Annotated in this window: 58 protein-coding genes; 56 read left to right on the forward strand and 2 right to left on the reverse strand. The window is 65.7% G+C overall.

Features of this window, described 5'->3' with window-relative positions; translation table 11 throughout:
- Window positions 1–76: 76 nt before the first annotated feature.
- The 49 genes from E3T37_RS04260 (at window position 77) to rplQ (ending at window position 35,732) form a co-directional block, all read left to right on the forward strand.
- Entirely contained in the window at window positions 77–4,285 is a 4,209-nt protein-coding gene (locus E3T37_RS04260; RefSeq protein WP_241994535.1) for an FtsK/SpoIIIE domain-containing protein, read from the forward strand.
- Between the two features lie 8 nt (window positions 4,286–4,293).
- Window positions 4,294–4,623 carry a hypothetical protein gene (locus E3T37_RS04265; RefSeq protein WP_134365600.1) on the forward strand — a complete coding sequence of 110 codons (330 nt, stop codon included), beginning with the start codon at window positions 4,294–4,296 and terminating at the stop codon, window positions 4,621–4,623.
- The gene (locus E3T37_RS04270; RefSeq protein ID WP_134365601.1) at window positions 4,620–5,912 is read left to right on the forward strand and encodes a hypothetical protein; all 1,293 of its coding nucleotides are present in this window, start codon (window positions 4,620–4,622) and stop codon (window positions 5,910–5,912) included. The genes E3T37_RS04265 and E3T37_RS04270 overlap by 4 nt, the downstream gene beginning before the upstream one ends.
- A gap of 1 nt (window position 5,913) precedes the next feature.
- Entirely contained in the window at window positions 5,914–6,453 is a 540-nt protein-coding gene (locus tag E3T37_RS04275; RefSeq protein WP_134365602.1) for a hypothetical protein, read from the forward strand.
- Window positions 6,450–7,058 carry a hypothetical protein gene (locus tag E3T37_RS04280; RefSeq protein WP_134365603.1) on the forward strand — a complete coding sequence of 203 codons (609 nt, stop codon included), beginning with the start codon at window positions 6,450–6,452 and terminating at the stop codon, window positions 7,056–7,058. Before E3T37_RS04275 ends, E3T37_RS04280 begins: the two co-directional genes overlap by 4 nt.
- Window positions 7,043–7,648, forward strand: coding sequence for a hypothetical protein (locus E3T37_RS04285; RefSeq protein WP_134365604.1), 606 nt, complete (start codon window positions 7,043–7,045; stop codon window positions 7,646–7,648). Before E3T37_RS04280 ends, E3T37_RS04285 begins: the two co-directional genes overlap by 16 nt.
- Window positions 7,649–7,709: 61 nt before the next feature.
- The gene (locus E3T37_RS04290; protein ID WP_241976092.1) at window positions 7,710–7,994 is read left to right on the forward strand and encodes a WXG100 family type VII secretion target; all 285 of its coding nucleotides are present in this window, start codon (window positions 7,710–7,712) and stop codon (window positions 7,992–7,994) included.
- Between the two features lie 80 nt (window positions 7,995–8,074).
- Window positions 8,075–8,374 carry a hypothetical protein gene (locus E3T37_RS04295; RefSeq protein ID WP_134365605.1) on the forward strand — a complete coding sequence of 100 codons (300 nt, stop codon included), beginning with the start codon at window positions 8,075–8,077 and terminating at the stop codon, window positions 8,372–8,374.
- Window positions 8,375–8,376: 2 nt separating this feature from the next.
- Entirely contained in the window at window positions 8,377–10,242 is a 1,866-nt protein-coding gene (locus tag E3T37_RS04300) for a hypothetical protein (protein ID WP_134365606.1), read from the forward strand.
- Between the two features lie 118 nt (window positions 10,243–10,360).
- Window positions 10,361–10,735, forward strand: a complete 375-nt coding sequence (locus tag E3T37_RS04305) for a hypothetical protein (RefSeq protein ID WP_134365607.1) — start codon at window positions 10,361–10,363, stop codon at window positions 10,733–10,735.
- A complete protein-coding gene (locus tag E3T37_RS04310; RefSeq protein WP_134365608.1) occupies window positions 10,732–11,442 on the forward strand; it encodes a hypothetical protein in 711 nt (236 codons plus the stop codon). Before E3T37_RS04305 ends, E3T37_RS04310 begins: the two co-directional genes overlap by 4 nt.
- A gap of 76 nt (window positions 11,443–11,518) precedes the next feature.
- The gene (locus E3T37_RS04315; protein ID WP_134365609.1) at window positions 11,519–12,172 is read left to right on the forward strand and encodes a spermidine/putrescine ABC transporter substrate-binding protein; all 654 of its coding nucleotides are present in this window, start codon (window positions 11,519–11,521) and stop codon (window positions 12,170–12,172) included.
- A gap of 319 nt (window positions 12,173–12,491) precedes the next feature.
- Complete coding sequence (gene rpsL, locus E3T37_RS04320; RefSeq protein WP_134365610.1) at window positions 12,492–12,866, forward strand: 30S ribosomal protein S12; 375 nt, start codon at window positions 12,492–12,494, stop codon at window positions 12,864–12,866.
- On the forward strand, window positions 12,866–13,336 hold the full coding sequence (gene rpsG / locus E3T37_RS04325) for a 30S ribosomal protein S7 (RefSeq protein ID WP_066597688.1): 471 nt from the start codon (window positions 12,866–12,868) through the stop codon (window positions 13,334–13,336). Before rpsL ends, rpsG begins: the two co-directional genes overlap by 1 nt.
- Before the next feature lie 105 nt (window positions 13,337–13,441).
- Complete coding sequence (gene fusA / locus E3T37_RS04330) at window positions 13,442–15,556, forward strand: elongation factor G (RefSeq protein WP_134365611.1); 2,115 nt, start codon at window positions 13,442–13,444, stop codon at window positions 15,554–15,556.
- Window positions 15,557–15,699: 143 nt separating this feature from the next.
- Window positions 15,700–16,893, forward strand: coding sequence for an elongation factor Tu (gene tuf, locus E3T37_RS04335; protein WP_134363317.1), 1,194 nt, complete (start codon window positions 15,700–15,702; stop codon window positions 16,891–16,893).
- Between the two features lie 120 nt (window positions 16,894–17,013).
- Window positions 17,014–17,241, forward strand: a complete 228-nt coding sequence (locus tag E3T37_RS04340; protein WP_134365612.1) for an Rv0909 family putative TA system antitoxin — start codon at window positions 17,014–17,016, stop codon at window positions 17,239–17,241.
- 200 nt (window positions 17,242–17,441) lie between these two features.
- Window positions 17,442–18,398 carry a hypothetical protein gene (locus E3T37_RS04345; RefSeq protein ID WP_134365613.1) on the forward strand — a complete coding sequence of 319 codons (957 nt, stop codon included), beginning with the start codon at window positions 17,442–17,444 and terminating at the stop codon, window positions 18,396–18,398.
- 501 nt (window positions 18,399–18,899) lie between these two features.
- Window positions 18,900–19,208, forward strand: a complete 309-nt coding sequence (gene rpsJ, locus E3T37_RS04350) for a 30S ribosomal protein S10 (RefSeq protein WP_035834607.1) — start codon at window positions 18,900–18,902, stop codon at window positions 19,206–19,208.
- An 8-nt stretch (window positions 19,209–19,216) separates the two neighbouring features.
- The gene (rplC, locus tag E3T37_RS04355; RefSeq protein WP_134365614.1) at window positions 19,217–19,876 is read left to right on the forward strand and encodes a 50S ribosomal protein L3; all 660 of its coding nucleotides are present in this window, start codon (window positions 19,217–19,219) and stop codon (window positions 19,874–19,876) included.
- Between the two features lie 5 nt (window positions 19,877–19,881).
- Window positions 19,882–20,532 carry a 50S ribosomal protein L4 gene (rplD, locus tag E3T37_RS04360; RefSeq protein WP_134365615.1) on the forward strand — a complete coding sequence of 217 codons (651 nt, stop codon included), beginning with the start codon at window positions 19,882–19,884 and terminating at the stop codon, window positions 20,530–20,532.
- Window positions 20,532–20,834, forward strand: coding sequence for a 50S ribosomal protein L23 (rplW, locus tag E3T37_RS04365; RefSeq protein WP_104100968.1), 303 nt, complete (start codon window positions 20,532–20,534; stop codon window positions 20,832–20,834). The genes rplD and rplW overlap by 1 nt, the downstream gene beginning before the upstream one ends.
- A gap of 25 nt (window positions 20,835–20,859) precedes the next feature.
- Complete coding sequence (gene rplB, locus E3T37_RS04370; RefSeq protein ID WP_104100967.1) at window positions 20,860–21,699, forward strand: 50S ribosomal protein L2; 840 nt, start codon at window positions 20,860–20,862, stop codon at window positions 21,697–21,699.
- A gap of 9 nt (window positions 21,700–21,708) precedes the next feature.
- Entirely contained in the window at window positions 21,709–21,990 is a 282-nt protein-coding gene (gene rpsS, locus E3T37_RS04375) for a 30S ribosomal protein S19 (protein WP_066597628.1), read from the forward strand.
- 26 nt (window positions 21,991–22,016) lie between these two features.
- Entirely contained in the window at window positions 22,017–22,382 is a 366-nt protein-coding gene (gene rplV, locus E3T37_RS04380; protein ID WP_104100965.1) for a 50S ribosomal protein L22, read from the forward strand.
- Window positions 22,382–23,143: a 30S ribosomal protein S3 gene (gene rpsC / locus E3T37_RS04385; RefSeq protein ID WP_134363322.1), complete on the forward strand. Its 762-nt coding sequence runs from the start codon at window positions 22,382–22,384 to the stop codon at window positions 23,141–23,143. The genes rplV and rpsC overlap by 1 nt, the downstream gene beginning before the upstream one ends.
- Before the next feature lie 2 nt (window positions 23,144–23,145).
- The gene (gene rplP / locus E3T37_RS04390) at window positions 23,146–23,565 is read left to right on the forward strand and encodes a 50S ribosomal protein L16 (protein WP_104100963.1); all 420 of its coding nucleotides are present in this window, start codon (window positions 23,146–23,148) and stop codon (window positions 23,563–23,565) included.
- Window positions 23,565–23,903, forward strand: a complete 339-nt coding sequence (gene rpmC, locus E3T37_RS17705) for a 50S ribosomal protein L29 (protein ID WP_134365616.1) — start codon at window positions 23,565–23,567, stop codon at window positions 23,901–23,903. Before rplP ends, rpmC begins: the two co-directional genes overlap by 1 nt.
- A gap of 2 nt (window positions 23,904–23,905) precedes the next feature.
- Window positions 23,906–24,205, forward strand: a complete 300-nt coding sequence (gene rpsQ / locus E3T37_RS04400) for a 30S ribosomal protein S17 (RefSeq protein WP_134365617.1) — start codon at window positions 23,906–23,908, stop codon at window positions 24,203–24,205.
- Window positions 24,206–24,238: 33 nt separating this feature from the next.
- On the forward strand, window positions 24,239–24,607 hold the full coding sequence (rplN, locus tag E3T37_RS04405) for a 50S ribosomal protein L14 (RefSeq protein WP_134365618.1): 369 nt from the start codon (window positions 24,239–24,241) through the stop codon (window positions 24,605–24,607).
- Window positions 24,608–24,610: 3 nt separating this feature from the next.
- Entirely contained in the window at window positions 24,611–24,970 is a 360-nt protein-coding gene (rplX, locus tag E3T37_RS04410) for a 50S ribosomal protein L24 (RefSeq protein ID WP_134365619.1), read from the forward strand.
- Window positions 24,970–25,572 carry a 50S ribosomal protein L5 gene (rplE, locus tag E3T37_RS04415; protein ID WP_134365620.1) on the forward strand — a complete coding sequence of 201 codons (603 nt, stop codon included), beginning with the start codon at window positions 24,970–24,972 and terminating at the stop codon, window positions 25,570–25,572. The genes rplX and rplE overlap by 1 nt, the downstream gene beginning before the upstream one ends.
- A 119-nt stretch (window positions 25,573–25,691) precedes the next feature.
- On the forward strand, window positions 25,692–26,090 hold the full coding sequence (rpsH, locus tag E3T37_RS04420; protein ID WP_134363327.1) for a 30S ribosomal protein S8: 399 nt from the start codon (window positions 25,692–25,694) through the stop codon (window positions 26,088–26,090).
- A 6-nt stretch (window positions 26,091–26,096) separates the two neighbouring features.
- Complete coding sequence (gene rplF / locus E3T37_RS04425; protein ID WP_134365621.1) at window positions 26,097–26,633, forward strand: 50S ribosomal protein L6; 537 nt, start codon at window positions 26,097–26,099, stop codon at window positions 26,631–26,633.
- Window positions 26,634–26,635: 2 nt separating this feature from the next.
- The gene (gene rplR / locus E3T37_RS04430) at window positions 26,636–27,007 is read left to right on the forward strand and encodes a 50S ribosomal protein L18 (protein WP_134365622.1); all 372 of its coding nucleotides are present in this window, start codon (window positions 26,636–26,638) and stop codon (window positions 27,005–27,007) included.
- Between the two features lie 35 nt (window positions 27,008–27,042).
- On the forward strand, window positions 27,043–27,714 hold the full coding sequence (gene rpsE, locus E3T37_RS04435; protein ID WP_134365623.1) for a 30S ribosomal protein S5: 672 nt from the start codon (window positions 27,043–27,045) through the stop codon (window positions 27,712–27,714).
- A complete protein-coding gene (gene rpmD, locus E3T37_RS04440) occupies window positions 27,714–27,896 on the forward strand; it encodes a 50S ribosomal protein L30 (protein ID WP_174235710.1) in 183 nt (60 codons plus the stop codon). The genes rpsE and rpmD overlap by 1 nt, the downstream gene beginning before the upstream one ends.
- Window positions 27,896–28,453: a 50S ribosomal protein L15 gene (rplO, locus tag E3T37_RS04445; protein WP_134365624.1), complete on the forward strand. Its 558-nt coding sequence runs from the start codon at window positions 27,896–27,898 to the stop codon at window positions 28,451–28,453. The genes rpmD and rplO overlap by 1 nt, the downstream gene beginning before the upstream one ends.
- Window positions 28,454–28,551: 98 nt before the next feature.
- Window positions 28,552–29,874: a preprotein translocase subunit SecY gene (gene secY, locus E3T37_RS04450; protein ID WP_134365640.1), complete on the forward strand. Its 1,323-nt coding sequence runs from the start codon at window positions 28,552–28,554 to the stop codon at window positions 29,872–29,874.
- Window positions 29,871–30,476 carry an adenylate kinase gene (locus E3T37_RS04455; RefSeq protein WP_134365625.1) on the forward strand — a complete coding sequence of 202 codons (606 nt, stop codon included), beginning with the start codon at window positions 29,871–29,873 and terminating at the stop codon, window positions 30,474–30,476. The genes secY and E3T37_RS04455 overlap by 4 nt, the downstream gene beginning before the upstream one ends.
- Before the next feature lie 92 nt (window positions 30,477–30,568).
- A complete protein-coding gene (gene map / locus E3T37_RS04460) occupies window positions 30,569–31,399 on the forward strand; it encodes a type I methionyl aminopeptidase (RefSeq protein ID WP_134365626.1) in 831 nt (276 codons plus the stop codon).
- A 262-nt stretch (window positions 31,400–31,661) separates the two neighbouring features.
- Window positions 31,662–31,991 (forward strand): PTS sugar transporter subunit IIB, encoded by a 330-nt coding sequence (locus E3T37_RS04465; protein WP_134365627.1) that lies wholly within the window; start codon window positions 31,662–31,664, stop codon window positions 31,989–31,991.
- A gap of 4 nt (window positions 31,992–31,995) precedes the next feature.
- Window positions 31,996–32,436 carry a PTS sugar transporter subunit IIA gene (locus tag E3T37_RS04470; RefSeq protein WP_134365628.1) on the forward strand — a complete coding sequence of 147 codons (441 nt, stop codon included), beginning with the start codon at window positions 31,996–31,998 and terminating at the stop codon, window positions 32,434–32,436.
- A 188-nt stretch (window positions 32,437–32,624) separates the two neighbouring features.
- Window positions 32,625–32,846 (forward strand): translation initiation factor IF-1, encoded by a 222-nt coding sequence (infA, locus tag E3T37_RS04475; RefSeq protein ID WP_022883252.1) that lies wholly within the window; start codon window positions 32,625–32,627, stop codon window positions 32,844–32,846.
- A gap of 66 nt (window positions 32,847–32,912) precedes the next feature.
- Window positions 32,913–33,026, forward strand: coding sequence for a 50S ribosomal protein L36 (gene rpmJ / locus E3T37_RS04480; RefSeq protein ID WP_035834639.1), 114 nt, complete (start codon window positions 32,913–32,915; stop codon window positions 33,024–33,026).
- Window positions 33,027–33,194: 168 nt separating this feature from the next.
- The gene (rpsM, locus tag E3T37_RS04485; protein ID WP_134365629.1) at window positions 33,195–33,569 is read left to right on the forward strand and encodes a 30S ribosomal protein S13; all 375 of its coding nucleotides are present in this window, start codon (window positions 33,195–33,197) and stop codon (window positions 33,567–33,569) included.
- A gap of 43 nt (window positions 33,570–33,612) precedes the next feature.
- Entirely contained in the window at window positions 33,613–34,011 is a 399-nt protein-coding gene (gene rpsK / locus E3T37_RS04490) for a 30S ribosomal protein S11 (protein WP_018191944.1), read from the forward strand.
- A gap of 148 nt (window positions 34,012–34,159) precedes the next feature.
- The gene (locus E3T37_RS04495) at window positions 34,160–35,149 is read left to right on the forward strand and encodes a DNA-directed RNA polymerase subunit alpha (protein ID WP_134365630.1); all 990 of its coding nucleotides are present in this window, start codon (window positions 34,160–34,162) and stop codon (window positions 35,147–35,149) included.
- 46 nt (window positions 35,150–35,195) lie between these two features.
- Window positions 35,196–35,732, forward strand: coding sequence for a 50S ribosomal protein L17 (gene rplQ / locus E3T37_RS04500; protein WP_134365631.1), 537 nt, complete (start codon window positions 35,196–35,198; stop codon window positions 35,730–35,732).
- 105 nt (window positions 35,733–35,837) lie between these two features.
- Here rplQ and E3T37_RS04505 read toward each other — a convergent pair whose 3' ends face one another.
- A complete protein-coding gene (locus E3T37_RS04505; RefSeq protein ID WP_241994536.1) occupies window positions 35,838–37,751 on the reverse strand; it encodes an acyltransferase family protein in 1,914 nt (637 codons plus the stop codon).
- Window positions 37,752–37,945: 194 nt separating this feature from the next.
- Here E3T37_RS04505 and E3T37_RS04510 point away from each other — a divergent pair, with 194 nt between their 5' ends.
- The 4 genes from E3T37_RS04510 to glmM all read left to right on the forward strand — a co-directional run bounded on the left by E3T37_RS04510 (window position 37,946) and on the right by glmM (window position 41,356).
- On the forward strand, window positions 37,946–38,779 hold the full coding sequence (locus E3T37_RS04510; protein ID WP_134365641.1) for a tRNA pseudouridine(38-40) synthase TruA: 834 nt from the start codon (window positions 37,946–37,948) through the stop codon (window positions 38,777–38,779).
- A gap of 196 nt (window positions 38,780–38,975) precedes the next feature.
- The gene (gene rplM, locus E3T37_RS04515; RefSeq protein ID WP_104100940.1) at window positions 38,976–39,422 is read left to right on the forward strand and encodes a 50S ribosomal protein L13; all 447 of its coding nucleotides are present in this window, start codon (window positions 38,976–38,978) and stop codon (window positions 39,420–39,422) included.
- 49 nt (window positions 39,423–39,471) lie between these two features.
- Complete coding sequence (rpsI, locus tag E3T37_RS04520; RefSeq protein WP_134365633.1) at window positions 39,472–39,957, forward strand: 30S ribosomal protein S9; 486 nt, start codon at window positions 39,472–39,474, stop codon at window positions 39,955–39,957.
- Window positions 39,958–39,979: 22 nt separating this feature from the next.
- Window positions 39,980–41,356 (forward strand): phosphoglucosamine mutase, encoded by a 1,377-nt coding sequence (glmM, locus tag E3T37_RS04525; RefSeq protein WP_134365634.1) that lies wholly within the window; start codon window positions 39,980–39,982, stop codon window positions 41,354–41,356.
- A gap of 154 nt (window positions 41,357–41,510) precedes the next feature.
- Here glmM and coaA read toward each other — a convergent pair whose 3' ends face one another.
- Entirely contained in the window at window positions 41,511–42,467 is a 957-nt protein-coding gene (gene coaA / locus E3T37_RS04530; protein WP_134365635.1) for a type I pantothenate kinase, read from the reverse strand.
- A gap of 33 nt (window positions 42,468–42,500) precedes the next feature.
- Between coaA and glmS the strand changes: the two genes are divergently transcribed.
- The 3 genes from glmS to alr all read left to right on the forward strand — a co-directional run.
- Complete coding sequence (gene glmS, locus E3T37_RS04535) at window positions 42,501–44,351, forward strand: glutamine--fructose-6-phosphate transaminase (isomerizing) (RefSeq protein WP_134365636.1); 1,851 nt, start codon at window positions 42,501–42,503, stop codon at window positions 44,349–44,351.
- Between the two features lie 97 nt (window positions 44,352–44,448).
- Entirely contained in the window at window positions 44,449–44,805 is a 357-nt protein-coding gene (locus E3T37_RS04540) for a holo-ACP synthase (RefSeq protein ID WP_134365637.1), read from the forward strand.
- Window positions 44,802–45,988 (forward strand): alanine racemase (alr, locus tag E3T37_RS04545; protein ID WP_134365638.1); only part of this gene is annotated, 1,187 nt, incomplete at its 3' end. The genes E3T37_RS04540 and alr, both read left to right, overlap by 4 nt.

Consider the following 45,988-nt stretch of genomic DNA (forward strand, 5'->3'; position numbering starts at 1 on the left):
GCCCGGCGGCGCACGCTCGAGCGCCCGGGCGGCCCGGGGCGCCGGCCGCGGCCCGACCGCGGCCATCCTTCGCGTGATGAGCGGTCCCGACAAGGGTGCCGAGTTCCGTCTGCCGGTCGGCAACAGCACGATCGGCCGCATCCCCGGCAACGACGTCGTGCTCAACGACGAGCTCGTCTCCAAACGCCACGTGCGCGTGGAGGTCGGGCCCGGATCGATCGAGATCGTCGACCTCAACTCGGCCAACGGCATCCTGGTCGACGGCGGCCTCCTCTCCCGGGTGCGGCTGGTCACCGGGCAGTCCATCGTGCTCGGCGACACCGAACTGGCGGCGACGCTGGTGGCCGGCGCTCCCGTCGACCAGTCCGTGCAGGTTCTGGAGCGGGGCGGTTCGCTGCGCTTCAACCGTTCGCCGCAGGTCGAGCAGCGCTACCCGGGCCGGGAATTCCCCGCCCCCGCGATCCCGACCGACATCGAGCCGCAGCCGTTCCCGTGGCTGATGGTCATTTCGCCCGCGATCATGGGCATCGTCATGTTCGCGGTCACCCGCAACCCGCTGACCCTCACCTTCGTGGCGATGATGCCGATGATGGCGGTCGGCAGTCACTTCTCCCGCATCCAGGTCTCCAAGAACAAGCTCGCCACCACGGTGACGGCCTTCGAGACCCAGCTCGAAGACATCGAGACCCGGTTCGAAGAGGAGGAGCCGCTGGAGCGCGCGTCCCGGCTGCGCGAGTCCCCGTCGGTCGCCGAGGTCTACGGGGCCGCGATCGAACTGGGCCCGCTGCTCTGGACCCGCCGGCCCGAGCACTGGAACTTCCTCGACCTGCGCCTGGGCCTCGGCAGTATGCCCAGCCGCAACACGATCAACACCAAGGAGAACACCTCCGGCCTGCCGGTCTACCTGCGCATGGTGGACAAGCTGCAGGCGAAGGTCGCGCGGATCAGCGGTGTCCCCGTCGTCGAGAACCTGTTCCTGTCCGGCGCCCTGGGCGTCTGCGGCCCGGCCACGGATGTCGCCGACACGGTTCGGGCGATCACCGTGCAGTACGCGGGCATGCACTCCCCGGCCGAGGTCACGTTCGCGGCCATCCTGAGCCCCCGGTTCACGACCGAGTTCGAGTGGCTGAAGTGGCTGCCGCACACCTCGTCGCCGCAGAGCCGGCTGGCGGGCGTGCACCTGGCCAACAGCGCGGCGCTCGGCACGGCCATCCTGAACGCCCTCGAGGAACTGATCCAGAGTCGCAACTCCCAAAACGGCGGCGACGGCACCTCGCGCGGCTCGCACGAGGAGGGTGAGGCCGCGTCCCAGCGCGGCACCCACGTCGGCCAGAGAACTCCCGAGTCCTCGTCGGCCACCGACGGCGCCGCCCTCGTGGTTCTGATCGACAACGACGCCCCGGTGGACCGGGCCCGGCTCGCGCAGATGCTCGAAGACGCCGCGGATGCTCGCATCTACCCGATCTGGATGGCCCCGAACGTCGAGGCGCTCCCCGCCGCCTGCCGCACCTTCGTCAACGTGGAGAACGGCCTCGCCCACGCCGAGGTCGGCTTCGTACGGCTGGGGATGACGGTTCCCGATGTGACCATCGAGGGGGTGTCCGTCGAGTACGCGCGCATCCTGGCCCGGCGCCTGGCCCCGATCATCGACGCCGGCGCCGTCATCGCCGACGCCAGCGACCTGCCGCGCAGCGTGTCCATGGTGACGCTGATGGGGGAGGAGCTGGCCTCCGAACCCGGCACCGCGATCGAACGCTGGACCCAGAACAGCTCGATCAGCGACCGCTCCGGCGCCGCCCCGGTCCCGCGCAAACGAACCGGCACGCTGCGGGCGATCGTGGGGCAGTCCGCCCTCGACGCCATGCACCTCGACCTGCGCACCCAGGGCCCGCACGCTTTGGTCGGCGGCACCACGGGGTCGGGCAAGTCGGAGTTCCTGCAGGCCTGGGTGCTCGGCATGGCCGCCGAATACAGCCCGGACCGGGTGACCTTCCTGTTCGTGGACTACAAGGGCGGCTCAGCATTCGCGGAATGCACCCGGCTGCCGCACTGCGTCGGCCTGGTCACCGACCTCAGCCCGCACCTGGTGCGTCGCGCGCTGACGAGCCTGCGCGCCGAACTCCACTACCGGGAACACCTGTTCAACCGCAAGAAGGCCAAAGACCTGCTGGAGCTCGAGAAGCGCGGCGACCCGGACTGCCCGCCGGCCCTGGTCCTGGTCATCGACGAGTTCGCCGCGCTCGCCGGCGAAGTGCCCGAGTTCGTCGACGGAGTTGTGGACATCGCCCAGCGCGGCCGGTCCCTCGGCATCCACCTGATCATGGCCACCCAGCGGCCGGCCGGCGTCATCAAGGACAACCTGCGGGCCAACACGAACCTGCGCGTCGCCCTGCGGATGGCCGACGAGTCCGACTCGAAGGATGTCGTCGGCGACCCTATCGCCGGAACCTTCGACCCATCGATCCCCGGCCGGGCCATCGCCAAGACCGGTCCGGGGCGGCTGATCCCGTTCCAGTCCGGCTACGCGGGCGGCTGGACCACGGATGAACCCGACGTGGTCAGCGTGAAGGTCGGCGAGCTCCGGTTCGGCTCGCAGACGCCCTGGGAGGCGCCCGCCCACGAGTCGAACGAGCCGCGCGACCTCGGCCCCAACGACCAGGTGCGGATCGTGAGCAACCTCATCACCGCCGCGGCGCGCGCGGGTATCCCCGCCCCGCGCCGGCCGTGGCTGGACGACCTGCTCCCGGCCTACGACCTGCTCGCCCTGCGGCAGGGGCGGGACTCCATGATCGTGATGGGGGTCAGCGACATCCCCGAGAAGCAGCTGCAGGAGCCGGCCTTCTTCCGGCCGGACAAAGACGGCCACATGGCCATCTACGGAACCGGCGGAACGGGCAAGTCCGCCCTCCTCCGCACGCTGGCCATCTCCGCGGGCGCCAGCCCCGGCAGCGGCGCCGTGAACGTCTACGGGATCGACTTCGGAACCGGCAGCCTCCGCGGCGTCGAGGTCCTGCCCCACGTCGGTTCGATCGTCTCGGGCGACGACCACGAGCGGGTGGGCCGGCTCCTGCTGATGCTCCGGGCCGAACTCGACGCCCGGGCCCTGCGGTTCTCCGAGGTCAACGCCGCCAGCATCGGCGAGTACCGCGAGCTGGCCAAGGCCCCGGGGGAGGCGCGCATCCTGTTCCTGCTCGACGGCTTCGGCACGTTCCGCCAGGAATACGAGACCAGCCTCGCCCGCGGACCGCTCTACAACACCTTCATGCGCATCCTGGGCGAAGGGCGGCCGCTGGGCATCCACGTGGTCATCACGGCCGACCGGTACGGAAGCGTGCCGACCGCGGTCAACGCCAACATCCAGCGCCGGGTGGTGCTCCGCCTGCCCGACGAGTCCTCCTATCAGGTGCTGGATGTGCCCAAGGACGTCCTGAGCGAGCAGTCACCTCCCGGCCGGGCCATCGTCGATGGCTACGAAACCCAGCTGGCGATCATCGGGGGCACGCCGAACGTGGCGGCGCAGACGACGAGCACACAGGCGCTCGCCGCCCGGCTCCGCGCCGCCGGTGTGGCCGAGGCCCCGGTCGTGGGGGCGCTCCCGAAGGAGGTCTCCCTCCGCGAGCTGCCGGCATCCGTCAACGACCTGCCGGTGATCGGCATCTCGGACACGGCGCTGCAGCCGATGGGGTTCGAGCCGATGGGCACCATCGTCATCGGCGGGCCGCCCGTGAGCGGCAAGACCAACACCATCCGGGCCCTGGTGCGAACGATCGCGGCGTGGGACCCGGACGCGAAGTTCTTCCACATCGGCGGGCGTCGGTCGCAACTCGCGACGGACTACCCCTGGATGCGGAGCGCGGTCAAGGTCGACGACGCGGTCGCGCTGGTGAAGGAGCTGATCGAGGCCGTCACCGACGAGGGGGTCACCGACCGGCTGGTCATCGTGATCGAGAACGTGACCCAGTTCGCGGCCTCGCCGTTGGAGAAACCCCTGGTGGAGCTTGCGCAGAAGGTGAACCGCAGCGACCACACGCTCATCACCGACGTCGACATCGCGAACCTCGGCAGCAGCTTCGGTCTCGTCGGCGAGATGAAGGCCGCCCGCAAGGGGATCATCCTGAAACCGGACACGCACGACGGCGAGAGCGTCTTCAAGGTGCCGTTCCCCCGCGTCGCGCGGCACGAGTTCCCCGAGGGCCGCGGCCTCTACGTGCAGAACGGTTCCGTCTACCGCGTTCAGATTCCACTGGTGGCCGATAGCCTCAACGCAGACCGACGAAAGGGCTGATCAAGTCAATGGCACAGATCTGGCTGAACATGCAGGACCTCGCTGAGGTCTCCTCCGGGCTCAAGACGACGATCGACGAGTTCAAGGCCGCCGCCAAGAGCAACGACGATGGCGCGGGCGCGGTCGCGCACCCCGACGACCGCTCGGAACTCTTCGACGTCGTGCACGAGTTCGAGGCCGAGTGGGCGGCCAAGCGGGACAAGCTCAAGGGCGGCCTGGAGGACCTTCAGGAGCGTCTGGACGGCGTCATCGCCGGCTGGACCGCATTCGACCGGGAGGCGGCCAAGAGCATGGGGCACGCCGGCCACGACAACCAGCCCGTCGGAGGGATGAAATGACCCTCACGTCGCCCAGAGGCCACATCCTCCGGATCCTGGAGGGGTCGGCATCCGACGTCGACAGCCGCGGACGCAACCTGGTCGCCCTCGGCGACACCATGGACAGCACCGCCAGGGCGCTGCGGGAGATCAGCGAGGGCACCACCCAGATCGCCGAATCCGTGGACAAGGTGCGCAAGGTGGCCGGGGAGATCAACGGGGATCTGTCCAAGGCGGCAGTGCGCTACCGGATGACGGGGGAGACTCTCAAAGGCTACGCGGCGGCTCTGAAGGCGGCGCAGGACACGATCCACCCCCTGATCGACGACATCGAGACGGCGCACAGTGTGGCCGAGGACCGTCGTGACACGGCGGATTCCGCCTCGAGGGCGCTGAGCGGCCTCGACACCACCTGGCTGTGGGAGACCGAGCCGACACCGCAGGATCGGGCGCAGGCGGTGTCGGCCGATGACGCCGCCGCGAGTTCCGCGCGCAGCGCGGACAACAACCTCGACGGGCTCTGGGACACCTTCGAGAGCGCGTTCAGCGTGTGGGCGGAAGCCTACGACGATGCGGTCGGCGGAATCGACACGGCGATGGACACCGCGGGCAACAACGACACCTGGGTCGAGGACCTGACCAAATTCCTCGACACGATCAGCTCGGTGCTGCTCGTGCTCGCCGTCGTCGCCCTGTTCCTGACCGGGCCCATCGCCCTGTTCGTGATGGCCCTGGTCGTGGTGTTATCCGTCGTGTCCCTGATCGGACACGTGACTCTGGCGGCCACGGGCAACGGCTCCTGGGTCGACGTGGGCCTCGATGTCTTCGGGCTGGTCACCTTCGGAATCGGCGCTGCGGGAGCGAAATCGGTTTCAGCCGTCCTGCGCGGCCCGGAAATGAGGGCCGTCTTCGCCGGGGGACGGGATTCCGTCCAGGTGGGTCTGCGCGCTGCAATGCCGACGAGCAATTGGCGCCTGGTGAATCGCTTCCGGGACGTGCAGGCCTTCGCCGGCTCCCGCTTGCAGACCATTCCGCCGTTCTTCAACAATCCGTGGAACACCCTCCGCGGCGGCAGCGCGAACGTGGGACAGTACATGGGCTTCCGCAACAATATCGACGAGACGTTCGGCCATCTCCCCGAGGTTGCGGAGTGGGTCAGGGGCGCGGGTCGCGAAGGGGTGCCCGTTCTCAGGGAACAGGTGAAGAACGTGGCCCTGTCCGGCGGCGGCACCCTCGTAGCCGCCTACGACAAGATCGCCGGCACATTCGACCAGGGCTACATCTCGTTCAAGAACAGCGTGGTCTCCTGACATGGGCCGACCATCAGGACGCACCTCTCCGCAGGCATCCGCGGCCAGGCCGAAACTCGACAAGGCGCGTGGCGGGTTCATGGCCGGGTCGCTGCTGATGGCCGCGTTCCTGCTGCTGACGGTGCTGAACGGGCTCCTCGCCGGCGGCCACATGGGGCCCGGGGACGGGGAGCGACTGTACCGGGGCGCCATCGAATGGCCGTGGATTCCACTGCCTGCCTGGCTGGTGATCGCCGTCGCCCTCATCGCCCCGGTCTCGGTTGCGATGATGCTGCGCCACTTCACCAGAGACGACCGCCCCCTGCTCGTCTACCTCGTCATGATGACCCTGGTCATCTACGTGATGCTCCCCCTCCTGTACAGCACCATGTACCGTGACCCGACGGGCCTCCCGGTCGGCGTCGACTCCTATGGGGGTTTCGGCTGGCATTGGATCGGCTCGGTGTTTCAGGTGGTGACGCTGTCGATGATCCTGATCCGGGCACTCCTGTTGACGCTGCAGAAGCCGCGCGCGCTCGAGCCGGCGGAGGTGTCGCTGTGAGCCTCGCCAGCGAGCTCAAGGGCTCCCGTGCCGCCGCCGAGCTCACGTACACGCTCGTCTTCCCGCCCGGATGGGCCGAGTACGGCATCGACCGCGAAGCCGAGGCCCAGCTTGTCCAGAACGCCCGGGACCTCTACCGCGACGGCGGACGGCCGGACATCGCGCTGGACGTTCGCACGCGCATCCACGTGTATTTCGCCCGGGTCCGCAAAATCGGTGCGACGGCCATGTACCTCCCGATCAAACGCGTCGACGACATCGTTCTGCCGGTCTCCATCGTGGCGGTCCCGTTCAGAGCGGCGCCGGGAACCACCCTCGTCTCGGCGGTCGACCGTCTCGCCGGCGGCCGGGCCGAAGCGGTGCAGCTGCCGCAGGGTCCCGCCTGGCGCTGGCAGGAGGAACGAAACCGGGTCGACGGCGAGGAGGGTCTCTCGTCATTACTGATCCACTACCTCGTTCCGGCACCGGGGGAGCGGCCCGGCACGGGCCTCGTGCTCTCCTACGCGATCCTCCATCTCACCGGCGACGAAGGCGACGAGTTCGTGACCGTCCTCGCCGGGCTCTTCGACGCGATAGCAGGGACATTCCGGTGGAAACAGAACTAGCGGGCTACCTCGTCGGGTACGACACCGACGTCTGGATCGACGTTCCCCTGCACTTCCCGGAACAGGACTGGGCGACCCGTGACGACTGGGCCAGGGACGTGGCCGAGCGCACGGGCCGAGAAATGCCCGAACCCGAGACCACCATCGGCCGGTTCTACGAGACGGCCAGGGAGATCGCCGCTTTCAGCGTGCCGGATGCCGCCAAACGGTTCTGGTACTTCCCGGTCGCCGGCTCCTTCCTCTCGGTCGCGCATCTGTACACCGCGTCGCGAGCCGAGCTCGGCGAGGCGAGCCTGGAAGACTGCGCCGGTTCCGCCGAGTCTTCGCTGACCGTCCCCGTCGTCGCCGAGATCGAGTCGGACGGATTCGGCCGGCTGGTGCGTGTGCTCTCCACGACGTCGCTGGAACAGGAAGACGGCTCCAACCGCGTCGTCGGCTGCGCCCGGCTGGTCGGCGAAGCGGCGGGACACGTCTTCCTGCTCGAGGTCATCGATGACAACCTCGGCCGGATCGCCCTGATGCTGGACGGCCTGAAGGCGCTGATGGAAGCCATCCGGATTGTTCCGGCAGAAGAGTCCCAGACCAGATAGCGTTACAGCAGTACTCGATCACTCCTATGGGGGAGTGGGGAACCGATCGAAAGGCTTATCAATGACATTCCACGCCAGCTATGACGCCATGGAGCAGACCGCCGGAGTTCTCGAAAGCGGCGCTGAAGACATCAAGGGCCAGCTGCACTCGCTGCTCGGCAAGGTCGAAGAACTGCTCGGCGAGGGCTTCAAGACCGACCTCGCGTCCGGCAAGTTCGGCGAGGGCTACAACGAACTCAACAACGGTGTGAACACGGCCGTCGCCGGCATCACCGACATGGCCAACGCGCTGCGCTCCATGTCGCAGAAGACCCGCGAGCACGACGCTTCCATGGCCGGAAGCTAGTCACACTCGTCTGAACGAGTAGTTCGAGGGCGGTTTCGCGAGAAGCCGCCCTCGTCACGCACAATCTGGGGGGAATGCGGATGTCGGACGGTGTGCACCTTGACCTGTCGCTGATTTCTGCCGCCGCGTCCAACGCGACCGGCGTCAAGACATCGTTCGCCGAGTCCGCGGACAGCTCGGGTCGCGCCGCGGACGCCTGCGGCCATGTCGGACTGGCCGAGGCCGTGCAGGACTTCGCCGACACCTGGGACGACCGGCGGGCCGGCTACGTCGAGAACCTCGGCCGGCTCGCGAAATCGCTGACGGACATCCACACCTCGTTCCGGGAACTCGACCAGAAACTCTCCGGCTCCACCGAACCCGCACCGATGCAGGCCTGAGCGTGCAGCGACTCGCGGGTGACCCGGCGGTGGTGCTCGAAACCGGTCTGCGCTACGCGGACACGGCGACGGCCATCCGAGCGGCCGTGCGCCAGCTCACGGCGATCGCCAACCCGGATGCCATGCACGGCCTGGCCATCGCCCGGGTGCGTTCAGACGCCGCCGCGCTGGCCGCGGATATCTCCCAGGCCGAGTCCCGCTACAGCGAGACCGGCGACGCCCTCGTCGCGTACGCCGCAGCCCTCGAGGCGGCGCAGGACGACGCCGATCAGGCGATCGCCGAATTCGAGGCCGCCGCCGACGACCTGAACGACGCGGAACGCGTGCAGAGCAGGCTCCGGGTGACCCAGCTCGCCGAAACACTCGCGGACGCGCTGATCGTGACGGCACCGCCGCCGCCACGCACGACTACGGCGGACCTCGCCCGGGTCACCGGTTCGATCTCCGGCCTCTCCGACCGGAAGGATGCCGCCGAGCGCCGCTACCACCAGGCGTGCGAGGACCGCGACCGGGCGGCCGTGAACGCCCGCAACCGCATCGTCGACGTCGTCGCCGGCAGCGACCTCAACGACTCCATCTGGGACGACATCAGCGGGTTCCTCACCGCGGTCGCCGACTTCATCGGCCAGGCCATCGACGTCATCGTCTCGGTGCTCGCCGCCATCGTGCTCGCCGTCCTGGCGCTGGTCGCCGCGGTGATCCTGCTCATCGCCGCGGTCGTCGCATTCGGCCTCGCCGTACTCGCGCTCGTTGCCGCCGCCGCCATCGCGCTGGCCGTGATCGCGGTCGCCCTCGCGCTGGCGGTGGCGGTCGCCGTCGTCCTGGTCCTGGCCGCGGCGATCGTCGCGGCCACCGCAATCGCGCTCGCCCTCGCGGTGATCGTCGCGGCAGCCGTCGTGCTGACCGTGGTGCTGGCCCATCTGGCCATTTTCCTGGCCGCTACCGTCTACCTGGCCACCGCCTTGATCCTGCAGGGTGGCGATCCGCTGGACTCGCTCGTGCAGTCGGCCATCGTCGCGCTGATGGCGACGGTTCCCGTGGCCTGGTTGCTCGTCGGCGCCGCCGGCTGGGGGGAACGAGCCGAGCCGAAGCGCGTCGCCCACCGAGACGCGAAGCTCGTGGCCCACGCCAGCTTCGAGACCATGTTCCAGGACCTGATGGACATCGATGACGCAGGGCACACGAACGACGAGAAGGACACCAACCAGGAATCCGTCGTCAGAATCACCACCATCACGGGCCCGAACGGTGAACTGATCTACAAGATCGCCGTGCCCAGCACGCAGCAGTGGCTACCGGGCGGCACCAGCGCCAACGACGGCGCGAGCGACGCCGCCGCCAAGATGGTCCTCGGGCAGCGCACGCAACTCGAGAAAGCGGTAATGGACGCGATGAAGCAGCAGGAGATCCCCGACGGCGCACACGTCATGCTCACCGGTTGGAGCCTCGGCGGGATCACGGCCGGCAACCTGGCCGCCGACCCCGTGTTCAGCCGCACCTACAAGGTCGACGCCCTGGTGACCGCCGGCGCCTCGCTCGACGACATGCCGATCCCGCTGCACACGAAGGTACTCGATGTGAGCCACCTGACCGATCCGGTCCCGCGCACCGAGAACCCCTTTCTGGCCGACCACAGCAACGACGGTAACCGGTACAAGATCGATGTTCCCGCCCCGGGCGGGGCCGGCGAAGACCTGGGACACAACCCAGAAAAATATCAGGAGACGTTCAGAACTCATGTCGACAAGGGAACCGGGGGTGCCGTCCTCGATTTCAAGGCGGCCGGCGGCTCAGACAGCAGTGTGGGCATCGCCGATTACTTCGGCGACGCGGTCGACGGCGACGACTATTCCTACACACGTGGCTGAGCGGGCGAGATGGCGTCGCTTGACTGTGCTCGCGGCGGCCGTCTCCGTCACCCTGGCCCTCGCTGCCTGTGCCCCCCAGCCTTCCCCATCGTCACAATCCGCGCCACCGGAGGCAAACATGAACACGGAGCAGGTCACCGAATCGCTGAAAGCCATTGACGGGGTTGAAGACGCCACGGTTACGGTTGCGTTGAACGGATTTCCGGGCAACTACCGGTCGACGACGAGGCTCACAGTCACCGCCGAGGGCGACGCGGCCCTGGGCGAGGTCCTCCGCCAGACGGCATCCGTCATCTGGGCTGAATACGGCACACAATTACCCCAGTACCGTTTCGCCGTCGAGGCTCCCTGGCCCGGCGGTCCCCAACCCCTCCAGCTGGTAGTCCTCAGGGACCGCCAGGCGGAGTTCGGTTTCACCCAGGGGAAGTACCTCGGCACCCACCTCATCCTCACCAGGGAGGAGCTGGCCGCGATGTTCGGCGCTGCGGAATGAGTGCGAGCCCGCAGCATCCGTCGCTCCAATTCGAGCTCCCGGGTGCCTGGTGGCGAATCCCGGTCGACTCGATTGACTCGGCCGCCGCGTCCGTCAAGAAACTCGTCGCGCACCAGTTCGGACGCAACTCCAGCGAGGCGACGTTTCGCGCGCAGCAGCGCAAAGCCATGACGGCAGCGGTGACGCACGCGATCGAGGGCGGGGCGACCGAGTTCCACGTGTCCCTCAAGCTCGACAAGCGGATCACCTTCGCGTCCACGCTGACCGTCTACCGGCCGGCGCTCACCTTCCCCGGCCAGAGCACCGAGCCGCCCGTCATCATGGATGCCCTGGCGCTGGGCCTGGTACGCGGCGACGGGTCTGACCGGGAGGACGGCGCGGATCACTGGGCCGTCCTCGAGGGCGAGGGCGCGATCCTGTTCGAGAAGGGCCGGTCGTACGTGCTGCGGCGCACCAGCGATCACGAGCAGCCGGGCCGCGGTCCCGACGCCGAGTCCTATACCGCCATCAAGGCCGACTACTGGATCACGGTGCCGGGCGCGAGCGCCGTGCTCCTGGTGACCTTCTCGTCGCCCCTCGGCGAGCTCGGCCCCCTGCTGGTGGAGCTCTACGATGCGATCATCGACTCCGCGGTCTGGACCGGGCTGCCGGAGGCTCCCGCCGCCGGGAACCTGGCCGACGAACTCCGCACGAAGGCCCGCCCCTGAGCGTTCCCGGGGCGCTGACGGATGCCCCCAAAACTGGTCAGCCGTTCGGCGAGGCAATCGAGTACCCTTAATACTCATGGACGGTTCCATCGAGTCACGCGTGGACCACGAGGTCGACGACTGGCTGAATTGGCTGCCCCGCTGGCGCCCGGGCACACACCGAGGTCGCGCCCGCCTCTGCCGCACCTGCTTCGGGTCGCCCATCATCGGTGCCGCCGGCCTCACCACGGATGTCCCGCACGCCGTGCAGCACGCGCTGTCCATGCGCATCAAGCGCGTGATCGACGCGGACGTCGACGAGTACACCGAGGCGCACCTGCCGCTGCTCCGCCGCGAGATCCACCTCAACGAGCAACGCAAGGCCGCCGCGAGCTACCAGCCGACCGAAGGCCTGGACCCTGCCTACACGGGGCTCGACCTGGATCCGCCCGCCACGCCCGACGCCCCCTACCTCTTCACCTTCGCCGACCTCGCCCGGCCCGAAGAGCCCTCGGCCGCGCCCGTCGCCCCACCGCCGCTGAGCGTCGAGGAGAAGGCCGCCATCCGTGCCGAACTCAAACTCGCCGACGAGCACGCGGCCCTGGTCGGCCGAAAGGTTTGCGCGGAGCTGTCCCGGCACCAGGCACGGATGCGCCGGGCAGTCTCCGACTTCGTCGAACCCTGGGTGCTGGCCCTGCTGGCAGACCTCGACACCGCCCTCGATTCACCGCTCTGGCCGCGCGGCATCTGAACAACACCTGAACGAACCCCCCCGGACGTGGTAATCCATTTGACCGGGCTGCCACCGTCAAGTTAGTATTTCGGGGTGTGCGCTTTGTCGTGCGCTTGAGTTATGCCACCGCGATTTTGTCGTGCTGCACCTTAGGCGCCGCGACCGGGCACTCACTCAGGGTTTGTTCTCCGAGCAGCCCCCACGGCATACCCACCTGAACAAGCGGACTCGTCTGCGTGCCTCGGTGGGTCCAGATGAACTCGATCCAGGCGGCAACGTGCAGGGTCGAATGCTAATCACAAAGCTGTCACCGTGCAGCAATAACGAGGAGTAATTAGTGCCCACCATTCAGCAGTTGGTCAGAAAGGGACGCAGCCCCAAGGTCACCAAGACCAAGGCTCCCGCCCTGAAGTCCAACCCCCAGCAGCGCGGCGTTTGCACCCGCGTCTACACGACGACCCCGAAGAAGCCGAACTCGGCTCTCCGCAAGGTCGCCCGCGTCAAGCTGTCGAACGGTACCGAGATCACCGCCTACATCCCCGGCGAGGGTCACAACCTGCAGGAGCACTCGATGGTGCTCGTCCGCGGCGGTCGCGTTAAGGACCTTCCCGGTGTTCGATACAAGATCGTTCGTGGCGCACTGGACACCCAGGCCGTCAAGAACCGCAAGCAGGCTCGTAGCCGCTACGGCGCCAAGATGGAGAAGAAGTAATGCCTCGTAAAGGCCCAGCGCCCAAGCGTCCCGTTATCGCTGACCCGGTATACGGCGCCCCCATCGTCTCCCAGCTCGTCAACAAGATCCTCCTCGACGGCAAAAAGGGCCTCGCCGAGCGCATCGTTTACGATGCACTCGAAGGCGTCGTTGCCAAGAATGGTGCGGATGCTGTCGTCACGCTGAAGAAGGCACTCGACAACGTTCGTCCCACCCTTGAGGTGCGTTCGCGCCGCGTGGGTGGTTCCACCTACCAGGTGCCCGTCGAAGTCAAGCCGCACCGCGCCAACACCCTGGCCCTCCGATGGTTGACCAGCTACGCCAAGGCTCGTCGCGAGAAGACCATGACCGAGCGTCTCACCAACGAAATCCTCGATGCATCCAACGGCCTCGGTGCCGCTGTGAAGCGCCGCGAGGACACGCACAAGATGGCCGAGGCGAACAAGGCCTTCGCTCACTACCGCTGGTAGTCGCGTTCCGGAGTCCGGGCTTGTCGGGATCAGATCTCGACGGGCCCGGATACCGGATGCCCTGTTTCGCACCACGCACCATAAGCAAACTTCCGGAGGACCCCCGTGGCACTTGACGTGCTCACCGACCTGAGTAAGGTCCGCAACATCGGCATCATGGCTCACATTGATGCTGGCAAGACCACCGTCACTGAGCGCATCCTGTACTACACGGGTGTCAATCACAAGATCGGCGAGACGCACGACGGCGCCTCGACCATGGACTGGATGGCGCAGGAGCAGGAACGTGGCATCACCATCACGTCTGCCGCGACGACCTGTTTCTGGGCTGAAAACCAGATCAACATCATCGACACCCCCGGCCACGTCGACTTCACCGTTGAGGTGGAGCGTTCGCTCCGCGTCCTCGACGGCGCCGTCGCAGTGTTCGACGGCAAGGAGGGCGTTGAGCCCCAGTCCGAGACCGTCTGGCGTCAGGCCGACAAGTACGACGTGCCCCGCATCTGCTTCGTCAACAAGATGGACAAGCTCGGCGCCGACTTCTTCTACACCGTCGACACGATCGTCAAGCGCCTCGGCGCGAAGCCGCTCGTCCTCCAGCTGCCGATCGGCGCCGAGAACACCTTCGAAGGTGTTGTCGACCTCGTCGAGATGCGTGCACTGACCTGGCGCGGCGACTCCAAGGGTGACGTCGAGATGGGCTCCAAGTACGCTATCGAAGAGATCCCGGCCGACCTCGTCGACCAGGCTGCGGTCTACCGCAAGCTGCTCCTCGAGACCGTTGCCGAGACCGACGACGACCTGATGGAGAAGTACTTCTCCGGCGAGGAACTCACGGTCTCCGAGATCAAGCACGCGATCCGCAAGCTCACCGTCTCCAGCGAGATCTACCCGGTCCTCTGTGGCTCGGCGTTCAAGAACCGCGGCGTTCAGCCGATGCTCGACGCCGTCATCGACTACCTCCCCACCCCGCTCGACGTGCCGGCCATCGAGGCCCACGACCCGCGCGATGAGGAAAAGGTCATCATGCGCCACCCGGATGCGACGGAGCCGTTCACGGCCCTCGCGTTCAAGGTTGCCGTTCACCCGTTCTTCGGTCGTCTGACCTATGTGCGCGTGTACTCCGGTCACCTTGACTCCGGTGCCCAGGTCATCAACTCGACCAAGGGCAAGAAGGAGCGCATCGGCAAGATCTTCCAGATGCACGCCAACAAGGAGAACCCTGTGGCCTTCGTGACCGCCGGTCACATCTACGCGGTCATCGGCCTCAAGGACACGACCACGGGTGACACCCTGTGCGACCCGAACGCGCAGGTCGTGCTCGAGTCGATGACGTTCCCTGACCCGGTCATCGAGGTTGCGATCGAGCCGAAGACCAAGCAGGACCAGGAAAAGCTGGGTCTCGCGATCCAGAAGCTGGCCGAAGAAGACCCGACCTTCCGCACCGAGCAGAACCAGGAAACTGGTCAGACGGTCATCAAGGGAATGGGCGAGCTCCACCTGGACATCCTCGTCGACCGGATGCGGCGTGAATTCAACGTCGAAGCCAACGTCGGCAAGCCCCAGGTCGCCTACCGCGAGACGATCCGTCGCGCGGTCGAGCGTCACGACTACACGCACAAGAAGCAGACCGGTGGATCCGGGCAGTTCGCGAAGATTCAGATCGCGATCGAGCCGCTCGAGATCACTGCCGATAAGAGCTACGAGTTCGTCAACAAGGTCACGGGTGGCCGCATCCCCCGGGAGTACATTCCCTCGGTGGACGCAGGAATCCAGGATGCGCTGCACGTTGGCGTCCTGGCCGGCTACCCGATGGTGGGCGTCAAGGCAAGCCTGCTTGACGGCGCCGCGCACGACGTCGACTCCTCGGAGATGGCGTTCAAGATCGCCGGCTCGATGGGCTTCAAGGAAGCCGTTCGTAAGGCTGATCCCGTTCTGCTCGAGCCGCTGATGGCCGTCGAGGTACGTACGCCCGAGGAATACATGGGCGACGTCATCGGCGACCTGAACTCGCGTCGTGGACAGATCCAGACCATGGAGGACGCTCAGGGCGTGAAGGTAATTCGCGCCAACGTGCCGCTGTCGGAGATGTTCGGATACATCGGTGACCTGAGGTCGAAGACCTCTGGCCGCGCCGTGTACTCGATGACCTTCGAGAGCTATGCGGAGGTCCCCCGGGCTGTGGCCGAAGAGATCATTCAGAAGAACAAGGGCGAATAGCCCGGGGCCTTCGGGCCTTTCAGGGCCCCATGGCCCGAATCGCTTCGGCCTCCCGGCCCGAGTAACATAAGTACACAAATCCAGCAGTTTCACCGCCCGCATCCAGCGGGCGGTGAAGCCGAGAGTCCTGAGGAGGACCCACAGTGGCCAAGGCCAAGTTCGAGCGGACCAAGCCGCACGTAAACATCGGAACGATCGGTCACGTTGACCACGGAAAGACCACGCTGACTGCAGCGATCTCCAAGGTCCTCGCCGACACGTACCCGTCCAAGACAAACGTTCAGCGCGACTTCGCGTCGATCGACTCTGCTCCGGAAGAACGCCAGCGCGGCATCACGATCAACATCTCGCACGTTGAGTACGAGACCGAAAAGCGTCACTATGCGCACGTTGACGCACCGGGCCACGCTGACTACATCAAGAACATGATCACCGGTGCTGCTCAGATGGACGGCGCGATCCTCGTGGTTGCCGCTACTGACGGCCCGATGGCTCAGACCCGTGAGCACGTTCTGCTCGCGAAGCAGGTCGGCGTGCCGTCCCTGCTCGTCGCGCTGAACAAGTCCGACATGGTTGACGACGAAGAGATCCTTGAGCTCGTTGAGCTCGAGGTTCGCGAACTCCTCACCGCCCAGGGCTTCGACGGCGACAACGCTCCCGTCGTGCGCGTTTCCGCACTCAAGGCGCTTGAAGGCGACGAGAAGTGGGTCGGCAACATCCTTGAGCTGATGAAGGCTGTCGACGACTACTTCCCGGAGCCCGTCCGCGACAAGGACAAGCCCTTCCTGATGCCGATCGAGGACGTCTTCACGATCACCGGTCGTGGAACCGTCGTCACCGGCCGCGCCGAGCGTGGAACCCTCAAGATCAACTCCGAGGTCGAGGTTGTCGGCATCCGCCCGACCATCAAGACCACGGTCACTGGTATCGAGATGTTCCACAAGCAGCTCGACGAGGCATGGGCCGGCGAGAACTGTGGTCTTCTTCTTCGTGGCACCAAGCGCGAAGACGTCGAGCGCGGCCAGGTTGTCGTCAAGCCGGGTTCGGTCACGCCGCACACCGACTTCGAGGGCACCGCGTACATCCTGTCAAAGGATGAGGGTGGGCGTCACAACCCGTTCTACGCGAACTACCGCCCGCAGTTCTACTTCCGCACCACGGACGTCACCGGCGTCATCACGCTGCCTGAGGGCACCGAGATGGTCATGCCCGGCGACACCACCGACATGAACGTCGCGCTGATCCAGCCGATCGCCATGGAAGAGGGCCTCGGCTTCGCCATTCGTGAAGGTGGCCGCACCGTCGGTGCCGGAACGGTGACCAAGATCATCAAGTAGTTCCCTTCAAGAAACGGGGTCGGCCCTTCGGGGGCCGGCCCCTTTTTTGTACCCGTTTCGTGCGGGGAGCCGGAGTACTTTGGATACGGCTGCGCCGCACAGCCGGAGAAGGAGAAGACCATGGGCTTGGACGACATCACCAAGAAGGCCAAAGCGTTCCTGAATGACAACAGGGTCAAGGACGCGCTGACAAGCGAGCAGGCCGAGGAAATGAGCGACAAGGTGCTCGGAGCCACCGCCGATGCGGCCAACAAGGTCACCGGCGGCAAATACGAGGAGCAGATCGAGGGCGCGCGCACCTCCGCCGACGACAAGATCGGCACCGACGACAAGCCCCCCGCCACCTAACGCCCTCTCTCGGGCCCTCGGCCCGTAGTTCCCGTTCCGGTCGAGAGTGACCGCCGCAGCGGTCACTCTCGACCGGAACGGGAACTGTCGTACCGGCATCCGGGAGAAGATGACTCCTCCCGGCCCCTCGACGTGGGCTGGAGCACACAGTTCCGGCGCAACACGCCTCGGACGGTGGCTGTCGTCTCGATCCTGATCGGATGAGACACAACGACATCACCAATCGATCCGGCCTCGTTCTGGTCAGGGACATCGTAGGCATCGAACAGGACGACAGGACCCTGAGGCGCGACCATGCGGTGGGCGCCAGGGAGCGCATCCGTCGCGGAGCCTATGTCGATGACGCGCTTTGGGCGTCCATGACCCCAGCCGATCGATACCGCGCGCGAATCCTGGCGGCGGTTCGCACCCGGCGACGGATGCCCGTGGTGGCTTTCGACTCGGCGGCCGCGCTGTGGGGCTATCCGAGGGCCAGCGCCTGGCCCGGCGTCGTACACCTGATCGTCAACCCGGAGTCGGCCGCACGGAGCAAGAACGGGGTCACGATTCACCGTGAGGGGCTGGAAGCGGGGGACGTCGTCGAAATGGAAGGCATTCTGGTGACAAGTCCCCAGCGAACGCTGGTGGATCTCGCCCGCGCGGCGCAATTCCGGGACAGCGTGGCGGCGATCGACTGTGCTCTCAATCCTGAGCGGAGCACGAACTACAATCAAGTCACGAAAGACCAGCTCCTAGAGGCGCACGAGCGGGTGGTGTCCCCGCGGGGCGGGCGGCAGTCGCTGAAAGCGATCAAGTTCGGGAACGGCCTCGCGGACAATGCGGGCGAGTCCGAGAGCAGGGTTGTCATCTTCGAGCTGGGATTCCCTGACCCCGTCCTTCAGCGTCAGCACGTCAACCCAAACGGTGGTCACTACTTCACGGATACCGAATGGCCGGAGTATCGAACGATCGGTGAGCTCGACGGACGCGGAAAATACCTGAAGGAGGAGTACCTCGGTTCGATGTCCCCGGGTGAGGCCGTTTACGCGGAGAAAATCCGTGAGGACCATCTCAGGGCTGAGGGCAACGTCTTCGCGCGCTGGGGGATTCCGGACATCCGCGAACCATGGCGGTTGCAGCGCATCCTGAGCAAGGCGGGACTCCCGCTGGTGCGGTGAGTGTGCCCGTTCCGGTCGAGAGTGACCGCCGCAGCGGTCACTCTCGACCGGAACGGGCACTTTGGACGGCCTGAGAGGTGCGGGGGAGCCCCGGAACGACGCGGAAGTGGCGACACGCCGCCCGCGACACGCCCGGGTTGCACAATGACCCGACCCTGTGGCAGACTCTTCTAGTTCAACACTTTCGACTGCCGCGCTGCTCGCGGTATCGGGATCACTGCCAGGCAGTGCATAGCTTGTGCCGTTCGCCGTAAAAAGCGCCAGGTGCACAGTTAGGCCGCGGGTAGCAGGACATAGAAGAAACCAACAGCCGGGAATGCTGGGCAAATCCATGCCTTCCCTCATGCGCGAGTGTGGAGAAGCGAGTTGGCTCGGTACTCGCCGCCTGGCGGTGGGCATCGAAATTGACAGATGAACAGTGGTGCGATAGCAGCAGTGCTACTACGGCGTCCAATGCAGCCCTCGGGATGTACGAAGCCTTGACAAGAAAGCGAGTTCGACATGGCGGGACAGAAAATCCGCATTCGACTTAAGTCGTATGACCACGAGGTCATCGACATCTCGGCGCGCAAGATCGTCGACACAGTGACCCGCGCGGGTGCGACTGTCGTCGGCCCCGTGCCGCTTCCGACCGAGAAGAACGTGGTGTGTGTCATCCGTTCCCCTCACAAGTACAAGGACAGCCGGGAGCACTTTGAAATGCGCACCCACAAGCGTCTGATCGACATCATTGACCCGACCCCGAAGGCCGTTGACTCGCTTATGCGTCTCGACCTCCCGGCGGACGTCAACATCGAGATCAAGCTCTAGGGCCCGCGATGTCTTACTCCGATACCAAGACCACCAAGGGTCTCCTCGGCAAGAAGCTCGGTATGACCCAGGTCTGGGACGAGAACAACAAGCTCGTTCCCGTCACCGTCATCGAGATCTCGCCCAACGTTGTCACCCAGATCCGCAGCAAGGACATCGACGGCTACGCCGGCGTCCAGATCGCTGCTGGGGCCATCGACCCGCGCAAGGTCAACAAGCCATCCGCCGGACACTTCGAAAAGGCCGGCGTCACGCCTCGCCGCCACCTCACCGAGCTCCGCACCGCGGATGCCGCTGACTACACCCTGGGCCAGGAACTCACCGTTGACGGTGTGTTCGCTGCCGGCACCAAGGTCGACGTCATGGGCACCAGCAAGGGTAAGGGTTTCGCCGGTGTCATGAAGCGTCACAACTTCAAGGGTGTCTCTTCCTCTCACGGTTCACACCGCAACCACCGCAAGCCCGGTTCCATCGGTGCTTCCTCGACCCCGAGCCGTGTCTTCAAGGGCATGCGCATGGCCGGTCGTATGGGTGGCGAGCGCGTCACTGTGCTGAACCTCAAGGTGCACTCGGTTGACGCCGAGAAGGGCCTCCTGCTGGTCAAGGGCGCCGTTCCCGGTGCTCGTGGCCGCCTCGTATTCGTCCGCAACGCAGTGAAGGGAGCGTAGTCCTGATGGCTACCGCACTCGACATCATCGACGGAACCGGCAAGAAGGCCGGCACCGTTGACCTGCCCGCCGAGATCTTCGACGTTCAGACCAACATTCCGCTGATCCACCAGGTCGTCGTTGCGCAGCTCGCTGCCGCACGCCAGGGCACTCACAAGACCAAGCGTCGTGGTGAGGTCTCCGGTTCCGGCCGCAAGCCGTTCAAGCAGAAGGGAACCGGTCGCGCTCGTCAGGGCTCGATCCGCGCCCCTCAGATGACCGGTGGTGGCATCGTCCACGGACCGACCCCGCGTAACTACGAACAGCGCACCCCCAAGAAGATGATCGCGGCAGCACTGCGCGGCTCACTTTCGGACCGCGCCCGTGGCGACCGCCTCCACGTCGTGACGGCGCTCTTCAGCGCCGAGACGCCCAGCACCAAGGGCGCCATCGCACTGCTCACCCAGATCGCCAGCAGCAAGCACGTGCTGGTCGTCCTGGAACGCACCGATGAAATGACGCTGCGCAGCATCCGCAACCTGCCGACGGTGCACGTTCTGCCGTGGGACCAGCTGAATGCCTATGACGTGCTCGTCAGCGACGACATTGTCTTCACCAAGGGCGCGTTCGACGCGTTCGTGGCGAGCAAGACCAAGAAGGAAGAGGTGTCCGCATAATGGCTACCCCGATCAACAAGGATCCCCGCGACGTCATCATCGCTCCGGTCGTCTCTGAGAAGAGCTATGGCCTGATCGACGAAGGCAAGTACACCTTCATCGTGGACCCGCGCTCGAACAAGACCGAAATCAAGCTCGCGATCGAAAAGATCTTCAAGGTAGAGGTCGCTTCGATCAACACCATGAACCGGATCGGCAAGACGCGTCGCACGAAGTTCGGTCAGGGTAAGCGCAAGGACACCAAGCGTGCCATCGTCACGCTCAAGTCCGGTTCCATTGACATCTTCACGGCCGTCGGCTAAGCGGCGCGGACTAGAGGAATAAGAAATGGCTATTCGTAAGTTCAAGCCCACGACTCCTGGTCGTCGCGGTTCATCTGTTGCGGACTTCGCAGAGATCACCCGTTCGACCCCGGAGAAGTCCCTGCTTCGCCCCCTTTCCAAGACCGGTGGCCGTAACAACCAGGGTCGCATCACCACCCGTCACATCGGTGGTGGCCACAAGCGTCAGTACCGTCTGATCGACTTCCGTCGTAACGACAAGGATGGCGTCAACGCCAAGGTCGCTCACATCGAGTACGACCCGAACCGTACGGCGCGCATCGCGCTCCTGCACTTCATGGACGGTTCCAAGCGCTACATCATCGCCCCGAACAAGCTGAACCAGGGCGACATCGTAGAGTCGGGCGCCGGTGCTGACATCAAGCCCGGCAACAACCTGCCGCTGAAGAACATCCCCACCGGTACCATCATCCACGCGGTCGAACTGCGTCCGGGCGGTGGCGCCAAGATGGCCCGCTCCGCCGGATCATCCGTTCGTCTCGTTGCGAAGGATGGCATCTACGCCCAGCTGCGCCTGCCGTCCGGAGAAATCCGCAACGTCGACGCTCGCTGCCGCGCCACGATCGGCGAGGTCGGCAACGCCGAACAGTCGAACATCAACTGGGGCAAGGCCGGCCGTATGCGCTGGAAAGGCGTTCGCCCGACCGTTCGTGGTGTTGCCATGAACCCGGTCGACCACCCGCACGGTGGTGGTGAGGGTAAGACGTCCGGTGGACGTCACCCCGTCAGCCCCTGGGGCCAGAAAGAAGGGCGCACCCGCCACCCGAACAAGGAAAGCGACAAGCTCATCGTTCGTCGCCGTACCGTCGGCAAGAAGCGTAAGTAGGAGTAGACGATGCCACGCAGTCTCAAGAAAGGCCCGTTCGTTGACGACCACCTGCTTCGCAAGGTTGTCAAGGCGAACGAAGCCAGCAGCAAGAACGTAATCAAGACCTGGTCGCGCCGTTCGATGATCATCCCCGACATGCTCGGGCACACCATCGCGGTTCACGACGGACGCAAGCACATCCCGGTGTTCGTCACCGAGAGCATGGTCGGGCACAAGCTCGGCGAGTTCGCGCCCACCCGCACCTTCCGTGGTCACGTGAAGGACGACAAGAAGGGCCGTCGCCGCTAACGCGGGGACGTGAAGGAGGATAAGAAATGGTGGAGTCGATCGCACGCGTGCGTCACATCCGCGTTACCCCCCAGAAGGCTCGTCGCGTTGTCAACCTGATCCGCGGCAAGCAGGCCTTCGAGGCCCTGGGAATTCTGAAGTTCGCGCCGCAGGGTGCGAGCGATCCGGTGTACAAGCTGGTTGCTTCGGCAATCGCGAACGCCCGGGTAAAGGCCGATGCAGCCAACACCTTCCTGGACGAGCAGGATCTGTTCGTCAGCCAGGCATTCGTTGATGAGGGCACCACCCTCAAGCGTTTCCAGGCCCGCGCACAGGGTCGCGCATTCCAGATCAAGAAGCGCACGAGCCACATCACGGTTGTGCTCGCCACTCCTGAGGAGGGTACGAAGTAATGGGTCAGAAAGTAAACCCCTATGGCTTCCGTCTGGGAATCACGACCGACCACGTGTCGCGTTGGTTCTCTGACAGCACGAAGCCGGGCCAGCGTTACAGCGACTTCGTCGCTGAAGACGTCAAGATCCGCCGCCTGTTGAGCACCAGCCTCGACCGCGCCGGCGTGTCCCGCATCGAGATCGAGCGCACTCGCGACCGTGTCCGCGTGGACATTCACACCGCCCGTCCGGGCATTGTGATTGGCCGTCGTGGCGCGGAGGCCGAGCGCATCCGCTCCGACCTCGAGAAGCTCACCGCCAAGCAGATCCAGCTGAACATCCTCGAGGTCAAAAACCCCGAGGTCGACGCTCAGCTCGTCGCTCAGGGCATTGCCGAGCAGCTCTCCGCTCGTGTGGCATTCCGCCGCGCGATGCGTAAGGGCCTGCAGGGTGCCCAGCGCGCCGGCGCCAAGGGTGTTCGCATCCAGGTGTCCGGTCGTCTCGGTGGCGCTGAAATGAGCCGTTCGGAGTTCTACCGCGAAGGCCGTGTGCCACTGCACACCCTGCGCGCGAACATCGACTACGGCTTCTACGAAGCCAAGACCACCTTCGGCCGCATCGGCGTGAAGGTCTGGATCTACAAGGGCGACATCACCAACAAGGAACTCGCCCGCGAGCAGGCCAACGCTAAGTCGTCCCGCCCCGAGCGACGTGACGACCGACCGCGTCGTGCGCCCCGCGCAGAGGCAGCGGCACCGGTTGCAGCAGGAGTTGAGGCATAACCATGTTGATTCCACGCAGAGTCAAGCACCGTAAGCAGCACCACCCGGGCCGTACCGGCCATGCAACCGGTGGCACCGAGCTGTCGTTCGGCGAGTATGGCATCCAGGCGCTCACCCCCGCCTATGTGACCAACCGTCAGATCGAGTCCGCTCGGATCGCGATCACCCGTCACATGAAGCGTGGCGGCAAGGTCTGGATCAACATCTATCCGGACCGCCCCCTCACCAAGAAGCCGGCCGAAACTCGCATGGGTTCCGGTAAAGGTTCCGTCGAGTGGTGGGTCGCCAACGTCAAGCCGGGTCGTGTCCTGTTCGAACTCAGCGGTGTCACCGACATCGTTGCCAAGGAAGCGCTGACCCGCGCAATTCACAAACTGCCCTTGAAGGCACGCATCATCAAGCGCGAGGAGGGCGACGCATAATGGCGATCGGATCCAAGGAGCTCGCCCCGGTCGAGCTCGACACTTTTGAAAATGAGCGACTGTTCGACGAGCTGAAGAAGGCGAAGGAAGAACTTTTCAACCTTCGCTTCCAGTCGGCCACCGGCCAGCTCGAAAGCCACGGCCGCCTCCGCGCGGTCAAGCGCGACATCGCTCGCATCTACACGGTTCTCCGTGAGCGCGAGTTGGGCATTCGCCCGACTCCCGTGCCTGTCGAGGCTCCGGCCAAGGCTGAGAAGAAGACCAAGAAGGCCAAGCCTGCAGCTGCGTCCGTTGAGGACACCGCTGCGGTTGACGCCGACGAGACGAAGGAGGCCTAGTCATGGCGAAGACTGACGCAAAGGTCGTCGCTGTCGAGGCTGAGGCTCTCGTTCGCGGCTACCGCAAGACGCTGCGTGGTTACGTGACCAGCGACAAGATGGAAAAGACCATCGTTGTCGAGGTCGAAGACCGCGTGAAGCACCCCCTGTACGGCAAGGTCATCCGCCGTACGTCCAAGCTGAAGGCTCACGACGAGGCGAACATCGCCGGCGTCGGCGACCTGGTCCTGATCAGTGAGACCCGTCCGCTCAGCGCTTCCAAGCGGTGGCGCCTGGTCGAGATCCTCGAGAAGGCCAAGTAGGCCTCGCGCTTACTTGATAGAAGGAGTTAAAAAGTGCTTCAGCAAGAATCACGACTCAAGGTTGCCGACAACACCGGTGCCAAGGAGCTCTTGACCATTCGCGTTCTCGGTGGCTCCGGCCGTCGCTACGCCGGACTGGGCGACACGATCGTCGCCACGGTCAAGGACGCCATCCCGGGCGGAAACGTCAAGAAGGGCGACGTCGTCAAAGCCGTTGTCGTTCGCGTCAAAAAGCAGACCCGTCGTCCAGACGGTTCGTACATCAAGTTCGATGAGAACGCCGCAGTGATTTTGAAGAACGAAGGTGACCCCCGCGGCACCCGTATCTTCGGACCGGTCGGTCGCGAGCTTCGCGACAAGAAGTTCATGAAGATCATCTCGCTGGCACCGGAGGTTATCTAAATCATGGCCAGACTCAAAAAGGGTGACCTCGTTCAGGTCATCACCGGCCGCACCCAGGCCCGCGGCGGCGACCGCGGCAAGCAGGGCAAGGTCATCGCTGTCCTGGTGGAGAAGAACCGTGTCCTCGTAGAGGGCATCAACTTCGTCACCAAGCACGTTCGCGTCGGCCAGACCCAGCGCGGCACCAAGACCGGCGGCATCGAGACCATGGAGGCGCCGATTCACGTGTCCAACGTGGCCATCGTCGACCCGGAGACCAAGAAGCCGACCAAGGTCGGCGTCCGCACCGAAGAAGTAACGAAGGACGGCGTCACCAAGACGGTCCGCGTTCGTTACGCCAAGAAGTCAGGGAAGGACCTCTGATGACTGACACTGCAACTGCAGCCGCCGAAGCAGCCGTCCCGGTTATCCTGCCGCGCCTCAAGCAGAAGTACCGCGATGAGATCACCGCCCAGCTCACCAAGGACCTCGGCTTCACCAACGTCCACCAGGTTCCGAACCTGGTCAAGATCGTTGTCAACATGGGTGTCGGCGAAGCAGCTCGCGACGGCAAGATCATGGACGGGGCCGTTTCCGACCTCACCAAGATCACCGGCCAGAAGCCGCAGGTCACCAAGGCCCGCAAGTCGATCGCGCAGTTCAAACTGCGTGAAGGACAGCCCATTGGCACGCACGTCACACTTCGTGGCGACCGCATGTGGGAGTTCCTCGACCGCCTCCTGAGCCTTGCTCTTCCTCGCATCCGTGACTTCCGCGGACTGAGCGACAAGCAGTTCGACGGCAGCGGTAACTACACCTTCGGTCTCACCGAGCAGGTCATGTTTCACGAGATCGACCAGGACCGGATCGACCGTATCCGCGGTATGGATATCACGGTTGTGACGACGGCCAAGAACAACGAAGAAGGCCGCGCGCTGCTCAAGGCGCTGGGCTTCCCGTTCAAGACAGCCGAAAACACCAAGTAAAGTAGCTCTTTGGCTCCTTGTAGTAAAAATCCGGGGCTGGACAACCGTCCAGCCCCACCACGACCAAGGTCGTCATCCGTGTAACGGGTGAACGAAACCAGGCGAGAAAGGCACCACAAATGACAATGACAGATCCGGTCGCAGACATGCTGACCAGACTGCGCAACGCTAACTCGGCGTTTCACGACACCGTGTCCATGCCGCACAGCAAGCTCAAGGCGAACATCGCAGACATCCTCAAGGCTCAGGGTTACATCTCTGCCTGGGACGTCAAGGATGCAGAGGTCGGCAAGACCCTCACGCTCAACCTGAAGTTCGGTCCGAACCGCGAGCGTTCCATCGTCGGGATCAAGCGGGTTTCCAAGCCCGGCCTGCGCGTGTACGCGAAGTCGACCGAAATCCCCACCGTTCTCGGTGGCCTCGGCGTTGCCATCCTGTCCACCTCCAGCGGTCTGCTCACCGACCGCCAGGCCGAGAAGAAGGGCGTAGGCGGAGAAGTTCTCGCCTACGTGTGGTAGTCGACGATGTCACGTATTGGAAGACTCCCCATCCCGATTCCGACGGATGTCACGGTCACCGCTGAAGGCCAGCGCGTCAGCGTCAAGGGCCCGAAGGGCGAGCTCGCGCTCACCGTCGCGAACCCGATCGAGGTCAAGATCGAGGACGGCCACGTTGTCGTCACTCGCCCGAACGACGAGCGCAACTCGCGTTCGCTGCACGGACTGACCCGGACGCTCATCGCAAACCAGATCATCGGGGTGACGGTGGGTTACACCAAGTCCCTCGAGATCGTCGGTACCGGTTACCGCGTAGCCCAGAAGGGCAGCTCCATCGAGTTCGCCCTCGGCTTCTCGCACCCGGTCCTGGTCGACCCGCCCGCCGGTATCACCCTGACCGTGGAGAGCGTCAACCGCCTCACGGTCGGCGGTATCGACAAGCAGGCTGTCGGCGAGGTCGCCGCCAACATCCGTAAGATTCGTAAGCCGGAGCCCTACAAGGGCAAGGGTGTGCGTTACGCCGGCGAGATTGTTCGCCGCAAGGCCGGAAAGAGTGGTAAGTAACCATGGGTCTCGGAACTAGAGGTAAGAGCAAGGCTGCTGCCCGCGGACGCAGGCACACACGTCTTCGCAAGAAGATCGAGGGGACTGCGCTTCGTCCGCGTCTCGTCGTCACCCGTTCTGCTCGCCACGTATTCGTGCAGGTCGTCGATGACAGCAAGGGTTTCACCCTTGCTTCGGCGTCCACGCTCGAAACCGGTCTGCGCACCTTCGATGGTGACAAGACCGCCAAGGCCCGCAAGGTCGGCGAGCTCGTCGCTGAGCGTGCCAAAGCCGCCGGTATCGAAGCCGTCGTATTTGACCGTGGCGGCAGCAAGTACGCGGGACGCGTCGCTGCCATCGCCGAGGGAGCTCGAGAGGGTGGGTTGAACCTGTGAGCACTGAAACCGCTAACACAGCAACAAAGGAGAACGTGGTGGCTGCAGAGGCACCCGTCGAGACCGCTGCGTCCACGACGCCGCCGCAGAACGAGCCTCGTGAGGCTCGTCGTGGTGGCCGTGAGCGCAACCCGAACAAGGATCGCGGCAGCCGCGACGCCGACAAGAGCCAGTTCCTGGAGCGCGTTGTCACCATCAACCGCGTTTCCAAGGTGGTCAAGGGTGGTCGTCGCTTCAGCTTCACCGCTCTCGTCGTCGTCGGTGACGGCAACGGCCTGGTCGGAGTCGGCTACGGCAAGGCCCGTGAGGTGCCTACCGCCATTTCCAAGGGTGTCGAGGAAGCGAAGAAGAACTTCTTCCGCGTTCCCCGCGTCGGCCTCACGATCCCGCACCCCGTGCAGGGTGAAGCCGCAGCCGGCGTTGTCCTGCTGCGTCCGGCCGCTGCCGGTACCGGCGTTATCGCCGGTGGCCCGGTGCGCGCCGTACTCGAGTGCGCTGGCATCCACGACGTGCTGAGCAAGTCCCTCGGCTCGTCGAACACCATCAACATCGTCCACGCCACGGTCGAGGCTCTGCACCAGCTCGAAGAGCCGCGTGCGGTTGCAGCTCGTCGTGGGCTCGCGTACGAAGACGTGGCCCCGGCCCGTTTCCTGCGCGCCGACGCCGCAGCAGCAGCAGCTGCCGCAGCAGCAAAGGCAGGTGCCTGATGGCTCGCCTCAAAGTGACACAGATCAAGTCCAAAATTAGTGAGAAGCAGAACCAGCGCGACACGCTTCGCAGCCTGGGTCTCAAGCGCATTGGCGCAGTCACGATTCGCGAGGACAACTCGCAGAACCGCGGCTACGTCAACACCGTTGCTCACCTCGTAAAGGTCGAGGAGATTGACTAATGGCTGACGAGAAGGAAGCTGCCACGGCAGCCGCCAAGCCCGCCACTGCAAAGAAGGCAGCCCCCAAGAAGGCTGCCGCCGCCAAGGTCGCTGTGAAGGCTGCTCCGACCGAAAAGCGCGAGCAGGTCCTGAAGGTTCACCACCTTCGCCCGGCCGCCGGTGCCAAGAAGTCGCGCATGCGCGTCGGTCGTGGTGAAGGCTCCAAGGGTAAGACTGCCGGTCGTGGTACCAAGGGCACGAAGGCGCGCTACAACGTGCGTATCGGCTTCGAGGGTGGGCAGATGCCTCTGCACATGCGCACCCCGAAGCTGCGCGGGTTCAAGAACCCGTTCCGCGTCGAGTACCAGGTTGTCAACCTGGACAAGCTCGCGGAGCTCTACCCGAACGGGGGCGATGTAACCATCGCCGACCTGGTCGCCAAGGGTGCTGTTCGTGACAACGAGAAGGTCAAGGTTCTCGGCAATGGTGACATTGCGGTTAAGCTGAACATTGCAGTGGATAAGGTCTCCGGCTCAGCAGAGCAGAAGATCGTCGCTGCGGGTGGCTCAATCAAGTAAGTCCGTAGACGCTGAGCGAGCTTGTCGAGGCCACCAATCGAAATCTTTCGATGCTGGTCTCGACAAGCTCGTTTTTCACGTTATTAACTGGAGGCATTGTGTTCAGCGCCATCGCGCGGATATTCCGCACACCCGACCTTCGCAAGAAGATCGGATTCAGCCTGGGGATCGTTGCCCTGTTCCGACTGGGCTCGTTCGTACCTGCACCATTCGTTGACTTCCAGAACGTGCAAGCGTGTCTGGCCGCGAACCAGGGAACCAGCGGCCTCTATGAGCTCGTCAACCTGTTCAGCGGTGGCGCATTGCTTCAGTTGTCGGTGTTCGCGCTCGGCATCATGCCGTACATCACGGCCTCGATCATCGTGCAGTTGCTGCGCGTGGTCATCCCACACTTCGAGACCCTCTACAAAGAGGGCGCGTCCGGGCAGAGCACACTGACCCAGTACACGCGTTATCTCACGATCGCCCTCGGCATCCTCCAGTCGACGACGCTCATCACGGTGGCCCGCAGCGGCGCCCTGTTCGGCACGTCCGCCAGCCCCGAGTGTTCTCAGCTGCTCACCAACGACTCCTGGTACGCCATCCTGCTCATGGTCATCACCATGACAGCTGGCACCGGAATCATCATGTGGATGGGCGAACTCATCACCGAACGCGGCATCGGCAACGGCATGTCGCTGCTGATCTTCACCTCGATCGCGGCCCGGTTCCCGAACTCGCTCGGCGCGATCGGCCAGCAGAAGGGCATCGACGTCCTGCTGATCGTGCTCGCGATCGGGCTGCTCGTGGTGGCAGCCGTCGTCTTCGTTGAGCAGTCGCAACGTCGCATCCCGGTGCAATACGCCAAACGGATGGTCGGCCGACGCACCTACGGCGGCAATAACACGTACATCCCGATCAAGGTGAACATGGCCGGTGTCGTGCCCGTCATCTTCGCGTCCTCGCTGCTGTACCTCCCCGCCCTGATCGCCCAGTTCAACCAGCCCGCCGCCGGCCAGTCCCCGGCCGCCTGGGTCACCTGGGTGACGAACAACCTGACCAAGGGCGACCACCCGCTCTACATGGCGATGTACTTCCTCCTCATCGTGGGATTCACCTACTTCTACGTCGCGATCACCTTCAACCCTGAAGAGGTCGCAGACAACATGAAGAAGTACGGCGGATTCATCCCAGGCATTCGCGCCGGTCGGCCGACCGCGGAATACCTGGACTTCGTTCTCACCCGGGTGACGCTGCCCGGTTCCCTGTACCTGGGGTTGATCGCGTTGCTGCCTCTGATCGCCTTCTCCGCGATCGGTGCCGACCAGAACTTCCCGTTCGGTGGCGCCAGCATCCTGATCATCGTCGGCGTCGGGCTCGAGACGGTCAAACAGATCGATTCGCAACTCCAACAGCGCCACTACGAAGGGCTGCTCCGATGACTCGTCTTCTCCTGATCGGCCCGCCTGGCGCGGGCAAGGGCACCCAGGCCGAGCGGCTGTCCGAGGCTTTTGCCGTGCCGGCCATCTCGACCGGCGACATCTTCCGTTTCAACGTGAAGAACAACACCGAGTTGGGCGTCAAGGTCAAGGCGTTCATCGATGCCGGCGCCTATGTGCCGGATTCCCTCACCAACGAGATCGTGTCCGACCGGTTGAAGCAGGCCGACGCTGTGGCGGGGTTCCTCCTCGACGGCTACCCGCGCACCGCTGATCAGGTTCAGGAGCTGGACCGTCTGCTGGAAGCCGACGGGACCGCCCTCGACGCCGTCGTCCTGATCGTCGCCGACACCGAAGAGGTCGTCGCGCGTCTGCTGAAGCGTGCCGCCGAGCAGGGCCGCGCGGATGACACGGCCGACGTCATCCGTCACCGCCTGTCGGTCTACGAAGAGCAGACCGCACCCCTGATCGACCTGTACGGCTCCCGCGGCCTCGTCGTCACCGTCGACGGCCTGGGCGCCGTGGACGAGGTGACCGGGCGCATCCTCGCTGCCTTGGCCGCGCGCGGCCTGAACGCCACCGAAGAGGCAGCCAGCACCACCTGACCGAGATGGCGCAACCGTCTGGTTGCGCCATCCGGCCTGTCTTCGACCGGTACCACCCATCCGCACGTCCCAATCAGTTTGCAGAGATACTCATGAGCCTTCGACGTTCCATCTACAAGTCGCCGGCGCAGATGCGGCTGATGATCGCCCCGGGGCTCGCCACGGCCGCATCTCTGGATGCGGCCCGCGCTGCCATCCGGGTCGGCGCGACCACGCTCGAACTGGATGCCGCGGCGGAGGCGGCCATCGTCGCGCGCGGCGGACTGCCGAACTTCAAGCTCGAGCAGGGCTACTTCCACACGGTGTGCGCCTCGGTCAACGACGACGTGGTGCACGGGATCCCCGGCGCCCGCGTCCTCGCGGCCGGCGACATCGTCTCGATCGACAGCGGCGCGATCATCGACGGCTGGAACGGCGATGCCGCGTTCAGCTTTGTGATTCCGGATCCGGCCCGCCCCGCCGAGGTGGCCGAACGCCAGAAGCTGTCCGATGTCACCGAGCAGTCGCTGTGGCACGGCATCGCCCGGCTGGCCGTGGCGCGCCACCTCAACGAGGTCGGCGACGCCATCGAGGACTACGTCGATTCCCAGGGCGACTACGGGATCCTCACCGACTACGTCGGCCACGGCATCGGCCGGTCCATGCACGAGGCCCCGCCGGTGTTCAACTACCGGGTGCGCCAGAAGGGCCCGGACGTCAAGCCCGGCCTGGTCGTCGCGATCGAGCCGATGGTCGTGCTCGGATCGATCGAGACGTACGTGCGCGAGGATGACTGGACCGTCGCCACCAGCGACGGACGCGCCGCCGCGCACTGGGAGCACACCGTGGCCGTGCACAAGGACGGCATCTGGGTTCTGACTGCGGAAGACGGCGGTGCCGCGGCACTCGCCCCGCTCGGCATCACCCCCGTTCCCCTCGCGTAGCAGAGCCCTGCCCGCCACTTGGCCCGCCACTCCGCCAACAACTCCGTCTCCGAACGAATTCGACGGAGATTCTGCCCGGAACGGGGTGAAACCCGGCGAATGCGGATTTTTAGAACAGAATCTCCGTCGAATTGGTGAACGAGGGGGTGTGGCCCGGATGGGGTGGCTGAGGGGGCCGGCGGTTTCCTCGACGGGGGTGAAAGCGGGAAGATTGAGGTGGGGACAAATTGTCTGTCTCAGCCTCAGAGAAAAGAGCACGCCCATGAGAATCCTCGTTGTCTGTGGTGCCGGAGCGTCCAGTGCCTTCGTCGCCCACCGGGTCCGCCACACCGCAGAGTCACGCGGCCTCACGGTGTCTGTGCACGCGGGGAGCGAATCGGACCTGCCGGGCTCGCTCGGCCCGATCGACGTTCTGCTGGTCGGACCGCAGCTGGCGCCGCGCTACGAGAAGATCCGCAGCCAGGCCGTCAAGCTCGGGGTCGGAGTGGCAATGCTGGAGGCCACCGTTTTCGCCTCGCAGAACGGCGATGAGGCGCTGGACGCCGCCATCTACGCGTTCAAGTCGCGCGGCTGGGCAGAAGCCGCAAAGTAACGCAATGACCCAGCACCTTCTGGAACTGGTCAATGTGGTGACCGCGGGGTCTGGCACCACCCGGAACGACGCCATCCGTGAGGCCGGTGCGTTGCTCGTCCGTGCGGGCGCAGTGCGTGAGGACTACATCGACTCCATGTTCGAACGCGAAGCCAGCGTGTCGACGTACATGGGCAACTTTCTGGCGATCCCGCACGGTACCAACGACGCCAAGGCGTCGGTCATCCGGTCGGCCCTGTCGATCGTTCGCTACGCGGACCCGATCGACTGGGACGGCCACCCGGTGCGGTTCGCCGTCGGAATCGCCGGGCTCAACAACGAGCACCTCGAGATCCTCTCGAGAATGGCAGCCGTGTTCTCGGACGAGGGCGAGGTGCAGAGACTCCTTGACGCAGCCACCGCGGAGGACATCGTCAGGCTGCTCGACGACGTGAACGCAGAATGAGAGCACACGGATCGGTGCGGGAGAAGACCCTGAACCCGTGAATCCGTTCAGGGATTATAGGGAAGAATTGCCAAAAGGCAACTCTGTACCATAGAGTAAATCCTTGGTGTCTGATGCGCGCGTTTACGGCGTGTCAAACGCCACAATCCACGCACGACCAGCAATCAATACCCTAGCGATAGTGAGTTATGGCCAAAAAAGACGGTGTCATCGAAATCGAGGGCGCAGTAGTCGAAGCTCTTCCCAATGCAATGTTTCGCGTTGAGTTGACCAACGGCCACAAAGTTCTTGCCCACATTTCAGGCAAGATGCGTCAGCACTACATCCGCATCCTCCCTGAGGACCGCGTGATCGTGGAGCTGAGTCCGTACGATCTGACTCGCGGCCGGATCGTTTACCGCTACAAGTAACGAGTGCTGTAAGTAACGGCCCGAGGCGTTCCTGGGGTACGAAGACAGCGAATACAAGGACACATCATGAAGGTCAAGCCCAGCGTCAAGAAGATCTGCGACAAGTGCAAGGTCATCCGCCGTAACGGCAACGTGATGGTCATCTGCGAGAACCCGCGTCACAAGCAGCGTCAGGGCTAGCAGGTCGACAAGCCCGGTCACCGATTCCGGTAGCCAGGCCTGTCGAAGGCACACGTAATTGAACACAGAAAATAGCAGTGCCGGGAACCCCTCGGGGCGACACCATCGGTTGGAGGCCGATGTACAGGCACTGTTACAGACCTCCACTCAGATACAGGAGAAGCCACAATGGCACGTCTAGCCGGCGTTGATATTCCTCGCGATAAGCGCGTGGAAGTTGCACTGACTTACATCTTTGGTGTTGGCCGTACGAGGGCACTCAAGACCCTCGCCGACACTGAAATCGATGGAAACATCCGAGTCAAGGATCTGAGCGACGATCAGTTGATCGCTCTCCGTGACTACATCGAAGGATCCTTCAAGGTAGAGGGTGACCTCCGCCGTGAGGTTGCCGCCGACATCCGCCGCAAGGTCGAGATCGGCAGCTACGAGGGCATTCGCCACCGCAAGGGCCTGCCCGTTCGCGGCCAGCGCACCAAGACCAACGCTCGCACCCGCAAGGGCCCGAAGCGCACCGTAGCCGGCAAGAAGAAGGCGCGCTAGGCCTCGGCCTCGCCCGTCTCGCCTACAGGATTCAGGAGAAATCATGGCAGCACCAAAGTCGGCCGCTCGGAAGCCGCGCAAGAAAGAAAAGAAGAACATCGCTGTGGGCCAGGCCCACATCAAGAGCACCTTCAACAACACCATCGTCTCGATCACCGACACCACCGGTGCGGTCATCAGCTGGGCGTCCTCAGGTGGAGTTGGCTTCAAGGGGTCGCGCAAGTCGACCCCGTTCGCCGCACAGCTGGCTGCCGAGTCGGCTGCCCGCCAGGCGCAGGAGCACGGCATGAAGAAGGTCGACGTCTTCGTCAAGGGCCCCGGATCCGGTCGCGAGACCGCCATCCGTTCGCTTCAGGCCGCCGGCCTCGAGGTGGGCTCGATCAACGACGTCACGCCCCAGGCGCACAACGGCTGCCGTCCGCCGAAGCGTCGTCGCGTCTAAGCACTCTCTATTGACCTGATCTCGACAGGCCCGACACCCGGTCTTCCGGTTGTCGGGCCTGTCGGGGGACGATCACCGTTTTTCTTTCACGTTCAACCCTCGCCACGCAAGTGTCATATAGCGGACACTTAGCCGAAAGGAATCAATAGTGCTTATCGCACAGCGCCCCACGCTCACCGAAGAGAACATCTCGGAGTTCCGATCCAGGTTTGTCATCGAACCTCTTGAGCCTGGTTTCGGTTACACTCTCGGCAACTCGATGCGCCGCACCCTCCTGTCCTCGATCCCCGGAGCCGCTGTCACCAGCATCCGGATCGACGGTGTGCTGCACGAGTTCAGCACCGTTCCCGGTGTCAAGGAAGACGTCACCGAGATCATCCTGAACATCAAGGGTCTCGTCATCTCCAGCGAGCACGACGAACCGATCACGGCTTACCTGCGCAAGCAGGGTGCCGGCCAGGTCACGGCCGCCGACATCTCGGCTCCGGCCGGAGTCGAGGTCCACAACCCGGAACTCGTCATCGCGACCCTGAACGACAAGGCCAAGTTCGAACTCGAACTGACCATCGAGCGCGGCCGCGGCTACGTGTCGGCCACCCAGAACCGCAACGAGTATTCCGAGGCCGGCCAGATTCCGGTCGACTCGATCTACTCGCCCGTGCTCAAGGTGACCTACCGCGTCGAGGCAACTCGTGCCGGTGAGCGCACCGACTTCGACCGCCTCGTCGTTGACGTGGAGACCAAGTCGGCGATTTCGCCTCGCGACGCCATCGCATCCGCCGGTCGCACCTTGACCGAGCTGTTCGGTCTGGCCCGCGAGCTGAACACCGCCGCCGAGGGCATCGAAATCGGCCCCGCGCCGGTCGACGCCGTGCTGTCGACCGAACTGTCGATTCCGATCGAGGACCTCGATCTGTCGGTTCGTTCGTACAACTGCCTCAAGCGCGAGGGCATCAACAACGTCAGCGAACTGGTCGCCCTCTCGGAGACCCAGCTGATGAACATCCGCAACTTCGGACAGAAGTCGGTGGATGAGGTCAAGGACAAGCTCGTAGAGCTCGGCCTGTCGCTGAAGGACTCGGTGCCCGGATTCGACGGCGCCCACTTCTACAGCGGCTACGACGAAGAAACCATCTAAAGCAGTCGCTCAGACTGTCTTTCGACTTTGATACTGGAGATAACCAATGCCTACGCCCACTAAGGGAGCCCGCCTCGGAGGCGGACCGGCCCACGAGCGCCACATGCTGGCCAACTTGGCCGCATCCCTGTTCACCCACAAGTCGATCAAGACGACCGAGACGCGGGCCAAGCGCCTTCGCCCGGTCGCCGAGCGACTGATCACGTTCGCCAAGAAGGGTGACCTGCACGCTCGTCGTCGCGTGCTCGCCACGATCGGCGACAAGAGCGTCGTGCACGAGCTCTTCACCGAGATCGCGCCGCAGGTTGCTCTTCGTGAGGGTGGCTACACCCGCATCACGAAGCTCGGCTTCCGCAAGGGCGACAACGCTTCGATGGTCCAGATGGAACTCGTTCTCGAGCCGCTGACCCCGAAGGTCAAGAAGGCCTCCGCGTCGAAGGCTGCCAAGCCTGCCGCGGAAGAGCCTGTCGCCGAGGCCGCTCCGGCCGACGTCGCCGAGGAAGCAACGGCTCCGGCCGACGCGGCCGACGCGGCCGACGCGGCCGTCGAGGCCGACGTTGTCGACGAGGCTGACGCCAAGTAGTCACGTTTCACCGTAAAAAGGGGTTCGACTTCGGTCGGGCCCCTTTTTTGCGCACCCGGCCACCCTGTGCTGGACATTTAGGCGGCTCCCCTTCGCCTACGAGCTTCAGTGAGCGGTCGCCTCCGGCAGCAGCGGGGGTAGCGGAGGCGCGTCGGGACCCGTCGGGGTGGGCCGCAGGAAGGCATCCGTTCGCCGTGGCGGTGGCACTCGTCCGAGCCGGTCCAGCGCAGCACGGATCGCTTCCGTGTAGATTCTGCCGCCGGTCGGTCCCGGGTGGACGTTGTCTTCCGCCAGCACGTCGAGGTGCGGTGCGATCGCGTCGTGCCAGTCGGCGAGTTCGACCTGCCGGTAACGCGTGGAGAAGTCCGCCAGGGCGGCATTGACGCCCTCGGTCCAGGCGCGTTCGGCGTAGGCGTTGACCAGGATCAGCGTGCGACCGGGCCCGATCACGGCGCGGATGTCGGCCAGGTCGTCCCGGTCGATCGGGCCGTTGGTGCCGAGTCCGACCACGACCACCCGCCGGAGAGTGCCGGCGCGGGCGTGGTCGGCGAGTAGCTCCGGCGCAGCGCGCATGCCGCGCGAGACCGCGGCGTCGATTGCGATGCCGGGGAAGCCGGCCTGCAGCTCGGGGGCGGAGGCGAGCATGACCGAGTCGCCCACCGCGGTGATCCGGCTGCCGACCGGAGCCAGTGCGGCGGTGATCGCGGCCGACCGGGAGGCGCGGGCCTCGGCTCTGGCGGCCGCTCGGGTGGCGGCGGCCAGCGCCTGCTGGCCGCGTTCGATCTCTGTCTGGGCGCTGGTCTGACTGGGCGCCGTGATCAGCGCCGACATCGTGCCCGCCACCAGCACCAGTCCGGTCACCAGGGCCAGCCCGAGCAGGGCGCGCCGCCGCGGGGGACCCGTCCGGAGCGCAGCCAGCCGACGGATGCCGCCGCGCACCCCCAGCCGGCGGGCGGGCAGTTCGAGCCAGCGGTATGACCCGACGGCGGCCAGCAGCGTCAGCGCGGCTGCCAGCAACCCGGCTGCCGGCATCCCGGCCGGTGATCTCGTGGCCGCGGGCCAGGCCGCCAGGGTCAGCACGAGGACGGGCCAGTGCCAGAGGTAGATGCCGTAGGAGCGTTCCCCGAGGAACCGCAGTACCGGGGTGTCCAGCAGCGGGCCGAAGCGTCCGCCGCGCACCGCGGCCCAGATCGTGACCGCGGACAGCAGGCTCACCAGAAGCAGCCCGCCGCGGTACGTGACGGCGTCGGTGTCCGGCAGCCAGGCCGCGGTGCCGAGGAGGCCCGCGAGCGCCGCCAGGCCGAGCCAGGGCCGGGCCCCGCCCAGTACGGCCCGCACCCGCGGGGCGAGGGGGGAAGCGCCGCTGCGGTGCAGAGCCAGGGCCAGCGCGGCGCCGATGAAGAGGCCGAAACTGTGCGTGTCCGAACCGTAGTACACGCGGGTGGGGTCGGTTCCGGGCTGGTGCAGCAGCCCCATCCACAGCGCCGACGCCAGGGCGAGGCCGCCGACCAGGCCGAGGCGCACGGCGGGGCTGCGAATCAGCAACAGGCCGAGCAGAGCGAACGGCCAGACCAGGTAGAACTGTTCCTCGACCGCCAGCGACCAGAGGTTGCGGAACAGTTCGGGCTGGTCGGTTGCGAAATAGCTGCCCGACGCCGCGATCGACACCCAGTTGTAGCCGAACGTCGCTGCGCCGAGCACCTGCCAGCCGATGCCGACCAGGACGTCCCCGCCGATGGCCCAGGCCGCCGTGGCACAGGCGAGGACCAGGGGAATCAGCGGGGGGAGCAGTCGGCGGGCCCGGCGCTGCCAGAATCGGCCGAGCGAGACCCGGCCGGTTCGCTCGTGCTCGACGACGAGCAGGCCCGTGATCAGGAAACCGCTGATCACGAAGAAGACGTCGACCCCGACGAAGCCGCCGGGCAGCACCGCGGGGAAGAAATGGAAGACCACGACCAGGGCCACGGCGATGCCGCGCAGGCCGTCGAGTCCGGCCAGGCGCCGCGCAGAATCGCTCACGGTTTGCGGGCGGCGGGCAGGTGAGGGCTGGGGTTTGCTGGGTTTCATAACGGCTTCGGAGAACTATCCGGGTTCAACGATAACCCGGGGCGGCCCGTACACTTACCTGCGTGATTCTTCCCCCGGCGCCTGACGAGACCCAACGCCGAGGCACCACCCGGATCAGGCTGGATATCGCCTACGACGGCACCGGGATGTCCGGCTGGGCCACCCAGCCTGGCCTCCGCACGGTCCAGGGGCAGATCGAGGCCGGACTGGCGGGCATCCTGCACAGCCACCCGCCGACCCCGGTACTGACCGTGGCCGGGCGAACGGATGCCGGCGTGCACGCCCTGGGACAGGTCGCCCACTTCGATCTGAACCCCGACCAGGCCGACGGCCTCGTGCGCATCACCCGCGGCAAGGGCCGCCCGCCGACGCCGCTGGCGGTCATGGTGCAGCGGCGGCTCAGCGGAATCCTGGTCACCCAGCCCGAGATCGTGCTGAAATCGAGCATCATCGCCCCGGCCGGGTTCGACGCCCGCTTCTCGGCGCTCTACCGCCGGTACGAATACCGGATCGCGGACTCGGTTGCCGGGCACGACCCGCTGCAGCGGTTCCGCACCACCTGGCACGGCTTCCGCCTCGACGGGGACGCCATGCACGCGGCCGCCGCCACGCTGATCGGCCTGCACGACTTCGCCACCTACTGCAAGCCGCGCCCCGGCGCGACGACGATCCGCACGCTGCAGGAGTTCAGCTGGCGGCGCGACCCCGATGGCGTTCTCGTCGCCTCGGTGCAGGCCGACGCGTTCTGCCACAGCATGGTTCGCGCCCTCGTCGGCGCGTGCGTGGCCGTGGGGGAGGGGCGCCTGTCCGGGGACCGCCTGGTCGACCTCCGGATCGAACGGGCCCGTACCAGCGAATTCAAGGTCATGCCCGCCCAGGGGCTCACGCTGCTGAAGGTCGGCTACCCGGCCGACGAGTTGCTGGCGCTGCGTGCGCTGGAGACCCGGGCCCGGCGCGAACTCATCGACGACACGGAGTAGCTCGCCTCCGCATCCGTCGGCTTCACGCCCGGAATTGCGCTCGGGCGCCCACGGCGGTATCGTTGACCTTTGGTGTCTGTGCGTTGCAGCCAGGCACACGAACGTGAGCCCTCCATCGATCGTGTTCCCCCTCTGGGAACACACCCGGAGCGGGATTCACGAACACCTCCGTTCGAAACAAGAAAGCAGCACAATAGTGACGCGCACTTATACCCCCAAAGCAAGCGAAGTCCAGCACGACTGGGTCGTCATCGACGCCACAGACATCGTGCTCGGTCGTCTTGCCAGCCACGCCGCCATTCTCCTTCGCGGGAAGCACAAGGCAACGTTCTCTCCCCACATGGACATGGGAGATTTCGTCATCATCATCAACGCCGAGAAGATTGCCCTCACCGGCAAGAAGCTCGACCTGAAGATGGCGTACCGCCACTCCGGTTACCCGGGCGGCCTCACGGCCACCAACTATTCGGAGATGCTCGAAAAGCACCCGACCCGTGCGGTCGAGAAGGCCATCCGCGGCATGCTTCCGAAGAACACCCTCGGTCGCGCCCAGCTGGCCAAGCTCAAGGTCTACGCCGGCCCCGAGCACCCGCACGCCGCGCAGCAGCCGAAGCCGTACACCCTCGCCCAGGTCGCTCAGTAGCGCCGGCCTCCAGACTTTTCGATTCTAAGAAAAAAGGATTCACACCATCGTGGCGAAAATCGCAGATCAGATTGACCAGGCTCCGGAGAGCTACTCGACCGAGACCCCGGCCGAGACCGTAACCAAGGCGCCCCGCGCCATCCTCAACGTTCCCGGCGCAGCCGTCGGCCGTCGCAAGCAGGCCATCGCCCGCGTGCGCATCGTCCCCGGCTCCGGCACCATCACGGTGAACGGCCGCGAATTCGGGGACTACTTCCCGAACAAGCTGCACCAGCAGCTCATCAACGACCCGTTCAAGGTGCTCGACCTCATCGGCAGCTACGACGTCATCGCACGCATCACCGGCGGTGGCCCCTCCGGCCAGGCCGGCGCCCTGCGTCTCGGCATCGCACGTTCGCTGAACCAGATCGACGAAGAGAACAACCGCGCCATCCTGAAGAAGAACGGCTTCCTCAACCGCGACGCTCGCGTCAAGGAGCGCAAGAAGGCCGGACTCAAGAAGGCCCGTAAGGCTCCTCAGTTCTCCAAGCGCTAACAAGTCGGGAAGCACTGTAACAATGCCTCGACTATTCGGCACGGACGGCGTCCGGGGTCTGGCCAACCGTGATCTCACGGCTGGCCTGGCCCTGGGCCTCGCCCAGGCCAGCGCGGCGGTCCTCACTCAGGGCCGCCGCGCGGAGTTGCGCCTGGCAGAGGGTCGCAGACCCGTTGCGGTGCTCGCCCGGGATCCCCGGATCTCCGGTGAATTCATTTCTGCAGCGGTCGCGGCCGGGCTGGCCAGCTCGGGTGTCGATGTCCTCGACGCCGGCGTCATCCCCACCCCCGCCACCGCGTTCCTGATCGCCGACATCGGCGCCGACTTCGGCGTGATGATTTCCGCCTCGCACAACCCCGCCCCGGACAACGGCATCAAGCTGTTCGCCTTCGGCGGCACCAAACTTCCCGACGACGTCGAGAACCGCATCGAAGAGCACCTCACGATGGACGTGCTGATGCCCATCGGCGGCGACGTCGGTCGCATCCGCCGGTTCGCCGACGCCGAGGACCGCTATGTCGTGCACCTGCTCGGCACCCTGCCCAACCGCCTCGACGGCATCCACGTCGTGCTCGACTGCGCGCATGGCGCCGCCGCCGGCGTATCCCCGCAGGTCTTCACGGATGCCGGTGCCACACTGACCGTCATCGGGGCCGACCCCGACGGCATCAACATCAACGACGGGGTCGGGTCCACCCACCTCGACAACCTCTCCCGGGCCGTGCTCGAGGCCGGGGCCGACGTCGGAATCGCGCACGACGGAGATGCTGACCGCTGCCTTGCCGTCGACCGGGACGGCAACGTCATCGACGGTGACCAGATCATGGCGATCCTCGCGGTGTCCATGGCCGAGCGCGGCGTGTTGAAAGACCGCACCCTCGTCGCCACCGTGATGAGCAACCTCGGGCTGCGCAAGGCGATGGCCGCCAACGACATCCGCATGATCGAGACCAAGGTGGGCGACCGCTACGTGCTCGAGGAACTCAACGCCAACGGGCTCTCGCTCGGCGGGGAACAGTCCGGCCATGTGATCATGACGAAATATGCGACCACTGGCGACGGCATCCTGACCGGCCTGCACCTCGTCGCCGAGATGGCCCGCACCGGCAAGACCCTCGCCGAACTCGCCGCCGTGATGACCGTGTTCCCGCAGATCCTGGTCAACGTTCGGGGCGTCGACCACCACGCCCTGAAATCGGACGAGGTCATCGCCGAGGCCGTGCGCGTCGCGGAAGCAGAGCTGGGCGACACCGGCCGCGTGCTGCTGCGCCCGTCGGGCACCGAGCCCATGGTGCGGGTCATGGTCGAAGCGGCCGACCAGGCCACCGCCGACCGTCTGGCGCACCAGCTGGCAGACATCGTGCGGGAACAGCTCGCGCTGGCCCCGACGGCCATCTAGCCCCACGCGCCCGGCCTCAGCCACCCGGCCCCCGCCGGCGGGCGGTCCACCTGGCCCCGCCGCGCCCGTTCCGCTGCCCGAGTGTGCCCGTTCCGGTCGAGAGTGCCCGGCACACCGGTCACTCTCGACCGGAACGGGCACTTTGGCGCCGGTGTCACACCTTGCGCAGCAGCACCTTGGACACGGCGTGGTTGGAGTCCTTGCGCAGCACCAGGGTCGCGCGTGACCGGGTTGGTCGGATGTTGCGCACCAGGTTGGGCTCGTTGATCTCGGTCCAGATTTCCCGTGACCGGCTCCGGGCCTCGGACTCGGTCATGGACGCGTAGCGGTGGAAGTACGACTTGGGGTTGCTGAATGCGCCCCGCTGCAACTTCAGGAACCGATCTTCGTACCACCTTGCGATGTCCTGGGTGCGGGCGTCGACGTAGAGAGTGAAGTCGAACAGGTCGCTGACGGCCAGCCCGTGGCCGGGCCCGGGGGGCTGCAGCACGTTCAGACCCTCGACGATGAGGATGTCGGGCTGACGCACCACGATCTGGGCGTCCGGCACGATGTCGTAGCTCAGGTGCGAATAGAAGGGCGACCGCACTTCGGCCGCGCCGCTCTTGACCGCGGCCACGAACCGCAGCAGGGCCCGCCGGTCGTAGGACTCCGGGAAGCCCTTCCGATCCATCAGACCGCGCCGGGTGAGTTCCGCGTTGGGCAGCAGGAACCCGTCGGTGGTCACCAGTTCGACGCGGGGGGTGTCCTCCCAGCGGGCCAGGAGCTCCCGCAGCAGTCGCGCGATGGTGGACTTGCCGACCGCGACCGAACCGGCCACGCCGATGACGAACGGCGTGCGCTGGGCGCGTTCGCCCAGGAAATCGCTCGTGGCCCGGTGCAGCTGGCGGGCACCGGCCGCGTACAGGTTCAGCAGCCGGCTGAGCGGAAGGTAGACATCCGTGACCTCGCCGAGGTCCAGCGGCTCACCCAGGCCCCGCAACTGCACGATTTCCGTTTCCCGGAGGGGAAGCCGGGTGGTCGGGGCGAGAGCGGCCCAATCGGCCCGGGACAGTTCCACGAAGGGGGTGCTGTGGTCGTTGTTCCAGGGACTCGCAACCGCATCGGACATTCCACACAGCTTACTCGGACTAATATCGCAGTCATGTGTGGAATCGTGGGTTACGTCGGAGACAACAAGAGCGTCCAGGTTTTGATGGGCGGTTTGCGTCGGCTGGAGTACCGCGGATATGACTCCGCCGGGATCGCGATCATCGACGCCGGCGGCGCCCTGAACACGGCGAAGAAGGCCGGCAAGCTCGGCGCCCTGGCCGCGGAACTCGAAGCCAACCCGATCAACAACGGGAACACCGGCATCGGCCACACCCGCTGGGCCACCCACGGCGGCCCGAATGACTCCAACGCGCACCCGCACCTGGGAGACAACGGCAAGCTCGCCCTGATTCACAACGGCATCATCGAGAATTTCTCCGTGCTCAAGGACGAGCTCCTCGCCGAGGGCTTCAGCTTCGAGAGCGAGACCGACACCGAGGTCGCCGCCATTCTGCTCGGCCGCGAATACCAGCGCGTCGGTGACCTGGCCGAGGCCTTCCGCGCGGTCGTTTCCCGGCTCGACGGCGCGTTCACCCTCCTCGCCGTGCACCAGGACCAGCCCGGCATCGTCGTCGGAGCCCGCCGCAACTCCCCGCTCGTGATCGGCCTCGGCGAGGGGGAGAACTTCCTCGGCTCCGACGTCGCCGCCTTCGTCGAATACACCCGCCGGGCCGTCGCCATCGGGCAGGACCAGATCGTGACGATCACGCCCGACCTCGTCACCGTCACCGACTTCGACGGCCACCCGGTCGAAACGGAAGAATTCGACATCGCCTGGGACGCCTCCGCGTCGGACAAGGGCGGCTGGTCCAGCTTCATGGCCAAGGAAGTCTCCGAGCAGCCGGACGCCGTCGCGAACACTCTGCGCGGCCGGATCGCGGGCACAACAGTGGTTGTGCCGGAGTTGGCCGCGTTCGGCGACGATGCGCTGCGGGACATCCGCCGAATCGTCATCGTCGCCTGTGGAACGGCGTCGTACGCCGGCCAGGTCGGAAAGTACGCGATCGAGAAGTGGACCCGTATCCCCGTGGACGTCGAGCTCAGCCATGAGTTCCGTTACCGCGACCCGGTGCTCACCGCGGACACCCTGGTGATCTCGATCAGCCAGTCCGGCGAAACCATGGACACCCTGATGGCCGTCAAGTACGCCAGGGAAGCCGGCGCCAGGGCCATCTCGATCTGCAACACCCAGGGCGCGACCATCCCGCGCGAGTCCGACGCCGTGATCTACACGCACGCCGGCCCGGAGGTGGCCGTGGCGTCGACCAAGGCTTTCGTCGCCCAGATCACCGCCCTGTATCTGTTCGCGCTCCACCTGGCACGAGTGCGGGGGAGCCTGAGCGAAGCCGAGCAGGCGGAACAGGTCGCCGAGCTGCAGGGCATCCCGGAGAAGATCGCGACCACCCTGCTCCAGGAACCGACGGTTCGCGAACTGGCCAACTGGATGAGCGACACCCGGGCCGTGCTCTTCCTCGGCCGGCACGTCGGCTTCCCGATCGCCCTCGAGGGCGCGCTCAAGCTCAAGGAACTCGCCTACATCCACGCCGAGGGCTTCGCCGCCGGCGAACTCAAGCACGGGCCGATCGCGCTGATCGAACCCGGCCAGCCGGTCTTCGTCGTCGTGCCGAGCCCCCGCGGCTCCGCGCACCTGCACCCCAAGGTCGTCTCGAATATTCAGGAGATCCGTGCCCGCGGTGCCCGCATCATCGCGATCGCCGAAGAGGGCGACGTGGCCGTGCTGCCGTTCGCGGACACCGTCATCCGCATCCCGCTGGCCGCGCCGCTGTTCGAACCGCTCCTCGCCGTGGTCCCGCTGCAGATCTTCGCGATGGCGCTGGCCACCGCGAAGGGACTGGATGTCGACCAGCCGCGCAACCTGGCAAAGTCCGTCACCGTCGAATAACAGCCGCGTCGAATTAGAGCCGCCACCGCAGAAGGACAGCCGCCACCGCAGGGTGGGCACCGGCAGGGCCGCAGCCGCCGGTGGAGAGGGGAGCCGCATGATCCGGGGAATCGGGGTCGACATCGTTGACCTCGCACGCTTCGAACGGCAGGTCCTGCGCACCCCCGGGCTGATACCCCGGCTCTTCACCGAAGCCGAACGCGCCCTCCCGGTGCACTCCCTCGCCGCGCGGTTCGCGGCCAAGGAGGCCCTGATCAAGGCCCTCGGCGACAGCACCGGTGTCAGCTGGCAGGAGATGGGCGTCATCACCGACACCCACGGCAACCCCGCTTTCGCGCTGCACGGCGCCGCCCAGGCCGCGGTGACGGCGCGCGGCGTGACATCCGTGCACCTCACCATGACCCACGACGCCGGGGTGGCCTGCGCGTTCGTGGTCATCGAGGGTGACGCATGAGCGGCTTCCGGGAAGCGGTCATCGACCTCGGCGCGGTCTTCGCCAACGTCGCGCACCTCAAGAGCGTAATCGGCACCCCCCACCTGATGGCGGTCGTCAAGGCGAACGCCTACGGCCACGGGGCCGTGCCGGTGGCCCGCACCGCCCTCGCCGCCGGAGCCGACTGGCTCGGGGTCGCGGACATCGACGAGGCCCTCGAACTGCGTGCCGCGGGCATCGACGCGCCCCTGCTGGCCTGGCTGCACGATCCGGATGCCGACTTCGGCGCCGCCCTCGCGCGGAATGTCGACCTCGGGGTGTCCTCGGCGCGGCAACTGCGACAGATCACGGATGCCGCGGCGGCCCTCAGCGTCGTCGCCGGAGTGCAGATCAAACTGGAAACCGGCCTCAACCGAAACGGCGTGCACGAGCCGGACTGGGCCGAGGTCTTCGCTCTCGCCGCCGAGTTCGAGCGGGCCGGCCTGCTCACCGTCACCGGCATCTTCAGTCACCTCTCGAACGCGTCCGCCGCCGACGACGCCGAGGCGATCGAGCGCTTCGAACGTGGACTCAGCCTGGCCGCTGCGGCCGGACTGACCCCGACCCTGATCCACCTGGCCTCCACGGCCGCGGCCCTGCGGGTGCCGGCGGCGCGGTACACGATGGTGCGCGTGGGCATCGGAATGTACGGGCTGTCCCCGTTCGACGACCAGACGCCGCGCGACCTGGGGCTCACCCCGGCGATGACGCTGCGCGGGCGGGTCGCCGCCGTGCGCCGGGTCGCCGCCGGCGCCGGAGTCTCCTACGACTACCTCTGGCGCGCGCCCGTCGACGGTTTCCTGGCCCTCGTGCCGCTCGGTTACGCGGACGGGGTGCCGCGGCAAGCCTCCGGCACCGCGCGCGTCACCGTCGGCGCCGCCACGCATCCCATCGTCGGGCGCATCGCGATGGACCAGTTCGTCGTCAGCGTCGGCGACGAGGCCGTGGAAGTCGGCGACCCGGTGGTGCTGTTCGGCGACCCCGAGGCGGGCGTTCCCGGCGCCACCGAGTGGGCCGAGGCCGCCGGCACGATCAACTACGAGATCGTCACCCGGATCGGGCATCGCGTGCCGCGCACCTACCTGAACCCGGACCCGGCTGACACGCCGCCGGCCGCCACGCAGCCCGCCACGCCGCCGGCCGCCACGCAGCCCGCCACGCCGCC

It is taken from the genome of Cryobacterium sp. TMT2-10, from assembly GCF_004403075.1.
In the GTDB taxonomy this organism is placed as follows: Bacteria; Actinomycetota; Actinomycetes; order Actinomycetales; family Microbacteriaceae; genus Cryobacterium; species Cryobacterium shii.

What these genes read in the sequence shown, in the direction of transcription:
- E3T37_RS04260 (WP_241994535.1), top strand. Translation starts at nt 77, where the DNA reads ATGAGCGGTCCCGACAAGGGTGCCGAGTTCCGTCTGCCGGTCGGCAAC.
- E3T37_RS04265 (WP_134365600.1), top strand. Translation starts at nt 4,294, where the DNA reads ATGGCACAGATCTGGCTGAACATGCAGGACCTCGCTGAGGTCTCCTCC.
- E3T37_RS04270 (WP_134365601.1), top strand. Translation starts at nt 4,620, where the DNA reads ATGACCCTCACGTCGCCCAGAGGCCACATCCTCCGGATCCTGGAGGGG.
- E3T37_RS04275 (WP_134365602.1), top strand. Translation starts at nt 5,914, where the DNA reads ATGGGCCGACCATCAGGACGCACCTCTCCGCAGGCATCCGCGGCCAGG.
- E3T37_RS04290 (WP_241976092.1), top strand. Translation starts at nt 7,710, where the DNA reads ATGACATTCCACGCCAGCTATGACGCCATGGAGCAGACCGCCGGAGTT.
- E3T37_RS04295 (WP_134365605.1), top strand. Translation starts at nt 8,075, where the DNA reads ATGTCGGACGGTGTGCACCTTGACCTGTCGCTGATTTCTGCCGCCGCG.
- E3T37_RS04305 (WP_134365607.1), top strand. Translation starts at nt 10,361, where the DNA reads ATGAACACGGAGCAGGTCACCGAATCGCTGAAAGCCATTGACGGGGTT.
- E3T37_RS04310 (WP_134365608.1), top strand. Translation starts at nt 10,732, where the DNA reads ATGAGTGCGAGCCCGCAGCATCCGTCGCTCCAATTCGAGCTCCCGGGT.
- E3T37_RS04315 (WP_134365609.1), top strand. Translation starts at nt 11,519, where the DNA reads ATGGACGGTTCCATCGAGTCACGCGTGGACCACGAGGTCGACGACTGG.
- rpsG (WP_066597688.1), top strand. Translation starts at nt 12,866, where the DNA reads ATGCCTCGTAAAGGCCCAGCGCCCAAGCGTCCCGTTATCGCTGACCCG.
- E3T37_RS04340 (WP_134365612.1), top strand. Translation starts at nt 17,014, where the DNA reads ATGGGCTTGGACGACATCACCAAGAAGGCCAAAGCGTTCCTGAATGAC.
- E3T37_RS04345 (WP_134365613.1), top strand. Translation starts at nt 17,442, where the DNA reads ATGAGACACAACGACATCACCAATCGATCCGGCCTCGTTCTGGTCAGG.
- rpsJ (WP_035834607.1), top strand. Translation starts at nt 18,900, where the DNA reads ATGGCGGGACAGAAAATCCGCATTCGACTTAAGTCGTATGACCACGAG.
- rplC (WP_134365614.1), top strand. Translation starts at nt 19,217, where the DNA reads ATGTCTTACTCCGATACCAAGACCACCAAGGGTCTCCTCGGCAAGAAG.
- rplD (WP_134365615.1), top strand. Translation starts at nt 19,882, where the DNA reads ATGGCTACCGCACTCGACATCATCGACGGAACCGGCAAGAAGGCCGGC.
- rplW (WP_104100968.1), top strand. Translation starts at nt 20,532, where the DNA reads ATGGCTACCCCGATCAACAAGGATCCCCGCGACGTCATCATCGCTCCG.
- rplB (WP_104100967.1), top strand. Translation starts at nt 20,860, where the DNA reads ATGGCTATTCGTAAGTTCAAGCCCACGACTCCTGGTCGTCGCGGTTCA.
- rpsS (WP_066597628.1), top strand. Translation starts at nt 21,709, where the DNA reads ATGCCACGCAGTCTCAAGAAAGGCCCGTTCGTTGACGACCACCTGCTT.
- rplV (WP_104100965.1), top strand. Translation starts at nt 22,017, where the DNA reads ATGGTGGAGTCGATCGCACGCGTGCGTCACATCCGCGTTACCCCCCAG.
- rpsC (WP_134363322.1), top strand. Translation starts at nt 22,382, where the DNA reads ATGGGTCAGAAAGTAAACCCCTATGGCTTCCGTCTGGGAATCACGACC.
- rplP (WP_104100963.1), top strand. Translation starts at nt 23,146, where the DNA reads ATGTTGATTCCACGCAGAGTCAAGCACCGTAAGCAGCACCACCCGGGC.
- rpmC (WP_134365616.1), top strand. Translation starts at nt 23,565, where the DNA reads ATGGCGATCGGATCCAAGGAGCTCGCCCCGGTCGAGCTCGACACTTTT.
- rpsQ (WP_134365617.1), top strand. Translation starts at nt 23,906, where the DNA reads ATGGCGAAGACTGACGCAAAGGTCGTCGCTGTCGAGGCTGAGGCTCTC.
- rplX (WP_134365619.1), top strand. Translation starts at nt 24,611, where the DNA reads ATGGCCAGACTCAAAAAGGGTGACCTCGTTCAGGTCATCACCGGCCGC.
- rplE (WP_134365620.1), top strand. Translation starts at nt 24,970, where the DNA reads ATGACTGACACTGCAACTGCAGCCGCCGAAGCAGCCGTCCCGGTTATC.
- rpsH (WP_134363327.1), top strand. Translation starts at nt 25,692, where the DNA reads ATGACAATGACAGATCCGGTCGCAGACATGCTGACCAGACTGCGCAAC.
- rplF (WP_134365621.1), top strand. Translation starts at nt 26,097, where the DNA reads ATGTCACGTATTGGAAGACTCCCCATCCCGATTCCGACGGATGTCACG.
- rplR (WP_134365622.1), top strand. Translation starts at nt 26,636, where the DNA reads ATGGGTCTCGGAACTAGAGGTAAGAGCAAGGCTGCTGCCCGCGGACGC.
- rpmD (WP_174235710.1), top strand. Translation starts at nt 27,714, where the DNA reads ATGGCTCGCCTCAAAGTGACACAGATCAAGTCCAAAATTAGTGAGAAG.
- rplO (WP_134365624.1), top strand. Translation starts at nt 27,896, where the DNA reads ATGGCTGACGAGAAGGAAGCTGCCACGGCAGCCGCCAAGCCCGCCACT.
- E3T37_RS04455 (WP_134365625.1), top strand. Translation starts at nt 29,871, where the DNA reads ATGACTCGTCTTCTCCTGATCGGCCCGCCTGGCGCGGGCAAGGGCACC.
- map (WP_134365626.1), top strand. Translation starts at nt 30,569, where the DNA reads ATGAGCCTTCGACGTTCCATCTACAAGTCGCCGGCGCAGATGCGGCTG.
- E3T37_RS04465 (WP_134365627.1), top strand. Translation starts at nt 31,662, where the DNA reads ATGAGAATCCTCGTTGTCTGTGGTGCCGGAGCGTCCAGTGCCTTCGTC.
- E3T37_RS04470 (WP_134365628.1), top strand. Translation starts at nt 31,996, where the DNA reads ATGACCCAGCACCTTCTGGAACTGGTCAATGTGGTGACCGCGGGGTCT.
- infA (WP_022883252.1), top strand. Translation starts at nt 32,625, where the DNA reads ATGGCCAAAAAAGACGGTGTCATCGAAATCGAGGGCGCAGTAGTCGAA.
- rpmJ (WP_035834639.1), top strand. Translation starts at nt 32,913, where the DNA reads ATGAAGGTCAAGCCCAGCGTCAAGAAGATCTGCGACAAGTGCAAGGTC.
- rpsM (WP_134365629.1), top strand. Translation starts at nt 33,195, where the DNA reads ATGGCACGTCTAGCCGGCGTTGATATTCCTCGCGATAAGCGCGTGGAA.
- rpsK (WP_018191944.1), top strand. Translation starts at nt 33,613, where the DNA reads ATGGCAGCACCAAAGTCGGCCGCTCGGAAGCCGCGCAAGAAAGAAAAG.
- rplQ (WP_134365631.1), top strand. Translation starts at nt 35,196, where the DNA reads ATGCCTACGCCCACTAAGGGAGCCCGCCTCGGAGGCGGACCGGCCCAC.
- E3T37_RS04510 (WP_134365641.1), top strand. Translation starts at nt 37,946, where the DNA reads ATGTCCGGCTGGGCCACCCAGCCTGGCCTCCGCACGGTCCAGGGGCAG.
- glmM (WP_134365634.1), top strand. Translation starts at nt 39,980, where the DNA reads ATGCCTCGACTATTCGGCACGGACGGCGTCCGGGGTCTGGCCAACCGT.
- coaA (WP_134365635.1), bottom strand. Translation starts at nt 42,467, where the DNA reads ATGTCCGATGCGGTTGCGAGTCCCTGGAACAACGACCACAGCACCCCC.
- glmS (WP_134365636.1), top strand. Translation starts at nt 42,501, where the DNA reads ATGTGTGGAATCGTGGGTTACGTCGGAGACAACAAGAGCGTCCAGGTT.
- E3T37_RS04540 (WP_134365637.1), top strand. Translation starts at nt 44,449, where the DNA reads ATGATCCGGGGAATCGGGGTCGACATCGTTGACCTCGCACGCTTCGAA.